Here is a 57,671-nt window from a genome sequence, read left to right as displayed (position 1 = left end):
ACTGCAACGGGATCGTCCCTCGCCCTTCCCCCATTGGAACCTATTTCAGATACGGCGCAGGGTTGACGGTTTTTCCATCCACATGAACCTCAAAGTGGAGATGTGGCGCGGTGGAATCGCCATTGGTTCCCACTTCGGCGATCACCTGGCCTCGTTTGACGACATCTCCCTTTTTAACCTTGACCGTTTGCTCGTACATGTGGGCATAAAGAGTGGCCAAACCGTCTCCGTGATAGATGACGATGATGTAACCATATCCGTTGGAAGGCCGGGCTTCAATCACTTCCCCTGCTTCCGCCGCACGAATCGGCACACCCAAATCGGCACCGATATCCATCCCTTCATGCATGCGGTATGTATGTTTTATCGGGTGATAGCGCATCCCGTACGGAGATGTGATCAAACCGCCGGCAACCGGCCACAACAGTTTTCCATCACCGGCGGAGAGATGGGCAGAACGCGCTCCCTGCTGCTCCTTGCGTGCCGCATCCTGCTCCGCCTTGGTCACGAGCCGGTTCAATTCTGCCTGCTCTTTTGCATTGACGTCCTCTAAATTCTCCACACTTTGGCTCAGCTTGGCAATCAACTCTTTATGCTCCCGGTAGTCAGCCTGCAATTTGGCATAAAGATTCTCTGCCCGCTCTTGTTTATCCTTCATTTGCGCAAGCATTGCCTTTTGCTTCTGTTCCGCCTTTTCCAGTTCGGCTTTTTTTCGCGTAAGCCCGGCAATCGCCTCTTGGTCAGCTCTGTTCATCATCGACAGCATATCATATCGCTCCAAAAACTGACCAAATGACGAAGAATTTAAAAGCAAGGAAAAATAGAACATGCGCCCTTGCAGGTAGTAATTGCGCACCCGTTCAACATATAGCCGCCGTCGCTTGTCCACTTGCTCCTTCAACCTGGCCACCTGCGCCTGACCCTCATTCACACTCTGTTCGAGCTGCGCGACCTCCAAATCGAGTTGGTTCAGTTGCTTTCTGGTTGTTTCAATTTGGTTTAAAATCGCTGCCTGATCCTGCTGCGCCAGTTTCTTCTTTTTTTCCAGCTGTAAAATCTGTTTATCTCGCTCTTTGATGACTTCCTTTTTCTGTTGGATCTCAGAGGAGTTTGCGCTCGCAAAGGTGTTCGGATGGGGGATTAAAGAAAAAACCAGCACAAAAGTAAACATCCCAGCCACAAGTTTTTGCTTCACCTTGCTCCTCCTCAAATCAATCATTTTTACACTTTCAGGAATCGTCGAACGGAAATGATACTTCCGATCGTTCCGATGGCAACCCCCAGTGCAAAAATACTGATCGTGACATAAATCCCCAGGGAGACGACCGGCATCAGTTTCAGAATCGCTGCTGCTTCACCGGCTCCGAGGACATTATAGAAAACCTGATAAATGGTAAGTACGATCACAACCGGGAAAATAGCCCCGACCAATCCGATGAAGGCCCCCTCAATGAAAAACGGCCATCGGATAAACCAGTTGCTCGCTCCCACCAGGCGCTGGATCTCGATTTCCCGCTGGCGGGCGATAATCGTCAGCTTAATCGTATTGGAAATGAGGAACGCCGCAAGCACGGCCAATCCCAATCCGAAAATAAGGACGATGTTGCGCAGCATACTGGAGAAATTGAGCAACTTGTCCGTCACGCCCTCACCGGCTTCCACGCGCTCAATTTTATCACTGCCGAAATTCTCAATCTGTTTCTTCAGGCTTTCGACATTCTTCGGATCTGTCGGTTCAACCGTAATGATATCCGGGAGCGGGTTTTGCCCTTCTCCGTCCAAATCCTTGAACAGCTGTTCTCCTCCCGGTCCCCATTCATCGCGCATCTGCCTCAGGCCGACGTTCTTGGGGATCAGCGTCGCATTCTTAACGCCCGGAAGCTGCTGAATCTGCTCTGTGAGCTGCCGCTCCTGGGCTCCGGTCATCGACGGGCTGAGTGCCGCGCGAATCGCAACCTGCTTCTCCAGTTCTCCTGCCATGTAGCGGACATTAAAGGCAGTGATCAAAAAGAGCCCGAAGATGAACAGCGTTACCGCCACTGCGCTGACTGCGGCAAAACTCATCCAGGAATTTCGCCGCACCCCGCGGTACGCTTCCCGAAAATGTCGCATCATGGTCTCAATCTTCATACCCATACTCACCTCCCAACTCGTCGCGCACGATCACGCCCTGCTCGATGGCAATGACCCGCTGGCGCATGGTGTTCACAATTTCCTTGTTGTGGGTGGCCATCACAATGGTCGTGCCAAACTTGTTGATCTCCTCGAGCAGATACATGATATCCCAGGAGTTTTCCGGGTCCAGGTTTCCTGTCGGCTCGTCGGCAATAATAAAGCTGGGATTATTGACAATCGCCCGCGCAATCGCAACCCGTTGCTGCTCACCGCCTGACAACTGAGAAGGCAACGCGTGCATCCGGTCGCTCAAACCGACCAGTTCCAGCACTTCCTGCACACGGGGCTTGATTTTACGCTTTGGCGTTTCCACCGCTTCCATGGCAAACGCGACATTCTCGTAAGCCGTCATATTGGGAAGCAACTTGAAGTCCTGAAAAACGACGCCGATCTTGCGGCGAACATGCGGGATTTTCCAGTCGCGGACGCGTTTGACATTCACGCCGTTGATCAGCACGATGCCATGCGTCGGTTTTTCTTCACGGTACATCAGTTTGATAAACGAACTTTTCCCGGCTCCGCTAGGGCCGACGATATAGACGAACTCCCCTTGGTCGATACGCACATCAACGCCACGGAGAGCTTCCACTCCATTCGGATAAACTTTCCAGACATCATGCATTTCAATCACGAAACTCACCCCAGGAAACATGATAAATGATCGTTCACTCTTAATCTATTTTTCTCCTACATTACTTAATAGTACCAAAAAAGGCCAGATCCTTCATCTGGACACCAAAAGTTAAAAAAACCTGAAAATCCCGCTTTTTTCGGCCTCTCCCGAAACTACTTCCCTATTATAACACCATTCTTTCATTTTCCCAGGTATACATTTTTCAAAATCAAATTTTATTCAAATATACAAAAAACCCCAACTGTCAGGAGTCAGGGTTTCATAAAGAAAGCGGTCACCCAATGGCAACTATTGGAAAACACTGGATAGCCAATCCATTATTTTCGCAATTTCGCTTCTCTTGCTGTTCAACGTGGCCATCACTTGTTCTTTTGCCGTCCCGCCTTCACTTTTCCGCGCTTCCACCACTTGTTCCAACGCGATTTTATCATAAATATCCTCATTGATCTGCCCGGCAAAGGAACGAAACTCCGACAATGAAAGATCGGTCAGATATTTGTCTTCCCGAATGCAGTAAAGAACCAGTTTTCCCACCACTTCATGGGCCTGACGAAACGGCATGCCTTTGTTCACCAAGTAATCGGCCAGATCGGTCGCGTTGGCAAAACCAAATTCGGCATTTTCCCGCATCTTTTTTTGGTTTACCTTCATCGACTGGATCATGGGCACCATCAGGCTGAGCGAGCCGGTCAGCGTCCGTACCGTATCAAACAGCCCCTCTTTGTCTTCCTGCAAATCCTTGTTGTAAGTGAGCGGTAGGGCCTTCAATGTCGTCAGCATCGCCATCAAGTGACCAAAGACACGTCCGGTTTTCCCCCGCACCAGTTCGGGAATATCCGGGTTTTTCTTTTGCGGCATCATGCTGCTGCCCGTGCAAAAGGCATCGTCCAAGGCAATATAGTTAAACTCTTCGCTCGCCCACAAGATCAACTCTTCGGACAACCGGGACAGATGAACCATAATCAAGGAACAAATGGAATGAAACTCGACCAGGAAATCGCGATCGCTCACTGCATCCATACTGTTGTCATAAATGCCGTCAAATCCGAGCTGATTGGCCACCATCTTCCGGTCGATCGGGAAAGTGGTGCCGGCGATGGCCCCTGCGCCGAGCGGACAGAGATTCACCCGTTTGAAGCTGTCTTTCAGCCGGTCGATGTCACGCTCAAACATGCTGACATAGGCGAGCAAATGATGCGCCAGCCTGACGGGTTGAGCCCGCTGCAGGTGGGTGTACCCGGGGAGAATCGTATCGATGTGCTGTTCCGCCTTCTCCAGCAGCACCTGCTCCAGCTGCACCAGCAGGCGCACCAGTTCGATCGTCTGTTTGCGCACATACAGATGCAGATCGAGCGCCACCTGGTCATTGCGGCTCCGTCCGGTATGCAGCTTGCCCCCGACAGGACCGATCTCGTCTGTCAGGATTTTTTCGATATTCATATGGATATCTTCATGCTCGACGGAAAAAGCAACTTCTCCCGAACGCACTCTGGCCAAAATCGATTCCAGCCCTTTGATGATTTGCCCCGCCTCTTCCGGGGACAAAATCCCGCACGCGCCGAGCATGGTCACATGAGCGATGCTCCCCTGGATATCTTCCTCGGCCAGTTCCTGATCAAACGAGATCGAAGCATTAAACTCCTCCACCCACCGATGGGTTGGCTTGGTAAAGCGTCCGCCCCAGAGTTTCATTCTCCCCCTCCTCTTTATGCACGCTTGCATAAATATGCGTAGGCAGTCCCCACAATTTAATAAAACCAACGGCTGCTTTGTGATCAAACGAGTCCTCATCCGTATAAGTAGCCAGCTTTTCATTATAGAGGGAATACGGCGACGTTCTGCCCGTCACAGTCGCCTGCCCTTTAAACAGCACCACCCGGACAGTTCCTGTAACAGGCGCCTGCGTTTCCTTGATGAAGGCGTCCAGCGCTTTTTTCAGAGGGGAGAACCAGAGGCCGTCATAGACCAACTCCGCCCATTTTTGCTCAACGGCTGGCTTAAACCGCGCCACGTCCCGTGTTTGCGTCAGATGTTCCAATTCGCGGTGAGCATTGATCAAGACCGTCGCACCCGGCGTTTCGTAAACCTCCCGCGACTTGATTCCCACCAAACGGTTTTCCACATGGTCAATCCGCCCGATTCCATGTTTTCCGGCCAGCTTGTTCAACACGGCAAGCAGTTCGTGGAAAGGCATGCTCTTCCCATCCAGTTTCACCGGAACCCCTTGTTCAAACGAGAGCTCGATCACATCCGGCTCATCCGGCGTTTTGCCGAGCGGATGGGTCCACTCGTAAGCCGCTTCCGGAGGAGCAGTCCACGGGTTTTCCAATTCTCCGCACTCACAGCTTCTGCCCCACAGATTTTGGTCGATACTGAACGGGTTATCGAGATCGATCGGGATGGGAATCCCGTGTTTTTCCGCATAAGCGATTTCCTGTTCCCGCGACATCCCCCACTCGCGCACCGGAGCAATCACTTCCAGTTCGGGAGCGAGCGCGGAGACGGAGACGTCAAAACGCACCTGGTCATTTCCTTTCCCCGTGCAACCGTGCGCCACGGCAACCGCCCCTTCCTCCTTGGCCACCTGCACCAGCACCTGGGAGATCAAAGGACGGGACAATGCCGAAACCAAAGGATATTTTCCTTCATACATGGCATTGGCCTGCAGAGCCGGAATCAGAAAATTCCGGGCGAATAAATCCTTGGCGTCGACAACGATTGATTTGACCGCACCGACTTTCAGCGCTTTTTGTTTGACAAAATCAAGATCCTTCCCCTCTCCTACATCCAGCGCGACCGCAATTACATCAAATCCGTAATTTTCCGAGAGCCACTTTATCGCAACCGATGTATCTAAACCGCCCGAATAGGCCAATACAACTTTTTGTTTTCCCATTCGAATCCCCTCTTAATAAAAATTCATCTTCATGAATTATTATACATTCCTTGCGCAAAAAATCCACCCCCAATTGCAAAAGATAACATTCATGTTTTTTGGCAGTGTAAAATCTCGAATATTTCCCATTCCTAAAAAAGCGCGGGGATTCCACCAACTGGCCATCGAATGCGAAGAGGAAGTTCCCGCAACAAAAAAAGACTCCTCTTTCAACCAAAGGAGTCTTTCTTTTCCTTACATTGATTTCGCACTGTTCTTCACTTCGGCCGGTACGGTAATTTTCCCGTTAAATTCCCCTTTGAGGATCATTTCCAGGTGCTGGTCGACCGCCAGATCAGAAGCGGATATTTTTGTGTCCACCACTTGTTTCGTCTGCTTGAATGTTTTTGCATCAATCCAGATTTGTTGCTTGTAGTTTTCAATTTTAATCTGGTTCGGGTCGATCGTGATGAAGCCTCCTCCGCTTTGAATCCCCGCGGCAATCTGATCCTTCAACATCTTGTCAAAAGAGGGATCGCTTTTCAGAGCGGCATAATCAACCTCCATCAGATAGGAACCGCCCACTTTTTTCACGGATACGCCCTTGGGCAATACATTGCCTCCCAACTGTTCAATCCATTTATCCAGTTGCTTCAACCCCGAAGCCGGGTCATCGGAAGAATCGAGCGAAGAGGTGTCAACGGCAACCGTCGTCCACCCCTGGGGTGTATGGTTATACATCGCATTATCAGCGACATAGATTTCAACCGGAATCGGGCTTCCGTTCGCATTCACCGTTCCTTTGGTGTGCATGGCCACCGGGTGCGTGGTCACATCGACATTGGTATCCATATTCATATTGACCGTTTGTTGTTGCCCAAACACTTTGGTCTGCGTATTTTGTTTCAATTTCATTTCGTAAGTATAGCCTTTTTCACTCATGGCTTCCACTGATTTTTCGATGACTTCAGTCGGAGTCAGCTCTTTTGGTTTATCAGGGGAATCCGAAGCAGAACAACCACTAACCATGAGTGCACCGGCAACCAGGATACTAGAAACACGTAACCATAAATTGCTCATCATTTATCTCCTTTATTAATAAAAATATAATCTATGTACGATAATATCATAAATAGATGTTTCTGTATGTTTCAATTATGTCAAAAATAGATAATTTTAGATATCCCTTCATAATGTTGCAACAGGGGGTTTTCCCGGTGGCGGGTTATAATAAAAACGATCGGAATTTGTCGCCATCATCCGTGAGTGGAAGTTAGACACGCCGTAAAGGGATTGGTGCTCCTGCGCCCGACATTCAGCAAACTTCCACGGAAAACAGGTTCGATTACACGGATCCAGGGGGGATTCAAGTGATACGCACGCTCGTCTATACCACGGACGGGAAACTGCTGGAAAATATACCGCCGGAAGAAATCCAATCCCTTTCCTTTCAGTGGTATTGGGTCGATTTTAACACCCCGACGATGGAGGAAGCGCACCAACTGAGCCGATTCCCGTTCCATCCGCTGTCGGTGAAAGAGTGTTTGCACGGCCTCTCCCGGCCGAAGCTGGAATACTATGAAAACTACATGTTTTATACCATACACAAATTAAACCCCCATACATGGACAGCAGAAGAGATTGCTCTGTTTACCGGCGAAAACTTTCTTGTCTCATTTCACTATCAGGAGCACGAGGAATTGAACGAACTGTGGGAGCGCCTGCTCTCCGACGATGAAACGAGGAAAAAGGGAATCTCGTTCTTCTTATATAAGGTGATGGACAAGGTTGTCGACCAGTATTTCCCGGTTGCGCAAAAGTTGGAAGAGCGCATTGATGAATTGGAAGCAAAGACGAGACGGCATTCGGCCAAAATCCATTTCCTGATGAACGAAGTATTTACCATTCGCGGACAGTTGCTGTCCCTGCGCCATATAGTCTGGCCGATGCGCGACTTGCTCTACCGGATTCTCAATTCAGAACGGGTTTCGCTGACGGCAAAGGACAGGCCCTATTACCGAAACGTTTACGCCCATTTGGAAAAATTGGCCGCCATGATTGAATCGAGCCGGGAACTGACGGCGGACATCCGCGACAACTATCTCTCGCTCAATGCATACCGCACCAATTCGATCATGATGGTTTTGACCGTGATTACGGTCATCTTCATGCCGCTCACCTTTATCGCCGGCATCTACGGCATGAACTTTGACTATATGCCCGAATTGCACTGGCACTACGGCTATTTCGCCGTACTCGGATTGATGGCGCTGATCGCCTTGTTGATGTACATCTGGTTTAAGAAAAAAGGCTGGTTTAACGAAGACTAGAGAGAATCCAGAGGAGACGCAACTTATGTGGAGAAACATCATTTGTCTGGGAAGCGCACTTTGTCTCACCCTTCTGACCGCTTGCTCCGGTCCGGTGACCCACATCGAGGCCGCCAAGACGGACCCCACCCATTCCCATGAAACAAAGGCTTCCGCCACAAAACCCTCACCTGCCGCACAGATGGAACAATTGGAACAAACGCTCCTGGAGCGATACGGGAGTGAGTCGCCCCATCGGTGGGGAGAACACTTTCCCGGGATTATCGACCGTCTCCCGACAAAGGAGAAAGTCATCGCCCTCACCTTTGATGCATGCGGCGGCAAACACGGGAACGGATATGACCGGGAGCTGATCGATTATCTGAACAAGGAACGGATTCCGGCGACATTGTTCATCAACAGCCGCTGGATTGAGGCAAATCCCCAAACCTTTATGAAACTGGCGCATAACCCTCTCTTTGAAATTGAAAACCACGGGACGGAGCATCGCCCGTTATCCGTCACTGGCCGAAGCGCTTACGGAATCGGGGGAACCAAAAATGCCGCGGCGGTGATCAACGAAGTTTTGGGAAATGACCAGCTGATCACCAGACTTACCGGGCGCAAGCCGAAATTTTTCCGTACCGGAACCGCTTTTTATGACGATGTAGCCGTCAAACTGGTATACGGATTGGGTGAAAAGCCTGTTAACTACGATATTCTGGGTGACGCCGGAGCAACCTACAACACCCGTCAGGTCGAACAAGCCCTGCTCACCGCAAAACCCGGTTCGATCGTGATCATGCACATGAACCAACCAAGCCACGACACGGCAGAAGGCGTGATCAAAAGCATTCCGCTTCTCAAGAAAAAAGGCTTCCGCTTTGTGAAACTGGAAGACTATTTACATTAGCGAAATGCCAAAAACAAACGGCCATCCCAGACGTGGACGGCCGTGACAAATCCGAAAAGCGGTTCAAATTACGGGAACCGCTTTTTTATATGAAAGTGATGCAGTCCGGGGTGTGAAGACCTTCCCCTCCTGTTTTTCTTCTCTTTCATCCTGAGGCTGTGCCGATAATCACTTTGCCGAATCATCCGGGATTGGAACAAGATCGAAGATGTCTCCATTTTTAAACGCCTGAACCAACGCACGGAGCCAGGCATAATACTGTTTGGATTTGGCCAATTTTTGCAAGTCCCTTTCCACCAGGGCTGCCTCATCCGGAGACAATTTCGGATCGGTCAACAGATCACGCAGCTTTTGCTCCGTTGAGTTCAGCGCTTTTTCATTGATTTCGATCTCCTTCTCCCATAAATAAACAAAAAATTCAATAAATGAGTGAAACTGGTCCTGTTCTGCCTGATACAAATCCTTGCGGACCCCTTTTTGCCATTTTTTCTGAACCAGTTTTAACCGGGATAATGCCCGGACACCCGTGCTCATGCTCGTCTTGCTCATCCCTGTCAGTTGACGCATCTCATCCAAAGTCATCGGTTCTTCGTGAAAAAACATGATGCCAAAAAGACGTCCCATCGAGGGGCTCAATCCATACATTTCCATCGTTTCCGCCAGCGATTCGATATAGTCGCGGCGGGCTTCTTCCAATTTTTCATAATGCGGCGCCACATATGTCACTCCTTCTCTATCAAATTTCTTGCGTTTTATTCAGAATCAGCCGCGTTTGCATTCACGATTTGGTTAATCAACACATCTGATGAACGACCTGGTTTTCCTTGCAAAGTACTTCACAAATCTTAACCACAAGAAAAATGTTTGTCAAATATGTGAAAGGGCATGGCCGGTCAGGGGCACCCGGCTTCCCTTTCGAGTTTTCATACTTTAATCCCAAAGTTTTGCCGATCAAAAGATGGATGTTTTCTCTACGGAAAGCGGGCTGGGTTGCAGCCGGTCACCAGTCATGATATCGTAAAAGCGTACAGTTTGTACAGAAAAAACTGTACGAACTGTATTAAGAGAGGAGGGAAATGCTTTGCAAACGAAACCGATGTGGATTAACGGCGAGTGGGTTTATGCAGAAGACGGCCAAACCCGGTCCATCATCAACCCCTGCAATCAGGAAGTGATTTCCGTCGTGGCGGAAGGAAACCGGACGGATGCGCAAAATGCAATCAAAGCTGCGCGCAAAGCGTTTGACGAAGGAGAATGGCCCCGGCTGCCCGCCCCGGAACGCGGTGAAAAACTGCGCCGGATTGCCAGTCTGATCAGAGAGGAGAAACATGAATTCGCCCGTCTGGAAACATTAAATACCGGCAAGACACTTGCGGAAAGCGAAGCGGATATGGATGATATCGCCTCCGTGTTCGACTACTATGCCGGTCTTGCCGACAAGGACGGCGGCGAAATGCTTCATTCCCCCCTGAAAAACAGCGAAAGCAAGGTTGTCCGGGAGCCAGTCGGGGTATGCGGGATGATTACCCCCTGGAATTATCCGCTCTTGCAGGCATCATGGAAACTGGCTCCGGCACTTGCGGCAGGCTGCACAATGGTGTTGAAGCCGAGCGAGATCACCCCTTTAACCACGCTGAAACTGGCCGGGTTGCTCGAAAAAGCCGGAATTCCCAAAGGGGTGGTCAATATTGTGACCGGTCCCGGTGAAACCGTGGGGGCTGAACTGTCCGAATCAGCAGATGTTGATCTGATTTCCTTTACCGGAGGAATCGAAACAGGCCGGAAAATCATGAAGGATGCATCGCGGAACATGAAAAAAATCGCACTTGAACTGGGAGGAAAAAATCCCAATATCATCTTTGCCGACAGTGATTTTGAGACAGCGGTCGATTACGCGTTAAATGCCGTTTTTTTTCATGCAGGACAAGTTTGCTCTGCGGGCGCCAGGCTTTTGATTGAAGAAAAATGGCATGACCGGTTCGTTAAAGCAGTGGTGGAACGAGCCAAACGCATTCGGCTGGGAAGCGGGCTGAACCCGGATACGCAAATGGGTCCGCTCATCTCAGCTGAACATCGGGACAAAGTGGAAAAGTACATCGCCATCGGAATCCGGGAAGGCGCCAAGCTGCTTACAGGCGGGAAACGTCCCGACGGCCCCGAATTCGCCCGTGGATTTTTTATTGAACCGACGATTTTTGACCATTGTACAAGCGATATGCGGATCGTGAAAGAAGAAACGTTCGGGCCCATTTTGACGGTTGAAACCTTTCAAACCGAAGAAGAGGCGATTTCCCTGGCGAATGACACCATTTACGGTCTGGCGGGTGCCGTTTGGACACAAGACATGAACCGGGCTGAGCGCGTGAGCCGCGCCTTGAGAATGGGGACGGTCTGGATCAACGATTATCATCCCTATTTCCCTCAGGCTCCCTGGGGCGGCTACAAACAGTCCGGCATCGGGAGAGAACTTGGAAAAACCGGATTGGAAGAATATACAGAGCAAAAACACGTCTATAAGAACTTGCAACCTCAACCGCTGCGTTGGTTTGGTTAATCAAACATTCTTCAGGAGGGGATCTTTATGATGAGAATTGAACAAATGCTCGAACAAAAAGCGTTTGTGATGCCGACAAAAGTGATTTCTGGCATCGGTGTGTCAAAAAACATCGGGGAAGAAGTTAAACAGCTGAACATTAAAAAGGCCATGATTGTCACCGATCGCGCCCTCTATCAATCCGGGATCATCAAGCCGATTGAGACCCATTTAAAACAGAACGGAATCGATGTTTATGTCTTCCACGAAATCACCGGGGAACCGGATACCGAGTTGGTCGCCATGGGGTCGAAAACATTTGCTGAGCAAAAATGTGACGGATTGATTGCCGTCGGCGGCGGGAGTTCGATGGATACCGCCAAAGCGATCGGAGTTGAAGCGGTTCACGGTGAACCGGTCATCCACTTTGAGGCATCGGAAAGAGGAAAATCGCTGACAAAGCGAATCCCTCCATTGGTAACAATCCCGACAACTGCGGGAACCGGCAGCGAAGTGACCCAATGGGCGGTAATCAAAGATCCCGTTCGTGAGATTAAATTCAATGTTGGCGGACCTTTGCTCCCTGCCCATCTCGCGGTGATCGATCCCGAACTTCATCTGTCCATGCCCAAACGAATTACCGCAGCCACCGGGATTGATGCGTTATCTCATGCCATTGAATGTTATACGATGAATCAGTCCCAACCATTGACGGATGCTGTCGCCTTGCTGGCGATCGAATATGTCGGCAAATACATTCGCCGCGCTTATGCAAACGGACAGGATCTTGAAGCGCGCTATCACATGGCTCAGGCAGCAATGCTGGCCGGTCTTTCCTATGGAAGCGATTCAGCCGGTGCTGCCCATGCGATGGCGCAAACGCTGGGCGGGATGATCCCGGTCATGCACGGAGAATGCGTTTCGGCGATCTTGCCCGCCGTGATGGAGTACAACTGGATGGGAGCACCGGAAAAATACGCCCGAATCGCCCGGGCACTCGGCGTTACTGTTGAAGGAATGAGTACGGAAGACGCAGCTAAAGCGGCCGTGATCGAAGTGGAAAAACTGGTAAGAGACCTGAATATCCCCACCCTTCGCCAACAAGGGGCAGATCCGGAACAAATCGATCGCTACGCAAAGGCTGCATTTGAAGATCCACAAACCTTCGGCAATCCACGCGACTTGGATTTGGATGCATACAAATGGATTTACCGCCGTTGCTTTGGGCTGGATGAAACCGCATGATCGGCTATGATGCATCAGCAGCCTTCTTGCGCTCCCCTTTCAGTATTTTTCCGACTATCAGGATCACGACGACAATCAACCCTTCCAGCAGAATTTTTACAAGAGGATTGTCTTCAAACAGGGGAGCGATAAACTTCTCATCAGTAATCATGCGGGCAGCCGTGTAAGCGAGAACGGCCGACCCCAGATAAATGATCCACGGGAAGCGCTCGATCACTTTTAAAAACAGAGTGCTTCCCCAGACAACAATCGGCACGCTGATCAGTAATCCCAAAATGACCAGCAGAAAACTGTCATGGGCCGCACCGGCCACGCCCAATACATTATCCAAGCCCATCACGGTATCAGCGACGACAATCGTCCCCACGGCCGCCCACATGTTCTTGGCTGCTTTGACTTCGCCATGATCTTTTTCCTCATACAGCAGTTTGAGGGAAATCCACAACAGGATCAAACCGCCCGCGAGCAGCAGCCCGGGAACCTTCAACAACCATACAACCGCCAATGTGAACAAAATGCGCACGACCACAGCTCCGGCCGTCCCGAGAAAAATCACGCGCTTTTGCTGTTCCCGCGGAAGATTGCGCGCCGCCAGGCCAATCACAATCGCGTTATCCCCCGCCAGAACGAGGTCAATCACCACAATCGACAACAACGCAGTAAAAAATTCCATTGATAACCATTCCACCGGAATCCTCCCCTTCGTTTTCAGTCCCAAAAAATAGAAAAGACCTTTACTTTTACCGAAAAAGTAAAGGTCTTGCCAACAACGTCGCGTTGCCAACAAAGCCGGGGCCTTCCGCCCGTAATGACGACTTTGCTGTAACAGCTACTCCCCTTTAGCTTGAGTGGGTACGATTTATCCGCTTGTCATGTTCTAACCTATCATACAAAAGGTCGTTTGCTTCCGTCAACCGGCTTGCACCCTGGTATGGCGCAGGTTCCGGCTTTTGTAACAAACTGGTCAACATGCCATCCACGGCAAACCCCAAGATCAGGTCCCATTGTTTCCGTACTCCTTTGCCAGACCCACTCACTTGCGTTGACGCCCCATACAACCGGCATCAAATCCATGCGCGATTCCCGCTCCCAGCCCCGGCAGAGGAAAAAGACCCCCGGTTCCGCTTTTCACTTCTTTTGGAAACTCAATTCTGCTTCAACATGGACTTGGCAGTCTCTTCGTATTCTTTCAGTGCAGCCATTGTTTACACGTTTCCGCAAGCTTCCGGAAATAAATTTGCTCTTTAAACAGAAACAACCATTTATAATCAGAATTACAGAACGTCGTGACCGTCCTTCCCTACCGGTGGTGAAATGAATGGAAGAACGAAAAAAAAGATTACTCTTATCTTTGCTCGCAACTGAAACATTTGCTACAACCGAACAATTTGCCGGTGAACTGGGCGTCTCGGAAAAAACAGTTCGCACTGATCTCAAATGGCTGGATGAATGGCTGCAATCCTTCTCTGATGTCCGCCTCATCCGGCAGCCCGGAATGGGGATTTTGCTGGAAGCCCCTTCACACCGGCGGCAGGCAATTTTGAAAGCGCTATCCGAGAATGCGGAAGGATCTTTCCCATCCTCTTCTTTCAACCCGCAAAATCGCAAAATCCTGATCCTTCAAACGTTGCTGGAGAGTGACGGCTATGTCACCGCCGCACAACTGGCCGACCTGTTTTATGTGAGCAAAGCGACGATCAGCCATGACCTTGCCGAGGTGGAAAAATACTTGTCATCTTTCCGGCTGCAATTGATCCGCAAACCCAACTGCGGGTTAAAAGTGGAAGGGGATGAGCGGAGTCGCCGTACAGCAATGGCCAAATTGGATGCGGAGGAACTGCGAGGATTTCCGCACGGGCAGGGCAGGGGCTACGATGAAGCCCTGATCACAGAGATGATCCGCACCCTGGAGCGTTCCGCAGATTTCTCCTTTACAGATGAAGCTGTCGCCCGTTTGGCCGCCCATCTGGCCATCGCCGTCAAACGGATCAAACTCGGCAAAATCGTCCAATTATCGGCGGAAGAATTGACCGATTTGAAACAGCGCAATGAATATCCGCTCGCGGTCCGGCTGGCGAAGGCCATTGAACAGAAGTTGGCCGTTCGCATCCCGGAAGCGGAGATCGGCTACATGGCGTTACATCTGCTCGGAGCCAAACTCCACTACACTTCATTGGAAAAAGGCGACTCTTTCGAAAACACCTTGGCCAAGCTGGGCCCGGAAACGATGGAAATGGCCGGGAAACTGATCCGCAAAGTAGAGGAGCTCGTCCAACTGCCCCTCTCAGCCGATCAGGATCTGTGGATTGGTTTGGCCATCCATATGCATGCCGCCCTTCACCGGATTCGGCATCGCCTGAGCCTGACCAATCCGATTCTGGATGAAATCAAACGCACGTACCGTTATATGTTTGAAACGCTTGTCTTTGCCGCCAACCCACTGGCCGCTGAATTCGGGAAATCCATCCCCGAAGATGAAATCGGATATCTCACTCTGCATTTTCAGGCAGCGCTCGAACGCTTTAAAGGGAAACAAAAGCGAACGAAAATAATGAAAGCGCTTCTTATCTGCACAACCGGCATCGGCACCTCCCAGCTTCTGGCGGCAAAAATCAGGCGCATCTTTCCGGATTTGCATCTTCTTGATACCGTTTCCATCAAGGGATTGCCAAAAGCGATCGCAGAACACGGCCCCGATCTGCTGATCAGCACCGTGCCGCTGACAAATGCGCTCCTGCCGACGGTTTGCGTGACACCCTTATTTACCGAATACGACCGCGCAATCCTGGAAACAGAGCTGAAAAAACTGTCCGATCAGGAAAACGATCAGCGCCGCTATCCGGTTTTGCGCAAGCTCCTCAAGCCTGAACTGATCCGGCTCGATCTGGAAGCAAACACGCCAAATCAGGTGATTGAACTGTTGGCCGACGAACTGCAAAAACAAGGGTATGTGCATCAGGGTTATGCAGAAAGCGCCCTGGCACGGGAACAACTCTCCAGCACCTGTATCGGCGGGGGTGTGTCGATCCCCCATGGTTTGTGCGACTATATCCAAAAACCGGCAGTGGCCGTCGCCCGGTTAAAGGAGCCCATCGATTGGAATGGCAATCATGTTTTTCTCATCTTTATGCCGGCATTGAAATGGGCGGAGAAAGAAAAGGCGGAGCGCATGTTTGCCGAGCTGGCCGAGCTGGTCGAAAACCCGCCTCTTTTAAACCGTTTGCGCAAGGCAGATTCAGTCGGGCAATTTTTAGAGCATCTGTAAACATCAGGAGGTTGAACGATGAAACTTTTAGCTGTCACCGCTTGTCCGACAGGGATCGCCCATACCTATATCGCTGCGGAGAAGCTGAAAAAAACCGCTGCGGATCTGGGCATAACGATCAAAGTGGAGACAAGGGGTTCAATCGGAGTGGAGAACGAAATTACCCCGGAAGAAATCATGGAAGCGGATGGGGTCATCATCGCCGCAGACAAAGACGTCGAAAAAGAGCGCTTCCGTGGCAAGCGGGTACTGGAGTGTTCCGTCGCCGATGCCATCCACAAGACGGAAAGTCTGATCAAACGTTTTCAAGATGGAGAAGTGCCCGTTTATAAAGACAAAACGGAAAAAGCTGATACGGCAATTCCGGCTGAAGGCAAAGAGCTGAAGCAGGAGTCAAAAGTAAAACGCTATCTCTACCGCGACCTGATGAACGGCGTTTCCTTCATGATCCCCTTTGTGGTGATCGGCGGCCTGCTGATCGCCATTTCCATCGGGCTGGGCGGGGTGCCGACTGACAAAGGCTTTGTGATTCCGGAGCACTCGCTCTGGAAAACCATCAATGATATCGGCACAGTCGGCTTCCAGTTCATGGTGCCGATTCTGGCCGGATTTATCGCCATGAGCATCGCGGACCGTCCCGGACTGGCCCCGGGGATGATCGGCGGCTACATCGCGGCAAACGGCAGCTTTTACGGCAGTGCGGCCGGAGCCGGGTTTATCGGCGGGATTGTGGCCGGATTTATCGCCGGTTATATCGCCAAAGGGCTCAAAGCGCTGAAAGCGCCAAAAATGATTCAGCCGATCATGCCCATCCTGGTGATCCCCCTGCTCACGTCTTTAGCGGTTTCGCTGATCTTCATTTATATTATCGGCGCCCCGATTTCTGCGCTGATGGAAGCACTGACACACTTCCTCAACACGATGCAGGGAGCTTCCAAAATCGTGTTGGCGTTAATCCTGGGAGCGATGATCACCTTTGACATGGGCGGACCGATCAACAAAGTGGCCTTCCTGTTTGGGGCGGCGATGATCGGGCAGGGCAACCCCTACATCATGGGCCCGATTGCCACCGCCATCTGTATTCCCCCATTGGGAATGGGACTGGCCACCTTGCTGAATAAACGAAAATACTACCCCGAAGAGCAGGAAGCGGGGAAGGCTGCCCTGGCCATGGGGCTGGTCGGAATTACCGAAGGGGCGATTCCGTTCGCTTCACGGGACCCGCTGCGCGTCATTCCGAGCATCATGGCAGGAGGAATGGTCGGCTCCGTCATCTCCATGCTCGGGCATGTGGGTGACAGTGTTCCGCACGGCGGGCCAATCGTGATGCTGTTCAGCGCCATTCACAACATCCCGATGTTTATCATCGGCATTATCGCAGGCGTTCTGGTCACCGCCTTTATGGTAAACGCCCTGAAAAAACCAGTCTCAGATCAACAATAGGAGTGAATTACAGTGAACTTGTCCCAACTGATCAACCATGATCTCATTTTGCTCGACGTAACCGCGGACACGAAAGACAGTGTGATCGAAACGCTGGCGGCACAATTGAAGCAAACCGGCGCCTTGCACGATATCGAGGCGTTTAAAGAAGCGATCTTCGCCAGGGAAAATCAAGGACATACCGGCATTGGCTTCGGTGTCGCCATCCCGCACGGAAAATCGGACGCAGTCAGCACTCCCAGAGTCGCCTTTGCCCGGACGGTTTCGGATGTGACCTGGGATGAACAGAGCGGCGAACGGGCACAGTTGATCTTCATGATCGCCGTGCCGGAATCGCAGGCGGGAAATGAGCATCTGAAAATCCTGCAAATGCTTGCGGTCAAATTGATCGATGACTCCTTCCGGGCGAAACTTCTCTCCGCAACCAGCAAAGAAGGCGTGTATGCCCTCTTGACTGAGGAATAGTGACACATCGTTCTGACCAAACCGGGAGCCCGTGATCCAACGCTCCCGGTCATCCCCGTTCTCATCCTCCAAGACCTCGGTATTTTCCAACGAAAGGAGCGAGTCCATTGCATCGCTATCCCATTTTTTTAAAGCCGGTATTTAAAGAGCGGATCTGGGGAGGAACAAGGCTGAAAGAGGAATTCGGCTATGATATTCCCTCCGGGCAAACCGGCGAATGCTGGGCGATCTCCGCTCATCCCCACGGCCAGAGCATCGTGAAAAACGGCCCTTATGCCGGAATGACGCTCGGCGAGCTCTGGTCAGAGAAACCCGAATTTTTCGGCATCAGCGACAAAGCGGACACCTTCCCGCTGCTGACCAAAATCCTTCACGCTTCCAGCGATCTGTCCGTTCAGGTTCATCCGGACGATGCCTATGCCAATCTCCATGAAAATGGCGAACGGGGCAAAACAGAATGCTGGTATGTGATCGATTGCGACGAGGGAGCGGAAATTATCTACGGACATACGGCTCATAGCAAAGAAGAACTGATCTCCCGCATCAAACAGGGCGACTGGAAAACACTCCTGAAACGGGTCAAGGTAAAACCGGGGGATTTTTTCTATGTTCCCAGCGGCACCGTGCATGCCCTGGGCGCCGGCACCCTGATCCTGGAAACGCAACAAAACTCGGACACCACGTACCGCCTTTATGACTATGACCGGACCGATGCAAACGGAAACAAACGGGAATTGCACCTCAAACAGGCGATTGAGGTGATCAATGTCCCCCATGAAGAGGCGAAAGTGGAACCGCATGTAAACGTACAGAAAGGCGGAACCATCACCACCCTGGTTCAGTCCCCGTATTTCACCGTGCAAAAATGGGAGTTGGACGGGGTCTTTCCCCACCCTGTCACTTCAACTTTTCTTTTGACCAGTGTCATCAGCGGTTCAGGGGAATTGAGCCGGGAAAATGAAATCGTTCCGCTGACCAAAGGAGACCATTTCATCCTTCCGGCCGGATACGGTCCCTTTAACATCAGCGGGAAACTGACCTTGATCGTTTCCCGGGTTTGACGGTTTGATCAAAAAAAGCCGGCGGGATTACCCACCAGCCAATATGGTTCGGGGAGGAAAGAAGGCAAAAGAGAGATCGTTTAAATTTGTTACGTCGTTTCAGCCAAGTCTTACTCAACTTCCGTATGATACGGCAAAACATGATCTGCCACTTTGTCAACCACCGGGGATCCCGGTGCCTTTTTTACTGGCACAGACGTTTTCACTTTGCTATCATAAGGTTGCGAGGAAACTTTATCATTTATATCCTGTGACGTCTGTGAAATGAGGGACTGTGCATTGGTTTTCCCGTTAAGGGCACGATCATTCGCTTGTTTCACAACCGTTTGCGCTTGCGCTGTGATGGCGTTGGCGCTTTTTTTGTTTGCTTTTCAAGCTTCGTCTTGCTGCCTGTGCTGTCTTTTGCTTGATTTGCGAGCGTTTCGGCCCGATCATTGTTCGCGGAAACTTTTTGTTTGGCCAAGAAGGGAACAGCTTGTCCTTTGGCAGTCATTTGTTCTGTTTGACCGGTAAAGTCAGACAACAGCTTATCCTTGATCACACCAAACCCGGAGGCAACTTCTTCATTGCTTCCTGAAACGGATGCCGGAGCTTCGGGAGATACCGGCTCCTTTGCTGTTTCAATCCGGTTCACTTTTTCAATCGCTGCCGGTTTGACCTGATTTACCGGAGGTTTTGCCGGAATGTGATTCGCATGCAAACTTTGCGCATGAACCGTTCCGGAAAATGCTCCCCCAGCAATAAACACCGTTGCAGCCAGTGAGCAAGCCATTCCCCTTTTGGGTTCCAAACAGATCAGCTCCTTTCTTTATGTAGTGCGTTAATACATTCACTAGTTTACAAGAAAAAGATAGAAATAAAAAGGTAATATTGCCAATGTTAAAAATATATTCAAACACCTCAAAATCGCTTTCATACTAAGGGACGAATCCCTTTTCCGGTTGGTTGCAGGAAAAGGGATTGTTCAATTTTTGTTCAATACGAATCCATTATTTTACTGACGCGCATGGTCCACACGGTTCAAATCATGCAGCCGGAATCGTTGCAACCGACCACGGGTCTGCGACTCGTCCATAAATGAAAAAAGACCCCAAAGGGTCTTGAGTTTTTTTGGAAAATTTTTCACACATAGAGGTGGAAGTTTTTCTGCAGCGGCCTTTGCGACGTAGAAACCGGGAGCAAAGAAAAGCATCCATCCCCGTCGTCCACCGTGAAGTCTGAAGCACCGCAATCGGATCTTTTCTGATGCCGTCCAAGGCAATTTCTTTGCTCTTGATGCAGGCCGTTTTCTTCTTGTTTATTCCGGTTGATCCTGTGCCTGCACCTTGCCGGTATAGTAATAGACACCGGCATAAATCGTTCCCGTTTCCGGCTTGGTCTCATCTGTATAGCGATAATCCCAGCTGACGACAGTGACGAGGCGTTCATTGTTGTAAAGGTTCTGCAACAGATCGGTAAACTGGCTTCTCGTTGCCTTTACCTCCAGTTTCACCCAAATCGGCTTGAGATCGGGAGACTGAACCAGGTTCAGTTCCTTCGCCAGCTGCTCCGTACTGTACGAATCGTCTGTTATGGTGTCAGCCCCGCTCTTCTGTACCCGGAGCGCTTCACTTATGTCGCCGACCAGCTCCAGATGCAGGGGGACGGCCCCGGCCTTGGTGATGTCCTGCTCCAATTGCACCATGAATTCGGGGTGGTTCTCACCTGCCGGCACTTGTTTGCCCAGTTGCTCCCGTTCAAAATCGGAAAGTCCGAGCGGCAGAGACCAGGTGATGCTCATATATTTTTCATAGCGCTTCAGATTGGCATTCAGCGCCGTTTCTTCCTGCCGCAGCATCTCAAACTTCAGATAAACCGGCCTGATCTCAAAATAATAGAGGATAAGCCACAGAATAAGTCCGATCGCGACCGCACTCAAAAGAGTTGTCCCTGACTTCCATCTCCTTGGGGAAACAGGCTTTCGAATGGCAGTTCCCCCCTTTGTTTCGCATTTTGCTCGTCTTCGGCTTCATCGGGATCTGTCTCTTTCAGATCAAAATGAAAGCGGACGATCACCCCATTTTTATTGTCATTGGTCTTCACCGACAGATCCGTACAGGAATCGCCGATGCAATCAATCCATCCCTGTTGAACCTTGTCACGGTTCCCGTTTACCGTTTTATTGACAAAATCGGATGCAACGGCTGCATCGGAAAACAAGCCCCAGCCATACAGCCGGTTGCCCACGCCGCTCAGTTCAAACAGTTTCGTCTGTGGCGGCAACGAGCCCATCAGCGCCTCGACTCCCTGCTGCCACTCAATGCGCTGCTGATCCGCTTTCCTTACCGTATCCCGGTAGGCAAACTCAGCGCCGTGTTCCTTGAAAAACTTCTTTTCGGCCCGTTCCTTTTCCATCGCATCGTTTACCGTTTTCCGCTTGGACTCCACCCGCTGCTCCATTTGTTCCACTCTTTCCTTCAACTTGTCATTCACCAGTTCGATGCCCGCCACTCCTGACACGAAAATGACAAGAATCAAAGAGAGCCATAGATAAAACCAGCGTTTAACCAGCGGTTGCCTTGGCAGAAAATTCATGGTTGCAGCACCTCCCCCTCGCGCAAAACCAAGCCCAGCGGAACGGAAAGGGAGGTGCCGACCCAACGGGAGGCCTTTTCTCTCAAGCGTTCGGTCATGACCAATTCCGCGGGCGGGGCAACACTGACGGCTGCTTCAGTCTGTTGGTTCAGCCAATGTTCCAGCAGATACAGATCCAATCCTTCTCCTGTGAGAATCCACTGTGCTCCCGGCTTAAGAAAACGTCTTTTCCCTGTTTGATCCATCCACTCTGTCAACCGCGAAAAAAGCGCCCTCCCATAGCGCGCCACCTCCGATTCCTCCTGCAGAACCGGCTTTAACGGATCCGGATACGGACGGTCTGCCCCGTCGAGAAAGAAGGTAAGCGGCAAGTGAAACGGACGGATATCGGTGAATTTTCCATCGACAAAAAAACTGACCTCCACTTCCGTCTTGGAAATTTGCACAATCACCGTATGAGCCGAAGCGATCTCTCTGCTGGCATTGATCCAACGAAATAGCGAAAAAGGAGACAGATCGATATGAGTCGGATCCAGACCGCAATAGCGAAGCACCCTGGTCAAGGTGTCGATATACGACTTGGAAATCAGGGCCAGCAAGATTTTCTGCTCGTCCCCATCGGCCCAGACATGATCGACCAGCTGGTAGTCAAACGCCGGATCGGGAAAAGGCAAATCCAACACAGAAAGCAGGTGCTCCTCAATCCACCTGCGGTATTTCCGCTTGGGCATCTCCGGGACGGTCACGTGTTTGAACACCACTTCATGACAACTGATCCCGACATGAACCCGCTCCGTATGCAATTCACGCCCCAGCAGCGCCTCCTGAATCGTCTGAACCAGCTCTTCCCGCTCCAAAAATGCCGCATCCTTGGACCAGATCCCCGGAAAGGGATGGACGACATACTGCTGAAGCGTGATTCCCCGACGATTCCTTTTCACTTCCGCCAGCTTGAAATAAGAGGGCGATAACTCTATGCCAATATGATAGGCCATACAAAAATCTCCTTTATTCCCTTTCGATCTTTTCCCGGATCGGAGAAAGCAACGCAAATCCTCTCTATTTATTTCACAACTTTATTCGTTCATCCCTCTATTTTTATATCATTATCACAGAAGTTTCCCATTTGTCCATGAGTTCACTGCATTTGAATAGTTGCTTCCGAAACTAACCGAATTCATTCCCGTTTTCGCAAACAATGGAATACATCCATGTCTTTTTGGCGCAACTGACCGGCCAGGAACGGGAATCAAAGGGGGCGCCCCCACATTCTCCCCTTACGACACCTTCACAGAAAAAGACTCCCAAAATCATTCAATCGATCCAGCAAAAAGAATGAAGTATCTTGCATAAGAAATAAAATTATCCATTAATAAACAATTTTTATTTAAAATTTAAAATTTAAAATTTGTAATCTAAATGTAATTAAAACTATCTTGCAAAGCGAAAAGGACGGAGGTAAATTTATTTCGTAAATCTGAAAATGTTATTACAAAAAAAGACAATTCTATGAAAAGCGAGGGATGCGTTTGCAGTTCTTCTACTCCAGGCATTACTTGCCTTACCGCAGAATGATCTTTCTGGCCGTCATTCTCACCCTGATATTCACCTTGTGGCCAGACTGGGTTTATCAGGCCCTGGCTGCACCGGATCCCAAACCGGTGGAAATCGAAGCCTTGCGCACGGAAAACTCCAAAACGTTCCTCAATCCGGACCAAAAGACCTATGTATTGAAGGAATATTCGGAACCGATCCACTATAAGCAAAACGGCAAATGGGCAGATATCGACAACCATGTCGAATCGGCGGGAAAGAGCGCCCTGGACTCGGATCTCCCCTATATCAACCGCGGCAATAAATTCCGGGTCGGCTTTGCAAACCACAGCCGCGGAAAAAAAGTGGTGCGCTTCCGACTCGGACAAGCCGAAGCGGATTTCGGCCTGACCGGCGGAGCAAACACCACAGCACAGAAAAAAGAGAACATGGTTACCTATCCCGATGTGTACCCGGACACCGATCTCACCTACACTGTCACCAACACCGGTGTCAAAGAAGGATGGGTACTGCACAAATACACGGGACAATCTGTATATACCCTTTCCTTGAAGACAAAAAACGTGCAACCAAAAGAACAGGCTAACGGCTCGGTGGCATTTGTGGATGCCAAGGGAAAAACGCTGTTCACCATCCCGCGGTCGATGCGAAAAACGCCACCTCCGACAAGGTGCAGTTTTCCTTGCGAACCGAGGGAAAGAACACCTATATCGATCTGAAACCGGACGATGACTGGCTCAAAGACTCCAGCCGTGCTTACCCGGTTACCATCGACCCGTCCATTTCGGTACAGGGATCGGACAAGACCTTTGACGCCAGCATCAGCAGCGCAACCGCTGCGCAAAATGTCAATTTTGCCGGCGATCCGTATCTCATCACCGGAACCTACACCGATTCCATCTATGGCACAGGAGTATACCGCTCTTACATCAAATTTGGACTTGCTCCCTTATTGAGCTCGGCTAATATTACTTCCGCCAAGCTTACATTGTATCAATATTCAACAACCCAGCCGGAACAAGTTGACCTCTACTCTGTGGCAAGCGATTGGACATCGACCGGGATCAAATGGACCCAAGTGCCTGCAACAGGGACTCTGATCACCAGCACCAACGTTTCTGATGTGGGTTTCTATGATTTTGACATTACCTCTTTGGTCAAACAGTGGTATGGTGGGACCACTTCCAACTATGGGGTGATGTTGCGCCTGAATAAAGAAAGCGACAACCGCAAGTCATTCCGCTCCAGCGATTATGCGACCTATCCTTCGCAAAAGCCGATGCTGACCGTCACTTACACCATCGACCCGATCGGGGTGGAAAGCTTCTGGACTTCCGCCGTCACCAATGTCAACACCTATAACGGCAACTTTTACCTGGAAGATTCCGATGTCAGCATTGATGGGCGCGGCACCGGGCTCTCCATCGACCGTTCCTACAACAGTCGGTCCAAGTCCAGCGGGATTTTCGGGTACGGCTGGACGTCCAACCTGGAACAAAGCCTGAGGATGAGCTATAGCGGGCCGATCGTCTATACGGATGCGGATGGCACCACCCATACCTTTGCACCGGAGTACGGATCGGAGGGAACTCCCACAGGGACGTATAAGGCTTCCGGAGGAGTCAACCTCACTCTGGTGAAAAACGGGGACAACACCTTTACCATCATCACGCCGGATCAGACCAGGTACAACTTTAATTCATCGAAAAAACTGGCCTCGATCGTGGACTCGTCCCGCAAAATAGCTAAAAATAGTTCAGCCAAGTACAGCTTTGACGGTGACAACCGTCTCACCAAGAAGGTCACCCAGGGCGGAAACAGCACCACCACAACGTATACCTATGATGATGCCGCCCAACTCACTACCAAGGTCAGCCAGCCGAACGGCAACACGGTCGAATACGGCTATGACAGCGTGAACCGGCAAAATTCGGTTTCCTACAATGGAACGCAAGTCTACAGCTTCCAATATGACGCGAACAACAATCTCACCAAGGAAACGGACGAAACGACGGGCACATCGACCAACTACAGCTATGACGCCGACAATCGCCTGACTTCCGTTCAGGAGCCGAACAGCAACCAGACCGATTACACTTATGATGCGAACGGCAACGTCACCCAGCAAAAGCTGACCGCCGGCAGCACGGTGATCACGCAAGGATTTGCCTACAACAGTAATAACCAATTGACCAAAATCACGTCCAACGGGGCAAACCAGGCCTGGTTTAACTACAACGAGCAAGACCAGGTGGCCCGCCGCAAAACAGCCGACGGCAACATGACCTTTAACCGCTACAACGGCGCCGAGGACTTGGTGGAACGGGACATCTTCGACAAATACGGCAACCTGCTCTACAGCTTTGTCTACGCGTATGACAACAAGGGGCGGATCACCTCCGTGACCGAAACGGATGGCACCAACCCGCCAAAAACGACGTCTTACCAGTATGACGCACTGGACCAATTGACCAAAGAAACCCGGCCAGACGGAACGGTGATCGAATACACCTATGACGAAACGGGCAACCGTCTCACCAAGAAAGTCACCCAAGGCGGAAACAGCACCACCACAACGTACACATACGATGATGCTGACCAACTCACTTCGGTCAACGGCACGAACTATACCTACGACGCCAACGGCAACCTGACCAGCGATGGCAGCAAAACCTATGTCTACGACGCGGCCAACCACCTGATTCAGGTGAAAGACAGCAGCGGCAACACCATCGCCTCGTTCACCTACCGGGCTGATGGCATGCGCAAAACCATGACCACCGCTTCCGGCACGATCACGTTCCACTATGACCAAAGAAATAATGTGTCTTATGAAACCGATCAAAGTGGGGCGGTTGTCGCCAGCTACACCTACGATGATAACAATCTTCCCGTCAGCATGACCCGGGGCGGAAAAACATACTTCTACCAATTGAACGGTCATGGGGATGTAGTGGCACTCACAGATAGCACCGATGCCGTGGTAAATACGTATACCTACGATGCCTTCGGCAACCTCGTCGGCCGAACCGGAACGGTGGAAAACCCCTATACCTATGCAGGGTACCGCTATGACAAGGAAACCGGATTGTATTACTTGCAAAGCCGGTACTATAATCCAGAGACGGGGAGGTTTTTGACGAGGGATACGTTTGATGGATTTGTAAACGAGCCGTTGAGTTTGAATAAATATGTTTATGCGGAAAATAATCCTATTTCCAATGTAGACCCATCTGGTCAATGGTCTTGGGGATGGAAATCCTATTTAAAAAGATTGCTAAATTCGATTGTTAGTGCTATTTTTAGTGACCTTCGCGCAAATACTTTAACTGATTTGGCATTTTTCTTTACCGGTGGGTTTGGCTCAGCGATTAGATCTTTTATGGGAATTAGGGCTTTATCGAGAGAGCTTCATTTTTTCGATGTTCATTTTGGAAGGTTAGTATTTAGAAGGTCAATCTTCTCCTTCATACGTGGAGCGATAGGTGGATATGCATTAGGCAAGGTAGCAAATATTGTAAGTTATGTTTCTTCAGTTGGTAATAAGTTGTTTGCATATGAAACTTGGTTTGATCATACGAGAATTGGTAGATATATTGACAATAAATTAACAGTAATAGAAAGATATCTTCACCGATTGGTGAATAGATGGTGATATTTAGAAGGCTGTTGACCAATGTCATCAGCCTTTTTCTAAGAAATTGTTATTATTAAAAACCAAAATATTGGGGGATTTGTGATGGCAGTCTACCTTTATAAACGCACTTCAATTTTACTCATGATTATTTTAGATGTCATTACATATAATTTCTATTCTTGTTATTGGTATTTTTCTAGAAGGAAAATGCTTAAGTCCGATTTTTCCGAAAGGGAAATAACTTGGGAACCTTATTTTTTGTTGATCGTTAACACTTTAAATTTGTTATTAATTCTTATTGAGGTGTTTATGATAGATAAAAACCCTTTGATGTTGGTTGGGATTTGGATAAAACATAAAGATATATTTATGATAAATGGCTTACCCCCATTTACCATAATCGCTTCAATCATTGTTGCTTTTCGATACAGGGCCATCTTAAATCTACAGGTGATTTCAGGAAGAATAAGTGGGTTCTTTACTTTTCTTTTTCAAGAGTTTTATCTTCAATATTGGATCAACAGACAAAACGAAATATCTTGATTTTAATTTCACGGTTTAACCCCTCCTCGTATAGTTAATTTAAGCCCACCAAAATTGTTACAGCCGTCTTATAATTGACCTAGGATCGCCGAAAAAGAATTGACCCACTCCCGTCGAATAAATCCCCTTCGAAACGAAAACGCCAATTTTCTTCGGAGGGGGACTTATGTTAGGGAGTGGGACTGTGATTAAATTACACGAATTGAAGGCGACTGGCAAGAGTATTCGGGAGATTTCGAGAGAAGCGGGATATGCCCGAAATACCGTTCGGCGGTATCTCCGCACTCAGGGGCTTCCGGAGCGGAAGCCCCGGCCGATGATGACAACAATCTGCCTGTGAGCATGACCCGGGGCGGGAAAACGTATTTCTACCAATTAAATGGTCATGGCGATGTCGTCGCACTCACCGATAGCACCGGTGCCGTGGTAAATACGTATACCTACGATGCCTTCGGCAAACTCGTCAGCCAAACGGGTACCGTCGTCAACCCCTATACCTACGCAGGCTACCGCTACGATAAGGAAACCGGATTGTATTACTTGCAAAGCCGGTACTACATGGGACGGTCTTTAACCCGGTTCGGTTCCACTTCACCCGTCATTTTGTATGGAAGTTTGGTAGGCTTGTCTGGAAGCAAGATAGAAGCGATCGCCAAGACAGCGGTATTTTGCCGCTGTTTCTTGGAACCGTGAAAGCGGCTTGGGCGCTGCCACCCACCATGACCCGATTCTATTATAACAAAAGGGTTCTCATACTCCTAATCGCAAAAGGCGCCGTAATCCACCAATTTGGTGATGCGTACTGTGATTCACGATCCCCTACTACATGAAACCGCAGACTGAGTTCCAATTTGTGATGATCGGGATGAGATTGCCCAGTGGTGCAAACAGATTCTCTTGAATGATAATCATGTGGTCATAATTTTTGATTTTCATTTTCTCATCTCCTTGTTGTGGTTAATTTGATTATACTCTGATAATTAGTAAAAACCTACCCAATGGGTGCACTTTAGCAGAAAAAGGCTTCTAATCGCCTCTTGTGGTCTATCATAGTGCAGATGACTTTTTGATTTTCCGCCGTTTTTACATCTTCCTTTTTAAACGAAAACGCCAGTTCGTCCACATAGAGAGAAAGTCGAAAGATCAGAAAAAAGTGAATCTGAATTAAACAAGATTAACGATTTCATCATTTTTCCATGATATAATCACAGTAAGGAGGCATTCGGATGGATGACTTGATTAAGTTTTTGCAGGAGGAATTCGCGAAGATCCACGAGAAGATGGATCAGCGTTTTGAGAATATCGACCAGGAGTTGGCCGCGATCAAGATGCGACTTGGTGATGTGGAGCGGGTGGTCAGAGAATCTGCAGAGGATATTCTCGAAAATCAAGTGGAGGAAGTGGCTCGCCACAATCTTCATGAGGACAAAATTCAAGCATTGGAAGCTACCACGTTTCGGATTGACAAATCGGTACTGGCATTGAAGAAACGGGTAGAGAAACTGGAAAAAGGAAAGTAAATTGGTATTTCGGTATTGGATTGGCGAACACCGGAAGCTTCGAAAAGAACCCAAGGGTTGTTCGGAAACGCCAAAGCCCGCAAAAATAAAGGGGAATCAGGCTTTTGGGATGGAGGTGATCCAGTTAAAAAATCCCGAAACTTGGGCAAATCGAGGAGGTGTTCGGAAAATCACGGATAAACTCAATAACATTAAGGAGTACAGTGAACGCTGGATCAATAAATACACCTCAGGAGAGAGGATTGAAACGGCTCTTGAATCCATGATCGATGCTAGTGGGCGGGATCAATAAATACACCTCAGGAGAGAGGATTGAAACTGGATCAATACAGACGCAGATAAGCCTCATAAAAAGGATCAATAAATACACCTCGGGTAGGAGGATTGAAACAGGGTACGGTCTTCGTCTTCTAAGATAACAAATAAAAAAAGCGACTTCGCTATCGCTCTTCAATAAAAAACTTGACTATCGCTTCCTTTGATTTCTTAAAAAGCTTGCCCCTTTTTTGGGACAGGCTTTATTTTTTCTTTAGTAAGGAGTAGAAGGAACGATTCTGGGCCTAAAAGAGACGCTCGACACTCCTGATAAAATAAAATGACCGCTCCGCCATAAAAACGGAGCGGTGAGAACTGTATTTCAACGATGGATCGACATTCATTTTACCACAACGAGGGGTAATGAAAAAGAGATTTTGGCGAACAGATCTTTCAAAGAAACTGATTAGGATCCATTAAGGGACTGGGGTCTTCTACAGTGAGGGGGTTTTTTTGCTCATTATGTCCTTTTTCATTTATTCACTGTGCGTATTAATAGTGAGGGGGAATTTTTTTCATGATTTTTGCGCGAGCACCCCTGTTGGGCTCGTATATTAGAAATGAGGGGATAAAAATATCCCCGTTTATGTGACAGAAGCTGATTTGCCTCGTATATAAGGAATGAGGACGTCCAACTCTGGGCGTCCTTTTTTTGATCCAAAGGAGGGATTTGATGAGACAACCGGTGACTTGGGAGCAGTTAGGTATCATCTTGGCCATCATCTCTCTTGTTGTGGAGTTGATGAAATAAGCTGCCCGGAATACCTGGGCAGCTACTTTAAATCGATGTGAGCGAGAATCCATGGATGGGAGGAAAAAAATTCACTCCCGTGTGTGCAATTGGGTTTTCGCGTCGGTAATGTATATTGAACGACAAAACTAAGGGGGCCACACCATGGGAAACAAATATATCACCTGGGAGCAAGTGATGGTAATGATCGGACTAGCCCAGATTCTGATTGAACTGTTGAAGAGATAGAGGGAAGCCGCCGATTGTTCAGAGAACCCCCAAAAAAAAGAGGCTGCCCCATCGAGGGTAGCCTTAGGTTTCGGGGTGATTTGGATTCTGACGCTTCATTTCTTTTATTCGGGATTTTGATTCATTTTTTGACCATCCTATGATAAAATGTCAAGTAGATCGAAGCAAATTTCGCTTCTTTTTCTTAAAATCAAAAGTTGCGTAAAACATACCTTTTCCGCAACCTCTACATAAATCGCGAACGAAAAAATCGAGTCTCACGGAGGTGCTAAGCGTGAAAAAAAGTTGCGTAAAACTCATTGATGCGTTTTTAACCCATCTCGAAGAGGAAGGAATGAGTCCAAAAACGATTCGAACGTATCGAAACATCCTTTCGCAATTCGAAAAATTCGTCACGAAAAATGGTGGCGACTTGAATAACCTCACTCGGGTCGATATCCAAAGTTATATGAATGACATGGAACAGGAAGGCAAAAAGCCATCCACGATCAACAACCATTTTGCTTGTTTATCCTCTTTTGCTCGGTTCCAGAAAAAAACCTATATAATGGAAGGAATTCGTCGACCAGAAGTTCGCAGAACCCAGAATATCGCGCCCAAGTCGCTGGATCGCAATGAGCGAAACCGAATTCTGCGGGAAGTGGAGAGAGAGGGGAAGCGAAGAAATATCGCCATCGTTTACATGCTGCTCTATACCGGATTGAGGGTATCCGAATTGGTTGCCTTGAACCAAGAGGATGTCACCATGGGAGAGCGATCAGGGAGTGTGCTGGTGAGAGAAGGGAAAGGAAGTGTCTCCCGTCGGGTCCCGTTGCCGGTTGAGGCTCGTTTTCATCTTAGACGGTATCTGGAGGAACGAAGAGAGAAAGGGACACTCGATTTACCGCCCCTGTTTCTCTCCAATTATCAGAAACGGATCAGCGAGAGAAGTGTCCAGGACATGCTAGCCAAAAAGTTCAACATCCACCCCCACATGTTACGGCATACCTACGGCAGGGAGCTGGTGGCTAATGGAATCGATATTGCCACGGTTGCGGAACTGATGGGGCATTCGGATATTAATGTAACCCGACGATATGCAAAGCCAACGGAGAGGGAATTGGAAGAGGCGGTATCAAAAGTGTTTGGATGAAAGAAGCTGCCCTGGTATTTTGGGCAGCTCTATTGATAATAACAGGGTATTCAATGTCCGGTTATTCACTTGAAAAAGACTGCTTCAAAACCGATTGGAGCAATTGTTCTGCCGCTTTTTGACGTTGAATGATGGTTTCTTTCAGACGGTCACAAAAGGTCATGAGTTGATCAACTTTGGCGACGATCCGTTTTTGTTCGTTTAGGGGTGGTAACGGAAACGGGAAGTTCACGATCTTCTGCTTAGAGATATTTGGCTGAGCACCGCCCATACCTAGTCTAATTAGACTGGATCGAGATGCTTTTAAAAAGTAAAATAAGTACTTATTTGAAATCAAAAAAGGAGAGCATGCGCAACAAGCCTGATTGGTAGTAGCTTCAATCTCTAAAATACCTACCTTTCCAATCGTAGCACCATACATTGCTATAAGTACTGAACCTGGTTTATTGACCCGTAATGAACACTCTTTTAAAGCCAGCTCCGTAATTTTCTCTTGAGAATCCAATATGTAGCCATCATTAAGTTCTCCTGTTTTTAACCAATGAATTGTACCATTATAATATTGAGGGTTTGTCCGATTAGGTGTAGCCCCAGCTCCCCAATCTCCTATCTCACCTAATCTCACCCACTCCCATCCCTGCGGAATCTCATAAGGAATCTTTTCTTGCTCAATCGGTGGCAACGCCTTCTGCTTTCGAACCTTCCCCTCTTTTACCAACCTATTTTTCTCTTCATCAATCCTCTCCAACAACACGGAAGCCGGTTCATCATTCTGGTCCTGCGGCACCAACTTCCCCCGTATCGCCGCATCCAAAATTAGCTTCCTTAATTCCTCCACAGCTTCCGGTGTATCGAACAACGTCTCAAATTTCTCTATCAGCATCTTATTTCGACCCTTCCAATATCTTGGCCAGTTCCTCTTTCAACTGGTCTTTCACTTGTTGAACCTGAGCCACAGCTTCTTCATATTTCTTAAGTGCTTCTTCTGGGCTTAACAATTCTTCTTCCTCGGTGTGAGGATTCTTCTGATCCAAGTTGTATCCCTGTTTAATAATATCCTCCACCGTTACCTTCCAGGCATACTCATTCTCAACCCGATTGTTCCACCACGCTTTTTCCCTGTCAAATTCTTCAATTCGAATTGGTTTTGTCTTGGAATAAGACTTCATGCCTTCAGGATAAGGATGCTCAAAGTACCAAATTTCTTTGGTAGGCTTTCCTTTCTCAAAGAACAAGAGGTTGGTCTTAATCCCCGTATACGGAGCAAAGACCCCATTTGGAAGTCGGACAATAGTATGTAAGTTGAATTCCTGCAAGAGTTTCTCTTTGATTCGTGTCTTTACACCCTCTCCAAACAGGAATCCGTCAGGCAAAACAACCGCAGCACGGCCATTGTCTTTAAGAAAATGCATGATCAAGACCATGAACAAGTCGGCTGTTTCCTTTGTTCTAAATGAACTTGGGAAGTTGGCTTGAATGCCATCTTCTTCGACCCCGCCAAACGGAGGATTGGTGAGAACCACGTTCACCCGTTCGGCCTTGCTGTAATCCCGGAGTGGGCGAGCCAAAGAGTTTGAATGAACGATGCTAGGAATATCCACTCCATGAAGGATCATGTTGGTTGTAGCCAGAATATGCGGAAGCGGTTTTTTCTCGATCCCTCTGACTGTTTTCGCGATGAGTTCATGTTCTTCCACCGATTTCACTTGTTTTTTCAAGTGATCTACCGTGTTGGTCAAGAAGCCTCCAGTGCCACATGCCGGGTCCAACACTACTTCCCCGATTTGAGGATTGACCATGTCCACCATAAACTGCGTAACGGCACGAGGGGTATAGAACTCCCCTGCATTGCCGGCAGATTGCAGATCTTTCAGGAAGCTTTCGTAGATATCGTTAAAGAGGTGCCGATCTTCCGAACTGTTAAAGTCGACCTCGTTCAGTTTATTAATCACCTGACGCAACAACGTTCCAGACTTCATATAGTTAAAGGCATCTGCAAAGACTTCCTTTACCATGAAACCACGAGGGTTATCTTGCGGAGTGTACGGAAGATTCTTCAATGTAGGGAACAGCTTGTTGTTGACGAAGTCCAAAAGTTCATCCCCCGTCATCCCTTCATCATCCGCTGCCCAATCACGCCACCGGAAATCTTCTGGGATGGGAGATTGATAGTTGTCCGACAGCAGCTCCATCTCTTGGTCTTTATCATCCAAGATTTTCAGGAACAGCATCCAGACTAGCTGGGCGATGCGCTGTGCATCGCCATCCACCCCAGAGTCTTGACGCATGATATCCTGAATCGACTTAATTACATTGGTGATTGTCATATCCTGTCTTCCCTTCCTCTATGCGCTGTACAATCGCTTCTTCAACTGCTGAATCGTTTCAAGGTATTTGTCTTTGCCTTTAAAGAGTTTAATAATTTCAACCGGAGACCCGATCTCGGTAAAAGGAGCAATCCGAAGGATCTCCATCGACTCAATATCTTCGATGCCACCTTCAGCATAACGGTCTAACAAGGCATCAATCACACGTCTGGCCTTCGCCTCATATTTATCAAAGTAGCTGTCCTGTCTGGCCTTCCTAGCCCGTTCACTTCGAGTCAAGGGTTTTTGATCAAAAGCCACATGGCAGATTAAGTCAAAAACATCATATTCTTTGCCCACTTCTTCTTGAAGCGCATCCAAATGTACTCCTTGTTCCAACAACTCCTTAATAATGATTTGTTTTTTCTCCGCTTCATTCCACTTTTGAATAAAATGATCTAAAGACCGATACTCTTTTTTAATGGTTTTCTTCGTATAATCCTTTAAAGACTCCGTAATCAGTTTACCATCAGGTCCGTAAAACTGCGTACGTTCAACAGACACCTTGACTTCTACATCATCAACATAGGGTTTATAGTTTGGCCCTCTTTCTCCAGGTTCCCTTTCGTCTGGTTCCGTTTCCACATCCTCTGGTGGAATGATAGGATCATGATTTCCAGGTTCATACACCTTGACAGGGTCCCCGTCAAACTCGGGATCGGCAAACAAATTGGTCACATTCCGGAAATCCATAATGGTGAAATAATATTTATCGTACTCTTCGTTCACTCGGGTTCCGCGGCCTATGATCTGTTTAAACTCTGTCATAGAATTGATATTCGCGTCAAGCACAATCAGCTTGCAAGTTTGGGCATCGACTCCTGTTGTCATCAATTTGGAAGTAGTAGCAATGACAGGGTAATCACTATCTGGATTGATAAAGTCATCTAGCGCAGCTTTCCCCTCATTGTTATCTCCAGTAATTCGCATGATGTACTTATGATTTTTGTTGAACAGGTCCCCATTTTCATTAATTAAAGCACTGCGCATCCGTTCTGCATGATCTACATCGACACAAAATACAATAGTCTTCTGGAAGCGATCTGTCTTTTTCAGGTATTCCGTCACTTTTTTGGCTACTAATTCGGTTCGCTTTTCCAGAACCAGTTTCTTATCAAAATCACGTTGGGTATAAACGCGATCTTCGATTTCCCTACCAAACTTATCCTTTTTCCCTTTTTCCGGTCGCCAGCCCTCCAAATCCCGATCCAAGCTAATACGAATCACGCGATAGGGGGCCAAGAACCCGTCATGAATCCCTTGTTTCAGGGAATATGTATAGATCGGTTCACCAAAATAATGGATATTGGACACATCTTTTGTTTCTTTTGGAGTTGCTGTTAAGCCGATCTGAGTGGCTGAAGAGAAATACTCCAGAATCTCCCGCCATGCCGAATCTGCTTTGGCGCTCCCGCGATGGCACTCATCCACAATGACCAAATCAAAGAAATCCGGAGAAAATTCCTTATAGATATTCTTCCAGTCCTCTTCTCCTGAAATGCCCTGGTACAATGATAAATAGATCTCATAAGATTTATCAACCCGGCGATTGCGAATCTTTGTCATCTTATCCCCAAACGGACTGAAATCATTGGTCATGGTTTGATCTACCAGAATATTTCTGTCCGCCAGGAACAAAATCCGTTTTTTGACTCCTGATTTCCAAAGCCGCCAAATAATCTGAAACGCTGTATAGGTTTTTCCGGTCCCCGTCGCCATTACGAGTAGAAGCCGCTTTTTTCCATTCGCTACAGCTTCTATGGTTCGATTAATGGCGATTCGTTGATAGTAACGTGGTTCCTTTCCCCTTGAATCAATAAAATACGGTTGAGCGATAATTTTTTCTTTTACAGAGTCGATCCCTTTCCACTTTTTAAAGCGTTCCCAAAGTTCTTCAGGAGAAGGGAACTCATCCAGGGTGAGAACCCTTTCTCTTTTCCCTTCTACAACTGTCCTGTCATGTTCAATAAAACCAGTGCCGTTGGAGGTATACGCAAAGGGAATATCCAACATCTCAGCATACTCCAACACTTGCTGCATCCCTCCACCCAAAGGCAGGGTGTCTTTTTTAGCTTCAATGATCGCAATGGGGAGATTGGGATGGCCTTTAGGATAAAGTAGATAATCGGCCCGTTTCTGTTTTTTTCGTCTCACCTTGTTTCCATGAACAACAATTTGTCCCTTGGTAAAAGTGACTTCTTCCCAAACCTGTGTCATGATGTCCCAACCTGCACGTTCAATAGCCGGAGTAATAAATTTCGTGCAGATATCTCGCTCACTGAAGCCGCTTTTCCCCATCTGTCCACTCTCCTCCTCATAGTCAATAAACGCCATGATCCCCATTTTTCCATACAAATCCTTAAGCTGATGCCGATAGTGGTTTTGTGCTGCCTGAATGGCACGATCTTGTTCCACCAACCACAGATCCCCAATAACCACCAAAAAATTGTATCCATGTAGGAATATCACCCTGTACAGAAAAAATTGTCTAAAAAGTTAAAACTAAAAGCATAAGTAGATTAGTTAATACAGGAAAGATAGTCTAATTCCTAGGAAAAACCAAAACCATCCCGATTTTAAAATTATCCACGTCTCAATAATATCACCACTTTGAATATAGTTTTTATTATATTATCTCAAAAGTGTATAGTATTGTAGGATTAGTCTGACCGCAAAGTCCATATGGGTTTTCAGGCTATATTCGTTACGCGGCTAAATTCATTGCTGATTTTTTGGATGCCAACAAAAAGGATTTGCATCCCACCGTCCAATTTTGATGTTGAACATACAAACTTCCTCTCCTTTTTCATCACTATCGATACATTCGGAGAGAAACAAATGTTTCTAACCCTATTCACGGTTTTGTCAGAAATGGCTGCAACACAGAGGAAGAGAGAGGGGAGAGGGTTAACATTATCAATCCGTGGTTTTTGGACAAAACGATAAAAAACAAACCGCCCAGATGTGAGGCGGTTTTTTATATCAAAAAAGCCTACCCATTGGGTAAGCTCTATTCCATATAGCGAATATACTCCTTCAAGATCTCGCCGCACTCAACCTTGATCCACAAACACTTTGCATAAAGATGAGGCTTGCGGTCTTTTTTTATTCAATTCCCAATAGAAAGAATAGCGTCTTTCATTTTGGGGGTTTGGGTTTTCTTAACTTGATGGAACAATCAACTACAACACTCATTTACTGCGTACCATTAAATTGATTGCTTCCTCTAGAAGTTTTTTGGTATTTGCATTTTCTCCTTTTTCCATCTCTTCTCTCAAACATTGCTCCAAATTATGAGTGAGAATATACGCGATCGACCGGTCCACAGCTGAACGAATCGCGGATAATTGCGACACGACCTCTTTACAGTCTTTCTCTTCCTCCATCATGCGCAAAACCCCGCGAACTTGTCCTTCTATACGGCGCAACCGTTTTTTCACACTGTCATCATACAGCATCGTCTTTCCCCCCCTTACTTACTTTTTTGATCGGCCCTTTCCAATTCATGAGTCCGCCTTTAAGGTGAATCACTTGCTGGAACCCGAGCTTACGCAATTGCCGGGCGGCGATCGCACTTCGAGAACTGCTTCTGCAGTACAGATAAATGTTTTCGCCTTTGTCCCAGGCAGCAACCCTTTTCTTTAGTGAATCGATTTGGCTTAGTGGGGTATTTATAGCCCCGGGTATATGACCGGATTGAAATTCATGTTTTTCCCGGACATCAAGCAAATGAATTTTTTTGTTTTCAATGAGCTTCAATAATTCACTCGGGCTGATTGTTTGTATGCCCCGATTCATAAGATAAAAATAAAGAATCCCACCTAATAATACGATAATACCAATAAAAATACTATTCATATATAGTTTCCTCCTGTCTTAGAGAAAAAATCCCCCCATGAATGGAGGAATTAAAGAAAATCGAACCAAATTTTCACCGATGTCGCAACGATGACGATTGACAAAATCACTTGCAACGTTTTGGGATTTACCTTTTTTCCGACCGTGGCTCCCAATGGTGAAGCAACGATACTGGCAATGACCAGAACGATGGCCGGGATCAGATCAATCTGCCCTGTGACAATTTTAGCCGAGGCGGATCCAACGGAAGAAATAAAGGTGATAGCCAGCGAAGTGGCAATCGTCATTCGAGTAGGGATTTTCAAAACGACCAACATAACAGGAACCAGGATAAAGGCCCCGGCTGCACCAATGATCCCAGATGCAATCCCGATGATAAATGCAGATATTATAGCTAAAGGAACATGAAATTTCACTTGATTCACCGGAATATCATCCAGTCCTTTTTTGGGAACAAACATCATCAATGCCGCAATCGTTGCCAAAATGGCATAAATCAAATTAATTTGTCCTTCACTAAGCAATTTGGACCCGTATCCACCGATAAAGCTCCCGATTAAAATGCTGATCCCCATGTAAAGAACGAGAGACTTATTCAGGTAGCCTTCTTTCCGGTAAGCAAGCACTGCTGTGAGGGTCGCAAAGAATACTTGAACCGCCCCAATTCCCGTTACTTCATGAGCAGTGAATGCAGTAAAGCCCAGTAAAGGAGGAACATAGAGCAGCATCGGATAGTTAATAATGGATCCTCCAATCCCCAGCATTCCGGAGGTAAAAGAACCAATAAATCCGATGAAAAAAATGAGTATCATTAATCCTATATCCATATCCGGACACTTCTTTCTTAGATAAACAAGTTAATTTTTGCCTCGTTTGCTTCTGCAAGATAAGATGCAACGCCAGCATACTCAAGTCCATCAATCAGTTCTTCTTTCTTAATTCCCAGCACGTCCATCGACATGGTACAGGCTACCATTTTAATATCCAGTTCTTTTGCCATTTCGATGAGCTCTTTTAAAGTCGTAATGTTTTTCTTTTTCATGGTGTATTTCATCAATTTGGCTCCCAAGCCACCGAAGTTCATCTTGGAAATCCCCAACTTTTCAGGCCCTCTTGGCAACATCTTGGCAAACAGCTTGTCCATAAAGGATTTTTGTACAGGTACATATTGCTCTTTACGAAGAATGTTCAATCCCCAAAAGGTAAAAAACATGGTCACTTGGTTTCCCATTGCAGCAGATCCCGTTGCAATAATAAAGCTGGCAATCGCTTTATCCAAATCACCGCTGAATACGATCAAGGTTGATTTATTATCTTCCATTACTATCTCCACTCCCATTTGATATTTTTAAATGAGATGATCTCCTTCATGGACAGGATGAAGGAGATCATCTTTGAATCCCTTAGCCCTTTTGAATCCAGAATTTATACACACCGTTATCTTCGCGTTGTTCGATCACTCGATGCCCGGCTGTTTTGGCCCAGGCAGGGATGTCACTTAAAGCGCCTGAATCCGTTGTATGAAGTTCTAAGATCTGGCCTGGTTTTAACTCATCGATCGCTTTTTTGGTGCGAACGACGGGCATAGGGCAAGAGAGTCCTTTTGCATCTAACACTTTATCTGGGTTCATCGATAAGCCCCCTTTAAGTTAACTGTGATGAATAGCACAACGGTTGGGCCCAATTTCCAATTCCGTTGCTTTATCTGGAGACACCTTGATAACTCCACGGTTAATATCTATAATCTCCTCATAATTCGGTGGTGTGGCACCTACAGTCCCGGCAACCATTTCAGTAAATTGTTCACGATCTTCCGTACGCATGATTTCGTTGCTTCTCCGAATATCCCCTAAAGTTGCCCCCACATAACCATTCTCATTGATCTCTTGAATATCGGCATAATGAGCAGGTAATACAATGATGTCGTCTGACAGGAGAGCAATTTTCTTAAATACAGTCTCGTACAGGGATTGTGCCCATTCTCTTGCCTTTCCTCCAAGGTCTGGCCTTCCCAAACCTCCTACGAAAATGGTATCCCCCGAAAGCAGATACTGATCGTTAACTAGAAAGGACACACTTCCGGGCGTATGACCTGGTGTCGGAATGGTCAAAATTTTGACACGCACAGCCCCGAAATGGATTTCATCGTGTTCTTCCAGTGGCTCAAACGATATATTCGTCCCTTGCATTTCACAGGAAGAAATATAGTAAGTAGCTCCAGTTTGGTCTGCTAATGCCCGACCGCCCGAAATATGGTCAGCATGTAAATGCGTATCCATGATATGCACGATTTTGGCGTTTTCCTTTTCCGCAAGATTTGTGTATTCTTCAATGTGTCGGTTCGGATCTACAACCATCGCCTGACCTTCGGAGACGACCATATAGGATAGGCAACCTTTTGCCAAACGATTGATTTGAAACAACTTTATATTTTCATCAACAACGACGGTAACTGGATGATAAAATTGGCTCCACTCCAACATCCCCTTTTCCAGATAACTCACTTTGTACCCTTTTTCATCCAGAAGCTCGGCAACCATCAAAGCAGAGCCGCCTTTAGCACAAATGACTATGATTTCTGTATCCTTCGGAAGATCTTTGTAGGTTGTCTCATTTTCGTCTAGAAAATCAAAGTAAGGGATATTGATGGATTGAATATTTTTTCCTTCAATTTTCCAGTCATTGTACTCATCTGGATTTCGGACATCGAGAATAAATACTGGTTTTCCACTGTCAATTTTTTCATGTAACTCTTTGGCGTTCATTTTGGTAACTGCCATGGTTCAAAAACACCCTTTCTTATTAGAATGTGAGCGTGACATCGGCGTCTTGGGCAAAATGCAGGAACGTAGCTGCTCCGCCAACATCGACTCCGTCGACAAAGTCTTCTTTTTTCAAACTCATGACATCCATGGTCATCTGGCAAGCAATCAGCTTCACATTCATTTCTTGCGCCATCTGCAACAATTCTGGAATGGAAGGAACATTGGCTTTTTTAAATCCTTCCATGTAATGCTCTCTGCCTGCGGGTACGGGCAATTGTTGATGAGCGTCCTTATGGATCAGATTTAACCCTTCAAAAGTGAAGAAAATGGCTACTTCTGCATCTGCAGCGGCTGCAGCCGTCGCAATATTGAACACTTTATAGGCATCGAACAAACCACCATTGCTCGCGATAATGGCAACTTTTTTACTCATCAATCATCTCTCCTTATTTTTCTTGATCGACTGGACCTGTCCACTTGGACATTCCCGGAACAACATTAATAACATTTTTAAATCCATGCTTGGTTAACTGTTGGGCAGCCATGTCGCTTCGAGTTCCGGTACGACAGATGACATAAATAGGTTGATACTTTGGAATTTCATTCATTCGTTCTTCCAATTGACCAAATGGAATCGAACAAGCTCCGGGAATATGTCCAAAGGCATATTCCGCTGGTTCACGAACATCAATAAGGATAAATCCTTCATCGTAAGCCAGCTTTTTTAATAGCTCCTCGTTTTGAATCACATGAGGATGCTTCCGCTCTTCCTTTAATTCGGATTGACTGGCTTTGCGCAAATAATGCTTCAGGACCTCTCCTTCCTGTTTCGTGCCCAGGTATTGATGCCCGGTACTTTTTGCCCATCCTTGAATATCCGCCAGGGATCCGGGGTCCGTTGCTTGTACCTCAATCACCTGACCGGGTTCCAGTTGATCCATCGCCTTTTTGGTGCGAACAATGGGCATGGGGCAGGAAAGTCCTTTACAATCTAGCTGAGCGTCGACTTTGATGGACATATTCTTTTCCTCCTTTTTTATTGCGTCTTACCTTTCCATGCGAGCATCCCACCAACCATGTTTTTCACTTTAAACCCATGCTCTTGCAAAAACTCACAGGCCCGCTCACTTCTGCCACCTGAACGACAAACCATGATGTATTCTTTACTCGGGTCCAATTCATGCAGCCGGTCAGGCAACGTCCCCAAAGCCATATGTTTCGCTTCCGGGATTTTTCCTTCCGCTACTTCCTTTTCTTCTCGAACATCAATAATGTTCAGTTTCTCTCCTTTTTGGAGCCGATGTTCCACTTCTTGCGGTGTAATGGTTGGAATGTTTTTTTTCATGAAAAACTCCCTCCTTTCTTGTCGATGGAATAGTTTCTTATACATATACCTGCATAGGTATATGTATACGGATAAAAAATACCAACTTTAATGTCGGTAGTTTAGTTTATATATACATATACGCCTATAGGTATAATATAAAAGGCAATGCCTTTTGTCAACATCCACTGGATCATTTATTTGAAACTGAAAATAGAAGGAATTAACAGGTCAGTAGTGGCTGCCCTTCTTAAATGCCTGGGTAAGATCGGTGTTAATAAAGAAATTTCAATTTATTGTCTTTAACAAATCTTAACATTCATTGTATAACATGTGATCGGGTGTTGCTCTACAAGGAATCTTCCTTTTCACACGAATCTTTGGAATTTGGAGGCCACCTGATATAATCAATGTTAATTCAGATATTCAAAGAGAGGCTAGCATGTCTGAACGTCGTTTTGATCCAGCCAAGATAGATAAATTGGACAATCCCGAACGCAGAAAGGCACTCCCCCTACAAGTACCTCTACAAATCCTGAGCTGCATAAATCATCCCTTTCAGCAATGGTTCCAAGCCATTTTGTAAAATGGGAAATAAGAAGGCGTAATCTTTTCGCGGCATATTCCCCAACATCACTAAATGACCCAAAAGAACCACCACCGGAAGTAAAATGCCGTTTGTAATGGCAATGGCTTCTATTCCGGCATAGGCTCCAAAAAAACAAAGAGCGATGATCGACAGTGCAATGACAAAATTGGGGGTGCTGATTAAATAGGATGCATTTGTCCAATTAGACGTATCCTTCAGCGTGACGAAAACGCCAATAAACAAATCCGCACAAATGAGTAGGATCACAACCACGGCAGGGAGTTTACCAACGTGTTTCGATATCCAAAATACAAGATTGGCCTGCTTGGTTCGTTTCATAATGACCAACCAAATGAGAACAACTGCACCTGCCAGTAGGACAGCAACCCAGGAATCACGCCCCGCGGATTCCAATAAAGCAGGGGTAATGATCACATGGGTCTGGATTCCCACGGCTGTTATGATTAACATGGTTAGTTGCAAAACATTGATCGAGGCAGATGTTGTTTTCATCATAAACCTCCTTTCTATTTAAGATGCTAAAAAGTATATTTGTATATGCATGTAGCGAAGCAGCGAAGGTGAAACAGATCCATGTAAAAAGCCATGAGTTACCATCCCACGGCCCCAAGGATTTTTCCTGCGGTTATGAAAAATGTTGGTTTACTTCGGATGGTTTTCAAAAAAGCCCCACATGATCGAACTGGCTTTAAAGTCCTTTGGGATCGGTGTAAGAACCTGCTGTGCTGCCAGCCGACCACACCTCATTCCGTCTACCATTACTGCCATGACAGCATTTCCACTTTAATCCTTAAAGGGGTCTCGACATTGGCGTTTTTTTTGTATTGGAGCAGCATTTTCTCCTTATCGCTGTTTGACCACCATGCGAATGCCTTTTTTCGGACGGAGCGTGACCAGAGGCTCCGGCTCGACGGACGGATGGTTCGGAGCGAGCTCCAACTTGTAGCGCTGTCCGATCGTCGCCAAAAGTAGCACCGCTTCCATCAGCGCGAAGTTGTTGCCGATGCAGATACGGGGCCCGCCGCCGAAAGGAAAGTAGGCGAACTGCGGTATGCGTTTTAAGATGTCGCCTTCAAAACGCTCGGGGAAAAATCGGTCCGGATTCTCAAAGTACTCTTCCTTGCGGTGCATGACGTACTGGCTCATCATCAGCGTCTCACCTGGTTCGAAGCAGTATTCTCCAATCTGCACTGGCTCCACCGCCTCGCGGCTAATTGACCAGGCGGGCGGATAGAGACGCATCGCCTCCCAGAGAATGTTGTTTGTGTAGGTCAGACTCGGGATGTCATCAACGGTCGGAAGTCGACCCTCGAGCACGTTGTCCAGTTCGTCCCAAAAGCGCCGCTCCACTTCCGGATGCTGCGACAGCAGATACCAAGTCCACGACAGAGTGTTAGCCGTCGTCTCGTGTCCAGCGATAAAGATTGTCATCACCTGGTCCCGCACCTCCTGATCAGTCATGCCGGTTCCGTTCATCTCGTCGCGAGCGGCAAGGAGCATTGATAGCAGATCGCCCCGTTCCGGTTCGCTCTGACTGCGACGTTCTTCGATGATGTGGTAAATTGTCTTGTCAAGCACCTCGATCGCATGTTGAAATTCCCGGTTGCTCTTGGTCGGTACAGCCAGTGGAATGTCGATGAATGAACTGGCCCTGCGGCTGACGTAATGCATACCGACGTCGATAGCGTGACCGATGTCGTGAACGTCTTGTCGAACATCGATGCCAAACATTGTATCCGTGATGATCGCCAGCGTCAGTTCCATCATGTCCTGGGTGATCAGTCTCTCCTCGCGGTCCTGCCACCCATCGATCAGGTTTTTGGCGAACTCCACCATCCTGTCGCCGTAGGCGGCAATGCGCTGCTTGTGAAACACTGGCTGGATAAGCCGGCGTTGGCGCAAGTGCTTCTTACCTTCGCTGGTCAGCAGCCCTTCTCCAATCACGGCTTTGGCTGTTCTTAAGCCCTTTGCTTTGTGGAAGCTGGATTGTTTCGTCACCAGCACTTCCTTTATATATTCGGGATTGCTGATCAGATAGATGTGACGCTGCGGTCCGAAGCGGATGTGAACCACGTCTCCATGTTCTTTCGCCGCCTTTTGCAAAAATCCGAGCGGATCCTTACGGAAAGCGAATAGATTGCCTGAGATCGGCAACCCTCTCGGACCTGTAGTGATATTGTTTGTCATCGTTTCACCTCGTCGCGTAGTGTTTTGTTTGTAGTATTACTGTTTTTCGCAGTTTCATCCAATAAGAAAGGCTTCTTGAGGCCCGATCTTGCTGATAAACCTAGTGCTGAACATCGATTTAGCACTAGAAGTCGGGAATTCTTGAAAAAGTCGAATGCTGATGAACAGGATGAAAATCATGAATACACCCTGGGGGTAGAGATACAGAGCGGCGATTTTGGTTTGGCTGTAGTAGCATGTGGACTTGGATAAACGGTTAGCGATATAGGAGTAAGAGTTCTTTTAATTATAGGCTGGGAGTACTCAAAAAATTAAGTCAAGGATGGGAAATGTAATGAAAATTCGTCCTTTGCACAACTATGAAAATCCTCCTTTGGATTTGCTCTTACTTGCTGATCCTTCTTTAGAAGTTGTAAATAGCTATATTAGTCGAGGGCATTGTTTCGTCGCAGAAAGAGACAGACAAATCATCGGAGTATATGTGTTAATAGACACTCGACCTCAAACTGTGGAGCTTGTTAATATTGCTGTTTTAGCGCAGGAGCAAGGAAAGGGTATTGGAAAAAAGTTAGTTTTACATGCTATTGAAACAGCTCAATCAATGGGATATAAAACGATAGAAATCGGGACTGGTAATTCTAGTATTTCTCAATTAGCCCTATATCAGAAATGTGGCTTTCGTATTATTGGTATAGATAGAGACTTTTTCATCAATCATTACCAAGATGCGATTTATGAAAATGGAATTCAGTGTCGAGATATGATCCGTCTCTCAAAGAATCTGTCTGAAGAAGGATAAACATTAAAAGGGTGGGAGGGAATATGATAATACAACGGACACCACCTAAAAAGAAGGCCCGGGAGCTGGCTAAGTACCTTCGCGAAGAGCGGCCAGATTACAATTACCTAAAGAGTGTATTCCGTCACTTACGTGCCGAGTTGGAAGTTGAAATGCCAAAAACAAATAAGAAATTGCCATATGTGCCTACAGAGGATGAAATTAAGCGCTTTTATGAAGCCGTTTGGAAGGCAAAGAATTTCCAAGACATGATGATCATAAAGACTCTACTTTATACGGGTGTTCGCGTGAGCGAACTTACTAATATCAAGTTAAGCGATGTTGATTTCCACCGTTGCCAGATCCGAGTGAATCAGGGTAAAGGCAAGAAGGACCGAATTCCAGCGAAATCGATGCAGCCATGATCAATTCATTGGTGTCCATCTGCGTAACTGTGCCGATTACGCTGTTAACGGGAGCCGGCACGATCTTGGTTACGGTTTATTTCAATTTGCAGACGCAGAAGATTGCGGTGCAATCTCAGCGATCAGCGCTAAGGGATAAGATATTGGAGAAAAGGTTGGAATATATCCTGAAATTCAAAGAAAGTTATGGGAAATTATAGAATGCAGGAGGAATTACGGTTTAATATCTGATGAAGCTATCGCTCTTCGGGCTAAAGAATTAGTTATTAAAGTTGACGATTATAGAGAAAAACACGAGGTATTTCTTTCGTCAGAGCTAAATAAGCAAATATTCGGTCTTAATTTACATATTTCGTTTATTTCATTAGGAAACTATGAGATTATGGATCTATTTAATCATTGCCTCCGAATCATCAATTTAATCAAACAAGAGTTAAACTTAGAAGCAGTTGATGAGGAGGCCTTTGCGGTCTTTTTTTATTCAATTCCCAATTTGGTCAAATGGCTTAGTTCGAAATCAGTTGGACGGTCATACGATATCATCGTGCAACCGTACTTAAAAAAGGAGTGAATTGTATGGAACACGTAAGGCCTCCGATGTATCCGATGCCAATGTACCCAATGCCTCCCATGTATCCGATGCCTCACTATCCCAGACATCATCATCACCATCACTATCATAAATTGTACAAAGCGTACTGTCACAGCAAAAAAGCCACGAAGATACTAAAACATATTCTTTGTCATAGATGGCATCACTGGCATGATTCCTCCAGCAGTTCTCATTGGCACGATAGCAGTTCCTCCTCCAGTTCTCATTGGCGGGACAGTAGTTCCTCTAGTAGTTCCTGATCGAAAGCATCGAATGGAAAATGGCAAAAAGGAAGTGAGAAAAATGGATTTTGGTTATCCCTATGATTATCCGTACACGATTTCAGTTCGTCGGGAAGAACAAAGACATCCTGGAGCTATGCAGGAGATCATAACCAAACATATGAGCATAGCAGAAGACATCCAACGAAGGATATCCAGTATTGACGACAGGTTTGAACGAATCGAAAAAATGATCCAAGAAAGAATGAGACGAGGTTAGCTTTGATTCGTCAAGGTATCCGCGTCCGCCGGTGCTACGAGAATGGCGGATGCGGACTTTAACGGTGCTTACATGCATGTTAAAACAAGTTTGCCAATGAGGCTCCAGTAAAGTTGGTTGTTTCTAATTCTTCACGGTAAGGTGACTCATTCCTCCATTTCCATTTAGAACCCAAATCCTCCGCCGACAAAGACGAAGATGGTAGCAATCACAAGAAGGAAAATCAAAAGTCTTCTCCACCCGAAGCCAAAACCGAAACAGCTACCTCCGAAACCGCCGAAACCACCAAAACAACTAAATCCCATTTATCTGCCTCCCTGTTTCAAATTCGGTATATCGTATTCGCGGATGAAGAAAGGGAAAGTGCTTTTATCCTATATCCATTGATTTTTGGACCAATATCTTCTTAGACCGCCTTTCCATCCCACGAATAACGTCTGCTCTCCGGGTGATTCTTTTGTTTATTGACAACAAAAAAGCCATCCTTTTGGACGGCTGATGGGCTGGCTATCATGGGGTTCCATTAAAGATACGTCGTATCACCGTATACGGTCTCTTTCCCCTGTATACTGATAATCTAGTTCATCATATGATGATTTCCCTTTGGGTGTGACAGAATGCTGACACCCAGTACCAATCGTTAACCAAAAACATATAATATTAGAAAGAGTTTTACTTTCATCTACTTCCCCGCTTTTACTCCATCCTTTTTCATTTCTTCCCCTACCCTATGAGCTTCCTTTTGTTTTCCATTGAAAGGAGGCGATTGGTATGAGTTTTAGAAGAGATCACGATCATTGCCGCCATCACCGCCGTCGCCATCATCGCCGTCGTTGTCACCGTCGCCGTTGTCATCGCCGTCGTTGCCATTGCCGGAATTAATCACTAAGATAAAGAGTGTTACTAACCCTTTAAAGCAAACACTGTCTTTTCATTTTGTTTCGTTTTGTTCTTACCATATGGTTAGTAACCCTCTTTTACATAATAGATTTGGTTCTTGTTTCGGGGTAACCTAAGCAGTCAGATACTCCTTCAAGATTTCGCCGCATTCGACCTTGATCCACTCATTCAGGAACTTCATTTCCTGCCGGTATCCTTTGTACTTGTAGGCTACATGGCGATACTCCGGTTCCTGTTTGATCTCGATGATCTCTCCCGGTGATCTTCTGAAATATCCCCGCAGCTCCGTCATGTCCTTTAAGATGCGGTCCATCACTTGATCAATCATCCATCCGTAAACATCGGCCATTTTCAAATGGGAAAGTTGCTTTCGATCGCGAGACAAGGCTGATAGCAGTACTTCCAGATGAACATATCGCTTCAGTTTCAGCATGAATTCTTGATGGCCATCATCCAGCAGCATGATGATCACCTTCAAACAAGAACTCCTGAAACACCGGCAGCCGTATCATTCCCCGTTTCGTCCAGCCACGGGACTTCACTTTCATCCGGATCTGTGGGTCAAGGTAGATAAAATCTTTATCCTCGCGGATCTTCCCTTGCTCGGCAATGGACCACACTGCCTTCCGAACATCTGGCGGCGGTGGAAACTCGATCAACCCTGCCGATCGTATTCTCCCGCTTTCCTCGATGCCGATCAGCCAGCCGAATTCACCTTTCCTCAGCCCGGTCAACCGGACATCATGATAATGATAGTTGATGACTTTGAGCCAATCATGCGATCGCTTACCAATTTGATATATGGATTCTTTGCGCTTCATGACGATTCCCTCGAGGCCCTGCTCACTGATCAGGTTAAAGAAAATCCTTCCCTGTTCCCCAGGTATCCACCTCACCAGGGCAAGGTGGTCTTGATCTTGGATATGTTCCTCTAACAAGACTTTCCTTTCCATAAGTGGCAGCCGCGTCAAGTCCTCTCCCTTTAACCACAGAAGATCGAACACACAGTATTCCACCGGGTACGAATCGACCAACGATTCCATTTTTCGTGGGTTCGTCGTCTGAAACCGTTTCATAATTGCTTCAAAGTCCGGATGGCCTTTTTCATCGGTAACAATCAACTCACCGTCGAGTATGGTATCTGGCGGAAGATGAAGCCTGGACAATTCGGGAAATCGATCCAGACAAGGGGTTCCATGTCGGGTCCAGCACTGAAGCTTGCCATCGACGTTGGACAAAATCAAGCGAATCCCATCCAGCTTTAACTCACAAATATAGGAATCATCGCTCATGGCGTTGTCTGCTTTGTGCAAGAGCATGGGAGATAGAAACATGGGATATCACCAATTTCTATCATATCATTTCCACTTTTTCTGAATGGTTGGTAATGAATGGGGATCTATTCAAAGACCGCTTTCACTTTGTTTACCTGCCGTTTGATTTTGGTTGGCCATCCATACCAATCATGATGGAACGTCTGACTCATCTGATAAAAATACGGGTCACCCGTCATCTGGTACAAGGTCTCCAACTGTTCAATATGAACCATGTGGATTTGTCAGAAATGGGGGCAACACAGAAGAGACAAAGAAAATCAGAGATTTAACTTTCATCCTTAATATCATTGATCAGATCATATTTCATATGATTCATAATGTGATCGATCATATAAAAAAGAGCTACCTATCGCAGGTAGCTTGTTTGTTTCCGGGAAACAGATTTGGTTCTGGCGTCATCATTCATTTATTCGTAAGGAGTAGCGAATTTGTGTCCTTTTGAGTGTTATAGTAGATGGATAAAAAGGTGTCTCAAAATGGTGTCCAAATAAGCAGTTTTTCATCTTCGCATGAAGGCAGGAGCCTCTAATCGCTTGAAATCTTACGGACTCCGTAAGGGTTCCACCTTTGGTTTGGGTGTGCCTTGAAGATGCGAACGTCCCAGTAGCCACCAAACGCTTCTCCTCGCTTCTTGGATTCGGATGATAGCCTTGTCCATGACATAATCAAAAACGGGCATCTCTTCACGCAACGCGAGAAGTTCTCCAATCGCTTCTTAATACAGTTCGCAAATCCGATGGATTCTCTCTTGTTTGGTCATGGTGTCCTCCTTGTATCGCCCATTTCTTCATCATGATCTCCGTCAGGCATTCCTCGGCTTTCGGGATATTCAGGGCGGTGGCTACTTTCAAAATCGCCGGCGTTTTCAGACGAGTGATCGTTCTTCTGGAAATCCCCAACTCTTCGCATACTTCATAATCCGATGGATGCCGGGGATTAAAGTATTTTTCCTCGATATATTGTCGTTCCCATTCCGTTAAAATCTCCAGTGATTTTTCGATCTGTTGAATCTTGATTTCCTTGGTCACTTTCTCGATGGCCATCCGTTCGGTTGTGGATGGGTATCCGGTATAAGCGGGACTTGTTCTTTCCTTGTATAGGGGAATATTGGCTGCGATTTTCTGATTCTCAATGGAGATCTTCCATACCGGGTATTGATACAAGGTCAATTCCGTTTCTCTCATGACATCTTTGACGGTTTCCTTCCAAACCATGGATGCCCTCCTGATTCTGAAGAGATCCCTATTTATGATCAAGTTGATTATCATTATACCATATCTTTGTCATTCTGTTGAAATTAAGGTAACGATTTAAACGATTTGTTCATTGAAAAAGGAATTGTTTCACCTTTTGTTTTACATCGGATATTCCCGTGATATAATGGGGGAGGAGTAGAAGCGTTGGATAGGAGTGAAAGGGATGTTAAAGCCAAATCTGGAGTTGATTTTAAGTCAAAAGAAACAGGAAGGGTTGATGCTGGACCTGAACGACCGAAAAGTGAAGCTGACCAAAACCAATCTGGCCATTGCCTTAGGGGTTGTCAAACAACAAATCACCATGTGGTGTACCGGAGCCGCTTATCCCCGACCGGAAACGATGTTCAAACTGGCGAAGATTTTGGGTGTCAAAGTGGATGATCTCTATACCTTGGAAGAAACCGAGGAAGAATTGCAGCAAGAACGGGAAGAAATCGAGAAACGATTGAAAGAGAAAGAAGAGGAAGCCAAACGCCGGAAACAAGCCTATCGACTGGCGAAACAAATCCAAGAGGGAGAAGTAGATGAATGAAGCCCAAAGCCTACTTCTGCCAAGTTTGTGGAGAACGCTTTGATTACCCGGATATCGTTTGCGCCAAGCATCAACTGGAACGGGATCGGATTCAGAAAAAATGGAGAGAAGACCCGGGGTATCAAAAGATTCAGGAAGAGGCACGGAAACGAATCGAGAAGTACTTCCCAAAGAAATAAAAAATCTCCCGTTTCAGGGAGAGCATTTGATTCAAGGAGTTCAGGTTCATGATCAACTTCTTATAGTATAGCGTTTTTGGACGCAAGTTGTGAAGTTTTCTCACAGAAAAAAAATGGCGCAAAGTTGACGCAAAATCTGGCGCGCACCGGAATCCATCCTTTCTTATAATGAAGACAATGGCATAGGAACGCATTTCCGCTCTCCCCTTTCGCACCTTCGGGTGCGTTTTTTTCTTGGCCCAATTCGACGCAAAAGAGAAAGAGGAGAAACGCATGGACTCATTGATCGTACTGGCGGTTTACCTGGGATTCATTGCAGGCATTCCCTTCTTCCTGAGAAGAGAAAACACGAAAGAAGATTATCTGGCAGAGAATCGGAAGTTCGGCACATGGAGCATGGCGCTGTCCGTTGCTTCGACATGGATTTGGGCGCCGGCTCTTTTTGTTTCTGCCGAAAAGGCGTATTCCAACGGAATTCCGGGACTGTTCTGGTTCCTGGTGCCGAATGTCCTTTGCCTGCTGATCTTCATCCCGATTGCCAAGCGGATTCGGGAGCAAATGTCAAATGGCTTTACGCTGTCGGAATATATGGAGCATCGCTATTCCCCTCGCGTGAAAACGGTGTATCTGTTTCAGTTGTCGGCATTGTCCCTGTTCTCCACCGTGGTTCAACTGCTGGCAGGCGGGAAAATCCTGAGCTTGCTGACGGGGCTGCCGTTCTGGTTGATGACCATCCTGTTGGGGCTGTTCACCTACAGTTACTCCTTCACCCATGGTATTCGCGCTTCCGTCATCACCGACGCGGTTCAAATGGTGATGATGATCGGTGCTTGCTTCTTGTTGGCTCCGTGGGCCATTCATCTGAAGGGCTTCTCTTCACTGATCTCCGGTCTTAGCGGAGTGAGCCACCAATACGGGAGTCTCTTCGATGCCAAGGGGCTTGAGGTGCTGTTGTCGTTCGGTATTCCGGCTGCGATCGGTCTTCTTTCCGGTCCGTTCGGAGATCAAAGCTTCTGGCAACGGGCCTTCTCGGTGAAGAAGGAGAAAATCGGTGCTTCCTTTGCACTGGGCGCTGTCCTGTTCGCCATTGTACCGCTCATGATGGGCATTCTGGGCTTTGTGGCAGCGGGCATCGGCATGAAGGCACAAAACCCCCAAGTCGTCAATCTTGAACTGGTGTCCTCCCTTTTCCCGCGTTGGGCACTGTGGATTTTCCTGTTCATGCTGTTGTCCGGTCTCCTGTCTACGGTCAGTAGTAACCTCTGCTCCATCTCATCGCTGGTCGGCGACCTGAGGGAGAAAGCCGGGCTCAAAGATTACCGGCTGAGTATGCTCCTCCTGACACTGGTTTCCATTGGGCTGGCCAACCTTCCCGGTCTGACCATTGACCGTCTGTTTCTGTTCTATGGGACGCTTCGGGCTTCGACGTTTGCCACCACGGTACTGACCCTGCTCGGAGTCCGGTTGTCGGAGAAAGGAGTCTTTTTCGGCGTCTTGTCCTCGCTTCTGGTCGGCTGGCCGATCTTCGCCTATGGCAATCTGGTGGATAACAGTACGCTCAAGGTGATCGGAAGCCTGACCACGCTGCTCTTGTCCGGAATCGTGGCTTTCTTGCTATCCAACGTAGGGGGGAATCGCTTTGCTCGGAAAGAAACAAGCGATCTCCAATGATGACTGGCTCCGGGCCATGCAGCAGATCGAGGAGCGGGTCAGCAAGGCGGAGATCGATTCGTTGATCGACCGAACCGTGGAGGATGTTCACAAAAACACGAAGGGTCAGAATGTCGCGTTTGGTTGGAGCGGGGGGAAAGATTCCCTCGCTCTTCAGTTTGTCATGGAGCAAGCGGGCATCGAAGCATGTGTCTTTGCCATGTCCAATCTGGAGTATCCGGCGTTTATACAGTGGGTGAACGATCACAGGCCACCCCAACTGGAAATCATCAACACCGGACAAGACTTGAAATGGCTGGCGAAGAACCTTCACATGCTGTTTCCGCAGGATGCACAGACGGCAGCCAAGTGGTTCAAGATCATCCAGCATCGGGCGCAAGAACTCTATGTTCAGCGGCATCAACTGGACATGATCATTCTGGGTCGGAGGAAAGCGGATGGAAATTACACCGGAAAAGCCGGGGCCAACCTCTACACCAACAAAAAAGGCATCACTCGTTACAGTCCCCTTCGTGACTGGAAGCATGAGCATGTTCTGGGACTCATTCACTACTACCATATCCCGTTGCCTCCCATCTACCAATGGCCAAACGGGTTCAAAGTGGGAACAGGGTGTTGGCCGGCCCGACAATATACCGGTTCCATCCGGCAAGGATGGCGAGAGGTGTACTCCATTGACCCCTCCATCGTCCAAGAAGCTGCCACGCTCATCCCCTCTGCCCGGGAATTCCTGGAGGAGGAGACTTGATAGGTTTAGTCCAGAAGAGAGGAAAGAAGGAGCGAGTCGCATGAAAACAGAGAAGATCAAGTTGACGGAACTGAGGAACCCCGAGAAAAACGTACGCATTCACCCGAAAAAGCAGATTCAAGAGATGATTCGCAGCGTCAAGATGTTCGGCCAAATCCGGCCTCTGATCGTGGATGAGAACAATGTCATCCTTGCCGGAAACGGTCTGTATGAAGCCTTGAAAGAGATGGGAGTGACCGAGGCCGATGTTCTGCGCGTTACGCACCTGACGGATAAGCAGAAGAAAAAGCTGATGCTGGCGGATAACCGGGTGTACAGCTTAGGTATCGACGATAACAAAGCCATGCTGGAAATCCTGGGAGAACTGAAAGATGAGCTGGATATCCCGGGGTTTGATGATGATCTGCTGAAAGACTTGCTTGGTGATCTCGAGGATACCGAACAGCAACTGGCTGATTACGGAAAACTGGACGAAGCGGAAATTGAGGAGTTCCAAGAAGCGGCTGAACGAAAAGAAGCGATGATGGAAAAGGCCAAGCAACAAGCGGTTGAAGAAAAGCAAGGGCCCCCCTCTTCCCCTCCAACTGAATCCAAGCGAACCATTCACTGTCCGCATTGCGGAGGACGGATTGAACTATGATTATCAAAAAGCAGGGGCGGATGAATGTCGTCGAAGCCGCCCGAAAGCGAATCGAGAACATCTTTTCCAACAACGTGCCGGTGTACCTGTCATTTTCCGGAGGCAAGGACTCCCTTTGTCTGGCCCATCTGGTCTATACGCTCATTCAGGAAGGACGGATTGACCCCTCCCTTCTGACGGTTCACTTCATCGATGAAGAAGCCGTTTTCCCTTGCATTGAGCGGACGGTGATGGAGTGGCGGAAGAAATTCTTGCTGGTGGGCGCCAAGTTCCAATGGTACTGCCTCGAAGTGAAACACTTCAACTGCCTGAACGAACTGGAAAACGACGAATCCTTCATCTGTTGGGACCGGTACAAACGAGACGTATGGGTACGTCCCATGCCCCCGTTTGCGATCACCCACCATCCTCTCCTGAAACCGCGAAAAATGACCTATCAGGCGTTTCTGGATCGGGCTTGTGTGGATGGGATCGTGATGATCGGGATTCGGGTGTACGAATCACTTCAGCGGTTGAAGAACATCTCGAAGCAAAAGAAACATAAACGACTCTTCCCGATCTACGACTGGAAGGACTCGGATGTCTGGCTGTATCTCCTTGAGAACCACGTCGAGATACCCGATATCTATCGGTATCTTTGGCAATCAGGCGCCACCCGGAATGAAATGCGGGTGTCTCAGTTCTTCTCCATCGACACGGTCAAAGTGCTGGTAAAGATGAATGAGTATTACCCGGATCTCATGGAACGGGTGACCCGTCGGGAACCAAACGCTTATCTGGTGGCGCTCTATTGGGACAGTGAAATGTTCCGGCGAAAATCCTCGCACAGGCGGAAACTGGAACAATCGCAAAAGCCAAACGTCGACTATAAGAAAGAATTGATTCGCTTGCTGTCCGACATCGACAAGAACTTCAACACTGAGCATAAGCGAACGGTCGCGCTGCGTTATCGAAATGTCCTCCTCCGCTTCCATTCCATGATGACGGAAAAGCACTACAAGGAGATGTACGAGGCGTTAATCGCAGGAGACCCGAAACTCCGGACGCTGCGAGCATTCTATTACGCGATCATCAACGACTATTGGAGGAAATCGCAATGAAGCACGATTTGTTTGCTCCTCTTCACTCACTGCAATTCGTCGACCGGGATCAGCTGAAGCCAAACGACTACAACCCGAACGTGGTTCCGAAAGAGAACCTGAAATTGTTGGTGCAATCCATTCTGACCAACGGATGGACGCTTCCCATCGTCGTCCGACCGGACTATACGATTATCGATGGGTTCCACCGATGGACGGTCGCTGGCCAAGAGCCGCTTCGGAGCTTGTTGGGCGGAAAGGTTCCGGTGGTCATCGTCGATCACCAGGACGAGAGCGCGAACATCTACGGAACCGTCACGCACAACCGCGCAAGAGGAACCCACCTGCTGGCCCCGATGAAAGCGATCGTGAAGCGCCTGATGGATTCAGGCAAGTCCATCGAGGAGATCGGAAAACAATTGGGCATGAAGAAAGAGGAAATCTTCCGTTTATCGGATTTCAGCCGGGAAGAATTCCTGGAACTGATGGCACGGGAGCGGGAATACAGCAAAGCCGAGCTTTTCCGTGAAGCCTGAGGTTCCCATATGAGAACACACAGTGATCAGGAGGTGAAGGAGCGTGGAACGATATGGCCCGACCAACCAAACTGACACCGGACATCCAAAAAAAGATAGTCTCCATCATCCGATTGGGGCATTACATTGAAACGGCTGCGGCTTATGCGGGCATCTCCAAACAAACGATTTATAACTGGATGCGACAAGGGGCAAGGGAAGAAAAAGGAAAGTATCGGAACTTTCATGATGCTGTGACCAAAGCCTTGGCGGAAGCCGAGATTCGCGAATTGGCTTACATTGACCAAGCGGCGAAGAAGGGAAGCTGGCAAGCCGCGGCATGGATTCTGTCTCGACGGTTCCCCAACCGATGGGGCAAAGAAACCGCCTTGGATTCGCTTACGCAACAGGGACAACCTCAGCGTATCATCTTGGACTTTGGGAAACGAAAGGAAGAAAAAGAATGACCCTGTACGCTCCCGATGGTTACCTTTACGAATGGGAACAAGCCGCTTTCTCTTCCCAGCCACTGATCGTCCAAGGGTATCACCCGCATTCTGCCCAATGGCATCTTCACGATTCCTCTGCCCGTTTTCGCATCTTGACGTGCGGAAGGCGTTGGGGCAAAACCTTTGCCTGTGTGGCTGAGATGATGAAGCAAGCCCTGGAACATCCACGCTCTCTTTGCTGGTGGGTGGCTCCCTTTAACCGTCAATCCCTGATTGCGTACCGGTTAGCAAGACGTGCCTTGTCTCCCTTTATCCAGAAGGCCTTTAACGGTTCGTTGCGCTTGGAATTAACCAATGAATCGGTGCTGGAGTTTCGTTCCGCCGCCATCCCGGATACGCTCCGGGGGGAAGGGGTGGATCTCGTGGTCGTCGATGAAGCCGCTCTGGTTCGAAGAGAAGCCTGGGAAGAAGCGCTGCGTCCGACCCTGACGGATACCGGGGGAAGGGCGATTTTTATATCCACGCCCAAGGGCCGGAACTGGTTTTATGAACTGTTTCTGCGCGGGCAAGACCCCAAGTATCCGGAGTACCAAAGTTTCACCTTCCCGACCTCTTCCAATCCCCTGATTCCCGCCTCGGAACTGGAAGAAGTGAAAAGCACCTTGCCTGATTCAGTCTATCAGCAAGAGTATGAAGCCGTGTTCTTGGACGAAAGCGCGGGCGTCTTTCGCAACATTCACGCCTGTATCCAAGGGGTATGCGAACCGCCCCAATTCGGAAGAGAATACATCCTTGGCGTGGACTTGGCACGGAAAACGGACTATACCGTCTTGACCTGCATGGATGTGAAGGAGAAAAAGGTGGTGGCCTTCGACCGGTTTAATCAGGTCAGCTGGCAATTCCAAATCGAGCGGATTGTCCAGATGGCTCAGCAATACAATGACGCCCAAGTCATTGTCGACTCTACCGGATTGGGCGATGTGGTGATGGAAGCCTTGGAACAACGGGGACTGTACGTGGAAGGTTTTCATTTTACCCAACGCAGCAAACAGCAGTTAATTGAGAATCTGCAACTGCTTCTGGAGCAGGAAGAAATCCATTTCCCTGATATTCCGGACTTGATTCATGAACTGGAGATTTTCGGCTACGAGATGACGAAAAGCGGCAACATGACCTTCAGTGCCCCACCGGGCGCCCATGACGACTGTGTGATGAGCTTGGCCTTGGCTTGTTGGGCATTGAAGGAACATGCACCGATGCAGATCTTTGTTTAAGCAAAGAAAGAGGTGAAACCATGTTCAACTTAACGGAACGACTCAAGCAGTTTGAAAAGAAAGCGGCTCCGACGTTCCTCACTACCTGGACTACGGTCCGCACCGACCCGGAGTATGATTTAACCACGCTGACCGATGAAGGCTATCGCAAAAATAGCATCGCTTCGGCTTGTGTCACCATGATTGCCACGAGTGCCCCTGAAGCACTGTTGAGAGTCTATCGCCCGACGGATCATGGTTTGGAAGAGGTTCCCGATCATTGGCTGGTAAAACTCATCCAACGTCCCAATCCCATGCTCTCTTCCTATGAATTGTGGGAATGGGTGCATACCTTCTTGAATACGTCCGCGAAGGTCATGGTGGCCAGTTCCCGCCGAGCAATTGACAGGGGTGAGCCCATGACGGAACTGGAACAGGAAAACCGCTTGGACAAACGGCTCAGAGTGTATATACGGCCCAAAGTTCTGGTGATTGATGAAGTGGGCTACCTCCCCCTGGATAGCTTGGCAGCCA

At 47.7% G+C, this 57,671-nt stretch carries 54 protein-coding genes and 2 pseudogenes; 26 read left to right on the top strand and 30 right to left on the bottom strand.

Features of this window, described 5'->3' with window-relative positions; translation table 11 throughout:
• Nucleotides 1-40 precede the first annotated feature (40 nt).
• From I8U19_RS17665 to I8U19_RS11095, 6 genes are all read right to left on the bottom strand, one after another.
• Nucleotides 41-1,195 (bottom strand): murein hydrolase activator EnvC family protein, encoded by a 1,155-nt coding sequence (locus I8U19_RS17665; protein WP_198055937.1) that lies wholly within the window; start codon nt 1,193-1,195, stop codon nt 41-43.
• Nucleotides 1,196-1,221: 26 nt separating this feature from the next.
• On the bottom strand, nt 1,222-2,130 hold the full coding sequence (gene ftsX, locus I8U19_RS11115) for a permease-like cell division protein FtsX (RefSeq protein WP_033099800.1): 909 nt from the start codon (nt 2,128-2,130) through the stop codon (nt 1,222-1,224).
• Entirely contained in the window at nt 2,120-2,806 is a 687-nt protein-coding gene (gene ftsE / locus I8U19_RS11110; protein ID WP_033099872.1) for a cell division ATP-binding protein FtsE, read from the bottom strand. The genes ftsX and ftsE overlap by 11 nt, the downstream gene beginning before the upstream one ends.
• A 291-nt stretch (nt 2,807-3,097) precedes the next feature.
• Nucleotides 3,098-4,501 (bottom strand): argininosuccinate lyase, encoded by a 1,404-nt coding sequence (gene argH, locus I8U19_RS11105; protein ID WP_033099799.1) that lies wholly within the window; start codon nt 4,499-4,501, stop codon nt 3,098-3,100.
• On the bottom strand, nt 4,443-5,705 hold the full coding sequence (locus I8U19_RS11100; RefSeq protein WP_198055936.1) for an argininosuccinate synthase: 1,263 nt from the start codon (nt 5,703-5,705) through the stop codon (nt 4,443-4,445). The genes argH and I8U19_RS11100 overlap by 59 nt, the downstream gene beginning before the upstream one ends.
• Nucleotides 5,706-5,939: 234 nt before the next feature.
• Nucleotides 5,940-6,764, bottom strand: a complete 825-nt coding sequence (locus I8U19_RS11095) for a DUF6612 family protein (protein WP_033099797.1) — start codon at nt 6,762-6,764, stop codon at nt 5,940-5,942.
• A gap of 290 nt (nt 6,765-7,054) precedes the next feature.
• Here I8U19_RS11095 and corA point away from each other — a divergent pair, with 290 nt between their 5' ends.
• A complete protein-coding gene (gene corA, locus I8U19_RS11090; RefSeq protein ID WP_052153976.1) occupies nt 7,055-8,014 on the top strand; it encodes a magnesium/cobalt transporter CorA in 960 nt (319 codons plus the stop codon).
• 25 nt (nt 8,015-8,039) lie between these two features.
• Nucleotides 8,040-8,906: a polysaccharide deacetylase family protein gene (locus I8U19_RS11085; protein WP_198055935.1), complete on the top strand. Its 867-nt coding sequence runs from the start codon at nt 8,040-8,042 to the stop codon at nt 8,904-8,906.
• 168 nt (nt 8,907-9,074) lie between these two features.
• Here the strand turns inward: I8U19_RS11085 and cudC are convergent, their stop codons facing one another.
• Nucleotides 9,075-9,623 (bottom strand): choline uptake/conversion transcriptional regulator CudC, encoded by a 549-nt coding sequence (gene cudC, locus I8U19_RS11080; RefSeq protein WP_052153974.1) that lies wholly within the window; start codon nt 9,621-9,623, stop codon nt 9,075-9,077.
• Nucleotides 9,624-10,002: 379 nt separating this feature from the next.
• Between cudC and betB the strand changes: the two genes are divergently transcribed.
• Together betB and I8U19_RS11070 are read left to right on the top strand one after the other, a co-directional pair.
• Nucleotides 10,003-11,460: a betaine-aldehyde dehydrogenase gene (gene betB / locus I8U19_RS11075; RefSeq protein ID WP_198055978.1), complete on the top strand. Its 1,458-nt coding sequence runs from the start codon at nt 10,003-10,005 to the stop codon at nt 11,458-11,460.
• A 30-nt stretch (nt 11,461-11,490) separates the two neighbouring features.
• Entirely contained in the window at nt 11,491-12,684 is a 1,194-nt protein-coding gene (locus I8U19_RS11070) for a choline dehydrogenase (RefSeq protein WP_198055977.1), read from the top strand.
• Nucleotides 12,685-12,688: 4 nt separating this feature from the next.
• Here the strand turns inward: I8U19_RS11070 and I8U19_RS11065 are convergent, their stop codons facing one another.
• Nucleotides 12,689-13,372 (bottom strand): TerC family protein, encoded by a 684-nt coding sequence (locus I8U19_RS11065; protein ID WP_198055934.1) that lies wholly within the window; start codon nt 13,370-13,372, stop codon nt 12,689-12,691.
• 630 nt (nt 13,373-14,002) lie between these two features.
• On the opposite strand from I8U19_RS11065, the gene I8U19_RS11060 reads away from it, so the two are divergent.
• From I8U19_RS11060 to manA, 3 genes and pseudogenes are all read left to right on the top strand, one after another.
• Nucleotides 14,003-15,949, top strand: a complete 1,947-nt coding sequence (locus tag I8U19_RS11060) for a BglG family transcription antiterminator (RefSeq protein WP_198055933.1) — start codon at nt 14,003-14,005, stop codon at nt 15,947-15,949.
• Nucleotides 15,950-15,967: 18 nt separating this feature from the next.
• Nucleotides 15,968-17,857 (top strand): annotated as a pseudogene (locus tag I8U19_RS11055) (fructose-specific PTS transporter subunit EIIC).
• Between the two features lie 107 nt (nt 17,858-17,964).
• Entirely contained in the window at nt 17,965-18,918 is a 954-nt protein-coding gene (manA, locus tag I8U19_RS11050; RefSeq protein WP_033099791.1) for a mannose-6-phosphate isomerase, class I, read from the top strand.
• A gap of 316 nt (nt 18,919-19,234) precedes the next feature.
• On the opposite strand, the gene I8U19_RS11045 is transcribed toward manA, so the two are convergent.
• The 4 genes from I8U19_RS11045 to pilM all read right to left on the bottom strand — a co-directional run bounded on the left by I8U19_RS11045 (nt 19,235) and on the right by pilM (nt 22,487).
• Nucleotides 19,235-19,708: a hypothetical protein gene (locus tag I8U19_RS11045; RefSeq protein WP_033099789.1), complete on the bottom strand. Its 474-nt coding sequence runs from the start codon at nt 19,706-19,708 to the stop codon at nt 19,235-19,237.
• A 507-nt stretch (nt 19,709-20,215) separates the two neighbouring features.
• A complete protein-coding gene (locus tag I8U19_RS11040) occupies nt 20,216-20,836 on the bottom strand; it encodes a hypothetical protein (RefSeq protein WP_198055932.1) in 621 nt (206 codons plus the stop codon).
• Complete coding sequence (locus I8U19_RS11035; protein ID WP_033100326.1) at nt 20,833-21,492, bottom strand: hypothetical protein; 660 nt, start codon at nt 21,490-21,492, stop codon at nt 20,833-20,835. Before I8U19_RS11035 ends, I8U19_RS11040 begins: the two co-directional genes overlap by 4 nt.
• The gene (gene pilM / locus I8U19_RS11030) at nt 21,489-22,487 is read right to left on the bottom strand and encodes a type IV pilus biogenesis protein PilM (RefSeq protein ID WP_033100327.1); all 999 of its coding nucleotides are present in this window, start codon (nt 22,485-22,487) and stop codon (nt 21,489-21,491) included. Before pilM ends, I8U19_RS11035 begins: the two co-directional genes overlap by 4 nt.
• Before the next feature lie 528 nt (nt 22,488-23,015).
• On the opposite strand from pilM, the gene I8U19_RS11025 reads away from it, so the two are divergent.
• The 6 genes and pseudogenes from I8U19_RS11025 to I8U19_RS11000 all read left to right on the top strand — a co-directional run bounded on the left by I8U19_RS11025 (nt 23,016) and on the right by I8U19_RS11000 (nt 31,172).
• Nucleotides 23,016-23,765: a hypothetical protein gene (locus I8U19_RS11025; protein WP_198055931.1), complete on the top strand. Its 750-nt coding sequence runs from the start codon at nt 23,016-23,018 to the stop codon at nt 23,763-23,765.
• Entirely contained in the window at nt 23,729-26,701 is a 2,973-nt protein-coding gene (locus tag I8U19_RS11020) for a DNRLRE domain-containing protein (protein WP_198055930.1), read from the top strand. The genes I8U19_RS11025 and I8U19_RS11020 overlap by 37 nt, the downstream gene beginning before the upstream one ends.
• 691 nt (nt 26,702-27,392) lie before the next feature.
• Nucleotides 27,393-27,542, top strand: a pseudogene (locus I8U19_RS11015) (IS21 family transposase); the annotation flags it as partial.
• A 26-nt stretch (nt 27,543-27,568) separates the two neighbouring features.
• Entirely contained in the window at nt 27,569-27,919 is a 351-nt protein-coding gene (locus tag I8U19_RS11010; RefSeq protein WP_198055976.1) for an RHS repeat-associated core domain-containing protein, read from the top strand.
• Nucleotides 27,920-28,452: 533 nt separating this feature from the next.
• Nucleotides 28,453-28,746, top strand: a complete 294-nt coding sequence (locus I8U19_RS11005) for a hypothetical protein (RefSeq protein ID WP_198055929.1) — start codon at nt 28,453-28,455, stop codon at nt 28,744-28,746.
• A 1,568-nt stretch (nt 28,747-30,314) separates the two neighbouring features.
• Nucleotides 30,315-31,172 carry a tyrosine-type recombinase/integrase gene (locus I8U19_RS11000; protein WP_198055928.1) on the top strand — a complete coding sequence of 286 codons (858 nt, stop codon included), beginning with the start codon at nt 30,315-30,317 and terminating at the stop codon, nt 31,170-31,172.
• Nucleotides 31,173-31,233: 61 nt separating this feature from the next.
• On the opposite strand, the gene I8U19_RS10995 is transcribed toward I8U19_RS11000, so the two are convergent.
• The 14 genes from I8U19_RS10995 to I8U19_RS10930 all read right to left on the bottom strand — a co-directional run bounded on the left by I8U19_RS10995 (nt 31,234) and on the right by I8U19_RS10930 (nt 44,282).
• A complete protein-coding gene (locus tag I8U19_RS10995) occupies nt 31,234-32,055 on the bottom strand; it encodes a restriction endonuclease subunit S (protein WP_198055927.1) in 822 nt (273 codons plus the stop codon).
• A gap of 1 nt (nt 32,056) precedes the next feature.
• Complete coding sequence (locus tag I8U19_RS10990) at nt 32,057-33,499, bottom strand: type I restriction-modification system subunit M (protein ID WP_198055926.1); 1,443 nt, start codon at nt 33,497-33,499, stop codon at nt 32,057-32,059.
• An 18-nt stretch (nt 33,500-33,517) separates the two neighbouring features.
• Complete coding sequence (gene hsdR / locus I8U19_RS10985; protein ID WP_198055975.1) at nt 33,518-35,836, bottom strand: EcoAI/FtnUII family type I restriction enzme subunit R; 2,319 nt, start codon at nt 35,834-35,836, stop codon at nt 33,518-33,520.
• Nucleotides 35,837-36,729: 893 nt separating this feature from the next.
• Nucleotides 36,730-36,996: a metal-sensitive transcriptional regulator gene (locus tag I8U19_RS10980; RefSeq protein ID WP_198055925.1), complete on the bottom strand. Its 267-nt coding sequence runs from the start codon at nt 36,994-36,996 to the stop codon at nt 36,730-36,732.
• Nucleotides 36,986-37,396, bottom strand: coding sequence for a rhodanese-like domain-containing protein (locus I8U19_RS10975; protein WP_198055924.1), 411 nt, complete (start codon nt 37,394-37,396; stop codon nt 36,986-36,988). Before I8U19_RS10975 ends, I8U19_RS10980 begins: the two co-directional genes overlap by 11 nt.
• Before the next feature lie 50 nt (nt 37,397-37,446).
• A complete protein-coding gene (locus I8U19_RS10970) occupies nt 37,447-38,223 on the bottom strand; it encodes a sulfite exporter TauE/SafE family protein (protein ID WP_198055923.1) in 777 nt (258 codons plus the stop codon).
• A gap of 17 nt (nt 38,224-38,240) precedes the next feature.
• Nucleotides 38,241-38,717, bottom strand: coding sequence for a DsrE/DsrF/DrsH-like family protein (locus I8U19_RS10965; protein ID WP_198055922.1), 477 nt, complete (start codon nt 38,715-38,717; stop codon nt 38,241-38,243).
• Between the two features lie 82 nt (nt 38,718-38,799).
• Entirely contained in the window at nt 38,800-39,027 is a 228-nt protein-coding gene (locus I8U19_RS10960) for a sulfurtransferase TusA family protein (protein WP_198055921.1), read from the bottom strand.
• 18 nt (nt 39,028-39,045) lie between these two features.
• Nucleotides 39,046-40,176, bottom strand: coding sequence for an MBL fold metallo-hydrolase (locus tag I8U19_RS10955; protein WP_198055920.1), 1,131 nt, complete (start codon nt 40,174-40,176; stop codon nt 39,046-39,048).
• 22 nt (nt 40,177-40,198) lie between these two features.
• A complete protein-coding gene (locus I8U19_RS10950; RefSeq protein ID WP_198055919.1) occupies nt 40,199-40,594 on the bottom strand; it encodes a DsrE/DsrF/DrsH-like family protein in 396 nt (131 codons plus the stop codon).
• A gap of 13 nt (nt 40,595-40,607) precedes the next feature.
• Nucleotides 40,608-41,180: a sulfurtransferase TusA family protein gene (locus I8U19_RS10945; RefSeq protein ID WP_198055918.1), complete on the bottom strand. Its 573-nt coding sequence runs from the start codon at nt 41,178-41,180 to the stop codon at nt 40,608-40,610.
• Between the two features lie 17 nt (nt 41,181-41,197).
• On the bottom strand, nt 41,198-41,506 hold the full coding sequence (locus tag I8U19_RS10940) for a rhodanese-like domain-containing protein (RefSeq protein WP_198055917.1): 309 nt from the start codon (nt 41,504-41,506) through the stop codon (nt 41,198-41,200).
• A gap of 505 nt (nt 41,507-42,011) precedes the next feature.
• Nucleotides 42,012-42,587, bottom strand: a complete 576-nt coding sequence (locus I8U19_RS10935; protein WP_052154076.1) for a GerAB/ArcD/ProY family transporter — start codon at nt 42,585-42,587, stop codon at nt 42,012-42,014.
• Between the two features lie 351 nt (nt 42,588-42,938).
• Nucleotides 42,939-44,282 (bottom strand): cytochrome P450, encoded by a 1,344-nt coding sequence (locus I8U19_RS10930; RefSeq protein ID WP_033100328.1) that lies wholly within the window; start codon nt 44,280-44,282, stop codon nt 42,939-42,941.
• A gap of 334 nt (nt 44,283-44,616) precedes the next feature.
• Between I8U19_RS10930 and I8U19_RS10925 the strand changes: the two genes are divergently transcribed.
• The 3 genes from I8U19_RS10925 (at nt 44,617) to I8U19_RS17310 (ending at nt 46,578) form a co-directional block, all read left to right on the top strand.
• Entirely contained in the window at nt 44,617-45,081 is a 465-nt protein-coding gene (locus tag I8U19_RS10925; protein ID WP_033100329.1) for a GNAT family N-acetyltransferase, read from the top strand.
• Nucleotides 45,082-45,104: 23 nt separating this feature from the next.
• Nucleotides 45,105-45,485, top strand: coding sequence for a tyrosine-type recombinase/integrase (locus I8U19_RS10920; RefSeq protein ID WP_232331149.1), 381 nt, complete (start codon nt 45,105-45,107; stop codon nt 45,483-45,485).
• Nucleotides 45,486-46,248: 763 nt separating this feature from the next.
• On the top strand, nt 46,249-46,578 hold the full coding sequence (locus I8U19_RS17310) for a spectrin repeat-containing protein (RefSeq protein ID WP_152568504.1): 330 nt from the start codon (nt 46,249-46,251) through the stop codon (nt 46,576-46,578).
• Between the two features lie 1,012 nt (nt 46,579-47,590).
• Here the strand turns inward: I8U19_RS17310 and I8U19_RS10915 are convergent.
• The 4 genes from I8U19_RS10915 to I8U19_RS10900 form a co-directional block, all read right to left on the bottom strand.
• Entirely contained in the window at nt 47,591-47,950 is a 360-nt protein-coding gene (locus I8U19_RS10915) for a YhjD family protein (protein WP_483316409.1), read from the bottom strand.
• Entirely contained in the window at nt 47,928-48,812 is an 885-nt protein-coding gene (locus I8U19_RS10910; protein ID WP_033100334.1) for an ATP-dependent DNA ligase, read from the bottom strand. Before I8U19_RS10910 ends, I8U19_RS10915 begins: the two co-directional genes overlap by 23 nt.
• 65 nt (nt 48,813-48,877) lie before the next feature.
• Nucleotides 48,878-49,027: a hypothetical protein gene (locus tag I8U19_RS10905; RefSeq protein WP_160173822.1), complete on the bottom strand. Its 150-nt coding sequence runs from the start codon at nt 49,025-49,027 to the stop codon at nt 48,878-48,880.
• A gap of 471 nt (nt 49,028-49,498) precedes the next feature.
• Nucleotides 49,499-50,029 carry an ArpU family phage packaging/lysis transcriptional regulator gene (locus I8U19_RS10900; RefSeq protein ID WP_198055916.1) on the bottom strand — a complete coding sequence of 177 codons (531 nt, stop codon included), beginning with the start codon at nt 50,027-50,029 and terminating at the stop codon, nt 49,499-49,501.
• A gap of 205 nt (nt 50,030-50,234) precedes the next feature.
• Between I8U19_RS10900 and I8U19_RS10895 the strand changes: the two genes are divergently transcribed.
• From I8U19_RS10895 to I8U19_RS17550, 10 genes are all read left to right on the top strand, one after another.
• A complete protein-coding gene (locus I8U19_RS10895) occupies nt 50,235-50,603 on the top strand; it encodes a helix-turn-helix transcriptional regulator (RefSeq protein WP_232337262.1) in 369 nt (122 codons plus the stop codon).
• Nucleotides 50,600-50,782, top strand: coding sequence for a hypothetical protein (locus tag I8U19_RS10890; RefSeq protein ID WP_198055915.1), 183 nt, complete (start codon nt 50,600-50,602; stop codon nt 50,780-50,782). Before I8U19_RS10895 ends, I8U19_RS10890 begins: the two co-directional genes overlap by 4 nt.
• A gap of 273 nt (nt 50,783-51,055) precedes the next feature.
• Nucleotides 51,056-52,453 carry a sodium:solute symporter family protein gene (locus tag I8U19_RS10885; protein WP_198055914.1) on the top strand — a complete coding sequence of 466 codons (1,398 nt, stop codon included), beginning with the start codon at nt 51,056-51,058 and terminating at the stop codon, nt 52,451-52,453.
• Complete coding sequence (locus I8U19_RS10880) at nt 52,422-53,201, top strand: phosphoadenosine phosphosulfate reductase domain-containing protein (protein WP_198055913.1); 780 nt, start codon at nt 52,422-52,424, stop codon at nt 53,199-53,201. Before I8U19_RS10885 ends, I8U19_RS10880 begins: the two co-directional genes overlap by 32 nt.
• 40 nt (nt 53,202-53,241) lie before the next feature.
• Nucleotides 53,242-53,841 (top strand): ParB/Srx family N-terminal domain-containing protein, encoded by a 600-nt coding sequence (locus I8U19_RS10875; protein ID WP_198055912.1) that lies wholly within the window; start codon nt 53,242-53,244, stop codon nt 53,839-53,841.
• Nucleotides 53,838-54,941 carry a phosphoadenosine phosphosulfate reductase domain-containing protein gene (locus I8U19_RS10870; RefSeq protein WP_198055911.1) on the top strand — a complete coding sequence of 368 codons (1,104 nt, stop codon included), beginning with the start codon at nt 53,838-53,840 and terminating at the stop codon, nt 54,939-54,941. The genes I8U19_RS10875 and I8U19_RS10870 overlap by 4 nt, the downstream gene beginning before the upstream one ends.
• Nucleotides 54,938-55,456 carry a ParB N-terminal domain-containing protein gene (locus I8U19_RS10865; protein WP_198055910.1) on the top strand — a complete coding sequence of 173 codons (519 nt, stop codon included), beginning with the start codon at nt 54,938-54,940 and terminating at the stop codon, nt 55,454-55,456. Before I8U19_RS10870 ends, I8U19_RS10865 begins: the two co-directional genes overlap by 4 nt.
• A 53-nt stretch (nt 55,457-55,509) precedes the next feature.
• Complete coding sequence (locus I8U19_RS10860; RefSeq protein ID WP_198055909.1) at nt 55,510-55,902, top strand: hypothetical protein; 393 nt, start codon at nt 55,510-55,512, stop codon at nt 55,900-55,902.
• Nucleotides 55,899-57,158 carry a terminase large subunit domain-containing protein gene (locus I8U19_RS10855; RefSeq protein ID WP_198055908.1) on the top strand — a complete coding sequence of 420 codons (1,260 nt, stop codon included), beginning with the start codon at nt 55,899-55,901 and terminating at the stop codon, nt 57,156-57,158. Before I8U19_RS10860 ends, I8U19_RS10855 begins: the two co-directional genes overlap by 4 nt.
• Nucleotides 57,159-57,178: 20 nt before the next feature.
• Nucleotides 57,179-57,671 (top strand): phage portal protein (locus I8U19_RS17550; protein ID WP_198055907.1); only part of this gene is annotated, 493 nt, incomplete at its 3' end.

Source organism: Thermoactinomyces sp. CICC 10523, from assembly GCF_016055105.1.
Lineage (GTDB): Bacteria > Bacillota > Bacilli > Thermoactinomycetales > Thermoactinomycetaceae > Thermoactinomyces_A > Thermoactinomyces_A daqus.
This window is presented reverse-complemented; position numbering and strand designations above follow the sequence as displayed.

Bases quoted from the DNA above. Each gene is read 5' to 3' on its own strand.
- ftsX (WP_033099800.1), bottom strand. From the start codon at position 2,130: ATGAAGATTGAGACCATGATGCGACATTTTCGGGAAGCGTACCGCGGG.
- argH (WP_033099799.1), bottom strand. From the start codon at position 4,501: ATGAAACTCTGGGGCGGACGCTTTACCAAGCCAACCCATCGGTGGGTG.
- I8U19_RS11100 (WP_198055936.1), bottom strand. From the start codon at position 5,705: ATGGGAAAACAAAAAGTTGTATTGGCCTATTCGGGCGGTTTAGATACA.
- I8U19_RS11095 (WP_033099797.1), bottom strand. From the start codon at position 6,764: ATGAGCAATTTATGGTTACGTGTTTCTAGTATCCTGGTTGCCGGTGCA.
- I8U19_RS11085 (WP_198055935.1), top strand. From the start codon at position 8,040: ATGTGGAGAAACATCATTTGTCTGGGAAGCGCACTTTGTCTCACCCTT.
- betB (WP_198055978.1), top strand. From the start codon at position 10,003: ATGTGGATTAACGGCGAGTGGGTTTATGCAGAAGACGGCCAAACCCGG.
- I8U19_RS11070 (WP_198055977.1), top strand. From the start codon at position 11,491: ATGAGAATTGAACAAATGCTCGAACAAAAAGCGTTTGTGATGCCGACA.
- I8U19_RS11060 (WP_198055933.1), top strand. From the start codon at position 14,003: ATGGAAGAACGAAAAAAAAGATTACTCTTATCTTTGCTCGCAACTGAA.
- I8U19_RS11035 (WP_033100326.1), bottom strand. From the start codon at position 21,492: ATGAATTTTCTGCCAAGGCAACCGCTGGTTAAACGCTGGTTTTATCTA.
- pilM (WP_033100327.1), bottom strand. From the start codon at position 22,487: ATGGCCTATCATATTGGCATAGAGTTATCGCCCTCTTATTTCAAGCTG.
- I8U19_RS11025 (WP_198055931.1), top strand. From the start codon at position 23,016: ATGCGTTTGCAGTTCTTCTACTCCAGGCATTACTTGCCTTACCGCAGA.
- I8U19_RS11010 (WP_198055976.1), top strand. From the start codon at position 27,569: ATGACCCGGGGCGGGAAAACGTATTTCTACCAATTAAATGGTCATGGC.
- I8U19_RS11005 (WP_198055929.1), top strand. From the start codon at position 28,453: ATGGATGACTTGATTAAGTTTTTGCAGGAGGAATTCGCGAAGATCCAC.
- I8U19_RS10995 (WP_198055927.1), bottom strand. From the start codon at position 32,055: ATGCTGATAGAGAAATTTGAGACGTTGTTCGATACACCGGAAGCTGTG.
- I8U19_RS10990 (WP_198055926.1), bottom strand. From the start codon at position 33,499: ATGACAATCACCAATGTAATTAAGTCGATTCAGGATATCATGCGTCAA.
- hsdR (WP_198055975.1), bottom strand. From the start codon at position 35,836: ATGGGGAAAAGCGGCTTCAGTGAGCGAGATATCTGCACGAAATTTATT.
- I8U19_RS10980 (WP_198055925.1), bottom strand. From the start codon at position 36,996: ATGCTGTATGATGACAGTGTGAAAAAACGGTTGCGCCGTATAGAAGGA.
- I8U19_RS10975 (WP_198055924.1), bottom strand. From the start codon at position 37,396: ATGAATAGTATTTTTATTGGTATTATCGTATTATTAGGTGGGATTCTT.
- I8U19_RS10970 (WP_198055923.1), bottom strand. From the start codon at position 38,223: ATGGATATAGGATTAATGATACTCATTTTTTTCATCGGATTTATTGGT.
- I8U19_RS10965 (WP_198055922.1), bottom strand. From the start codon at position 38,717: ATGGAAGATAATAAATCAACCTTGATCGTATTCAGCGGTGATTTGGAT.
- I8U19_RS10960 (WP_198055921.1), bottom strand. From the start codon at position 39,027: ATGAACCCAGATAAAGTGTTAGATGCAAAAGGACTCTCTTGCCCTATG.
- I8U19_RS10955 (WP_198055920.1), bottom strand. From the start codon at position 40,176: ATGGCAGTTACCAAAATGAACGCCAAAGAGTTACATGAAAAAATTGAC.
- I8U19_RS10950 (WP_198055919.1), bottom strand. From the start codon at position 40,594: ATGAGTAAAAAAGTTGCCATTATCGCGAGCAATGGTGGTTTGTTCGAT.
- I8U19_RS10945 (WP_198055918.1), bottom strand. From the start codon at position 41,180: ATGTCCATCAAAGTCGACGCTCAGCTAGATTGTAAAGGACTTTCCTGC.
- I8U19_RS10940 (WP_198055917.1), bottom strand. From the start codon at position 41,506: ATGAAAAAAAACATTCCAACCATTACACCGCAAGAAGTGGAACATCGG.
- I8U19_RS10935 (WP_052154076.1), bottom strand. From the start codon at position 42,587: ATGAAAACAACATCTGCCTCGATCAATGTTTTGCAACTAACCATGTTA.
- I8U19_RS10930 (WP_033100328.1), bottom strand. From the start codon at position 44,282: ATGACAAACAATATCACTACAGGTCCGAGAGGGTTGCCGATCTCAGGC.
- I8U19_RS10925 (WP_033100329.1), top strand. From the start codon at position 44,617: ATGAAAATTCGTCCTTTGCACAACTATGAAAATCCTCCTTTGGATTTG.
- I8U19_RS10920 (WP_232331149.1), top strand. From the start codon at position 45,105: ATGATAATACAACGGACACCACCTAAAAAGAAGGCCCGGGAGCTGGCT.
- I8U19_RS17310 (WP_152568504.1), top strand. From the start codon at position 46,249: ATGATTCCTCCAGCAGTTCTCATTGGCACGATAGCAGTTCCTCCTCCA.
- I8U19_RS10910 (WP_033100334.1), bottom strand. From the start codon at position 48,812: ATGTTTCTATCTCCCATGCTCTTGCACAAAGCAGACAACGCCATGAGC.
- I8U19_RS10905 (WP_160173822.1), bottom strand. From the start codon at position 49,027: ATGGTTCATATTGAACAGTTGGAGACCTTGTACCAGATGACGGGTGAC.
- I8U19_RS10900 (WP_198055916.1), bottom strand. From the start codon at position 50,029: ATGGTTTGGAAGGAAACCGTCAAAGATGTCATGAGAGAAACGGAATTG.
- I8U19_RS10895 (WP_232337262.1), top strand. From the start codon at position 50,235: ATGTTAAAGCCAAATCTGGAGTTGATTTTAAGTCAAAAGAAACAGGAA.
- I8U19_RS10890 (WP_198055915.1), top strand. From the start codon at position 50,600: ATGAAGCCCAAAGCCTACTTCTGCCAAGTTTGTGGAGAACGCTTTGAT.
- I8U19_RS10885 (WP_198055914.1), top strand. From the start codon at position 51,056: ATGGACTCATTGATCGTACTGGCGGTTTACCTGGGATTCATTGCAGGC.
- I8U19_RS10875 (WP_198055912.1), top strand. From the start codon at position 53,242: ATGAAAACAGAGAAGATCAAGTTGACGGAACTGAGGAACCCCGAGAAA.
- I8U19_RS10870 (WP_198055911.1), top strand. From the start codon at position 53,838: ATGATTATCAAAAAGCAGGGGCGGATGAATGTCGTCGAAGCCGCCCGA.
- I8U19_RS10865 (WP_198055910.1), top strand. From the start codon at position 54,938: ATGAAGCACGATTTGTTTGCTCCTCTTCACTCACTGCAATTCGTCGAC.
- I8U19_RS10860 (WP_198055909.1), top strand. From the start codon at position 55,510: ATGGCCCGACCAACCAAACTGACACCGGACATCCAAAAAAAGATAGTC.
- I8U19_RS10855 (WP_198055908.1), top strand. From the start codon at position 55,899: ATGACCCTGTACGCTCCCGATGGTTACCTTTACGAATGGGAACAAGCC.